54 protein-coding genes and 2 pseudogenes are annotated in these 50,109 nt (G+C 69.4%); 43 read left to right on the top strand and 13 right to left on the bottom strand.

Annotated elements, in window-relative coordinates; genetic code table 11:
- Window positions 1-183 (bottom strand): hypothetical protein (locus DN771_RS30125; RefSeq protein WP_205528674.1); only part of this gene is annotated, 183 nt, incomplete at its 3' end.
- A 1-nt stretch (window position 184) separates the two neighbouring features.
- On the opposite strand from DN771_RS30125, the gene DN771_RS20095 reads away from it, so the two are divergent.
- Both DN771_RS20095 and DN771_RS20090 read left to right on the top strand, forming a co-directional pair.
- Window positions 185-6,259 (top strand): beta strand repeat-containing protein, encoded by a 6,075-nt coding sequence (locus DN771_RS20095; protein WP_205528673.1) that lies wholly within the window; start codon window positions 185-187, stop codon window positions 6,257-6,259.
- Window positions 6,260-6,293: 34 nt separating this feature from the next.
- Window positions 6,294-7,133 (top strand): L,D-transpeptidase, encoded by an 840-nt coding sequence (locus DN771_RS20090; RefSeq protein WP_162942172.1) that lies wholly within the window; start codon window positions 6,294-6,296, stop codon window positions 7,131-7,133.
- A 130-nt stretch (window positions 7,134-7,263) separates the two neighbouring features.
- Here the strand turns inward: DN771_RS20090 and DN771_RS30120 are convergent, their stop codons facing one another.
- Complete coding sequence (locus tag DN771_RS30120) at window positions 7,264-7,707, bottom strand: hypothetical protein (protein WP_193615390.1); 444 nt, start codon at window positions 7,705-7,707, stop codon at window positions 7,264-7,266.
- Window positions 7,708-7,822: 115 nt separating this feature from the next.
- Between DN771_RS30120 and DN771_RS20080 the strand changes: the two genes are divergently transcribed.
- A complete protein-coding gene (locus DN771_RS20080) occupies window positions 7,823-9,085 on the top strand; it encodes a M23 family metallopeptidase (protein ID WP_205528672.1) in 1,263 nt (420 codons plus the stop codon).
- Window positions 9,086-9,323: 238 nt separating this feature from the next.
- On the opposite strand, the gene DN771_RS20075 is transcribed toward DN771_RS20080, so the two are convergent.
- The gene (locus DN771_RS20075) at window positions 9,324-9,836 is read right to left on the bottom strand and encodes an LPXTG cell wall anchor domain-containing protein (protein WP_116999346.1); all 513 of its coding nucleotides are present in this window, start codon (window positions 9,834-9,836) and stop codon (window positions 9,324-9,326) included.
- Window positions 9,837-10,654: 818 nt separating this feature from the next.
- Here DN771_RS20075 and rplC point away from each other — a divergent pair.
- The 25 genes and pseudogenes from rplC (at window position 10,655) to DN771_RS19950 (ending at window position 25,546) form a co-directional block, all read left to right on the top strand.
- A complete protein-coding gene (gene rplC / locus DN771_RS20065; protein WP_116999344.1) occupies window positions 10,655-11,299 on the top strand; it encodes a 50S ribosomal protein L3 in 645 nt (214 codons plus the stop codon).
- An 11-nt stretch (window positions 11,300-11,310) separates the two neighbouring features.
- Entirely contained in the window at window positions 11,311-11,970 is a 660-nt protein-coding gene (gene rplD, locus DN771_RS20060; protein ID WP_116999343.1) for a 50S ribosomal protein L4, read from the top strand.
- Window positions 11,967-12,254 (top strand): 50S ribosomal protein L23, encoded by a 288-nt coding sequence (rplW, locus tag DN771_RS20055; RefSeq protein ID WP_116999342.1) that lies wholly within the window; start codon window positions 11,967-11,969, stop codon window positions 12,252-12,254. Before rplD ends, rplW begins: the two co-directional genes overlap by 4 nt.
- A gap of 7 nt (window positions 12,255-12,261) precedes the next feature.
- Window positions 12,262-13,098: a 50S ribosomal protein L2 gene (gene rplB, locus DN771_RS20050; RefSeq protein ID WP_116999341.1), complete on the top strand. Its 837-nt coding sequence runs from the start codon at window positions 12,262-12,264 to the stop codon at window positions 13,096-13,098.
- 6 nt (window positions 13,099-13,104) lie between these two features.
- The gene (gene rpsS, locus DN771_RS20045) at window positions 13,105-13,389 is read left to right on the top strand and encodes a 30S ribosomal protein S19 (RefSeq protein WP_116999340.1); all 285 of its coding nucleotides are present in this window, start codon (window positions 13,105-13,107) and stop codon (window positions 13,387-13,389) included.
- Window positions 13,390-13,484: 95 nt separating this feature from the next.
- Window positions 13,485-13,958, top strand: a pseudogene (gene rplV, locus DN771_RS30115) (50S ribosomal protein L22); the annotation flags it as partial.
- 3 nt (window positions 13,959-13,961) lie between these two features.
- Window positions 13,962-14,408: a sunset domain-containing protein gene (locus DN771_RS30990; RefSeq protein WP_476700314.1), complete on the top strand. Its 447-nt coding sequence runs from the start codon at window positions 13,962-13,964 to the stop codon at window positions 14,406-14,408.
- Entirely contained in the window at window positions 14,408-15,280 is an 873-nt protein-coding gene (gene rpsC, locus DN771_RS20035; RefSeq protein ID WP_116999338.1) for a 30S ribosomal protein S3, read from the top strand. The genes DN771_RS30990 and rpsC overlap by 1 nt, the downstream gene beginning before the upstream one ends.
- 11 nt (window positions 15,281-15,291) lie before the next feature.
- Window positions 15,292-15,708 carry a 50S ribosomal protein L16 gene (rplP, locus tag DN771_RS20030; RefSeq protein WP_116999337.1) on the top strand — a complete coding sequence of 139 codons (417 nt, stop codon included), beginning with the start codon at window positions 15,292-15,294 and terminating at the stop codon, window positions 15,706-15,708.
- On the top strand, window positions 15,708-15,926 hold the full coding sequence (rpmC, locus tag DN771_RS20025) for a 50S ribosomal protein L29 (protein WP_116999336.1): 219 nt from the start codon (window positions 15,708-15,710) through the stop codon (window positions 15,924-15,926). Before rplP ends, rpmC begins: the two co-directional genes overlap by 1 nt.
- Window positions 15,923-16,276, top strand: a complete 354-nt coding sequence (rpsQ, locus tag DN771_RS30505) for a 30S ribosomal protein S17 (protein ID WP_116999335.1) — start codon at window positions 15,923-15,925, stop codon at window positions 16,274-16,276. The genes rpmC and rpsQ overlap by 4 nt, the downstream gene beginning before the upstream one ends.
- A 22-nt stretch (window positions 16,277-16,298) precedes the next feature.
- A complete protein-coding gene (rplN, locus tag DN771_RS20015) occupies window positions 16,299-16,667 on the top strand; it encodes a 50S ribosomal protein L14 (protein WP_116999334.1) in 369 nt (122 codons plus the stop codon).
- A gap of 1 nt (window position 16,668) precedes the next feature.
- Window positions 16,669-17,010 carry a 50S ribosomal protein L24 gene (gene rplX, locus DN771_RS20010; protein ID WP_116999333.1) on the top strand — a complete coding sequence of 114 codons (342 nt, stop codon included), beginning with the start codon at window positions 16,669-16,671 and terminating at the stop codon, window positions 17,008-17,010.
- Entirely contained in the window at window positions 17,007-17,654 is a 648-nt protein-coding gene (gene rplE / locus DN771_RS20005; RefSeq protein ID WP_116999332.1) for a 50S ribosomal protein L5, read from the top strand. Before rplX ends, rplE begins: the two co-directional genes overlap by 4 nt.
- A 13-nt stretch (window positions 17,655-17,667) precedes the next feature.
- A complete protein-coding gene (locus tag DN771_RS20000) occupies window positions 17,668-17,853 on the top strand; it encodes a type Z 30S ribosomal protein S14 (protein ID WP_116999331.1) in 186 nt (61 codons plus the stop codon).
- A gap of 11 nt (window positions 17,854-17,864) precedes the next feature.
- Window positions 17,865-18,266, top strand: a complete 402-nt coding sequence (gene rpsH, locus DN771_RS19995; RefSeq protein WP_116999330.1) for a 30S ribosomal protein S8 — start codon at window positions 17,865-17,867, stop codon at window positions 18,264-18,266.
- 36 nt (window positions 18,267-18,302) lie between these two features.
- Window positions 18,303-18,869, top strand: coding sequence for a 50S ribosomal protein L6 (rplF, locus tag DN771_RS19990; protein ID WP_116999329.1), 567 nt, complete (start codon window positions 18,303-18,305; stop codon window positions 18,867-18,869).
- 68 nt (window positions 18,870-18,937) lie between these two features.
- Complete coding sequence (rplR, locus tag DN771_RS19985; protein ID WP_116999328.1) at window positions 18,938-19,303, top strand: 50S ribosomal protein L18; 366 nt, start codon at window positions 18,938-18,940, stop codon at window positions 19,301-19,303.
- Window positions 19,304-19,426: 123 nt separating this feature from the next.
- Entirely contained in the window at window positions 19,427-20,044 is a 618-nt protein-coding gene (gene rpsE / locus DN771_RS19980; RefSeq protein WP_116999327.1) for a 30S ribosomal protein S5, read from the top strand.
- On the top strand, window positions 20,041-20,235 hold the full coding sequence (rpmD, locus tag DN771_RS19975) for a 50S ribosomal protein L30 (protein ID WP_116999326.1): 195 nt from the start codon (window positions 20,041-20,043) through the stop codon (window positions 20,233-20,235). Before rpsE ends, rpmD begins: the two co-directional genes overlap by 4 nt.
- Window positions 20,232-20,747, top strand: coding sequence for a 50S ribosomal protein L15 (gene rplO / locus DN771_RS19970; protein ID WP_116999325.1), 516 nt, complete (start codon window positions 20,232-20,234; stop codon window positions 20,745-20,747). Before rpmD ends, rplO begins: the two co-directional genes overlap by 4 nt.
- 69 nt (window positions 20,748-20,816) lie before the next feature.
- Window positions 20,817-22,133: a preprotein translocase subunit SecY gene (gene secY / locus DN771_RS19965; RefSeq protein WP_116999324.1), complete on the top strand. Its 1,317-nt coding sequence runs from the start codon at window positions 20,817-20,819 to the stop codon at window positions 22,131-22,133.
- Between the two features lie 66 nt (window positions 22,134-22,199).
- Entirely contained in the window at window positions 22,200-22,856 is a 657-nt protein-coding gene (locus tag DN771_RS19960) for an adenylate kinase (RefSeq protein ID WP_116999323.1), read from the top strand.
- 111 nt (window positions 22,857-22,967) lie between these two features.
- Window positions 22,968-24,779 carry an acyclic terpene utilization AtuA family protein gene (locus DN771_RS19955; RefSeq protein WP_116999322.1) on the top strand — a complete coding sequence of 604 codons (1,812 nt, stop codon included), beginning with the start codon at window positions 22,968-22,970 and terminating at the stop codon, window positions 24,777-24,779.
- The gene (locus DN771_RS19950; RefSeq protein WP_116999321.1) at window positions 24,776-25,546 is read left to right on the top strand and encodes an enoyl-CoA hydratase-related protein; all 771 of its coding nucleotides are present in this window, start codon (window positions 24,776-24,778) and stop codon (window positions 25,544-25,546) included. The genes DN771_RS19955 and DN771_RS19950 overlap by 4 nt, the downstream gene beginning before the upstream one ends.
- 18 nt (window positions 25,547-25,564) lie before the next feature.
- On the opposite strand, the gene DN771_RS19945 is transcribed toward DN771_RS19950, so the two are convergent.
- Window positions 25,565-26,017, bottom strand: a complete 453-nt coding sequence (locus DN771_RS19945; RefSeq protein ID WP_116999320.1) for a MarR family winged helix-turn-helix transcriptional regulator — start codon at window positions 26,015-26,017, stop codon at window positions 25,565-25,567.
- Between the two features lie 214 nt (window positions 26,018-26,231).
- Here DN771_RS19945 and infA point away from each other — a divergent pair, with 214 nt between their 5' ends.
- The 7 genes and pseudogenes from infA to rplQ form a co-directional block, all read left to right on the top strand.
- The gene (gene infA / locus DN771_RS19940) at window positions 26,232-26,456 is read left to right on the top strand and encodes a translation initiation factor IF-1 (protein WP_116999319.1); all 225 of its coding nucleotides are present in this window, start codon (window positions 26,232-26,234) and stop codon (window positions 26,454-26,456) included.
- Between the two features lie 10 nt (window positions 26,457-26,466).
- The gene (rpmJ, locus tag DN771_RS19935; protein ID WP_116999318.1) at window positions 26,467-26,580 is read left to right on the top strand and encodes a 50S ribosomal protein L36; all 114 of its coding nucleotides are present in this window, start codon (window positions 26,467-26,469) and stop codon (window positions 26,578-26,580) included.
- A gap of 37 nt (window positions 26,581-26,617) precedes the next feature.
- Complete coding sequence (gene rpsM, locus DN771_RS19930; protein WP_116999317.1) at window positions 26,618-26,998, top strand: 30S ribosomal protein S13; 381 nt, start codon at window positions 26,618-26,620, stop codon at window positions 26,996-26,998.
- A gap of 3 nt (window positions 26,999-27,001) precedes the next feature.
- Window positions 27,002-27,400, top strand: coding sequence for a 30S ribosomal protein S11 (gene rpsK / locus DN771_RS19925; RefSeq protein ID WP_116999316.1), 399 nt, complete (start codon window positions 27,002-27,004; stop codon window positions 27,398-27,400).
- A 14-nt stretch (window positions 27,401-27,414) separates the two neighbouring features.
- Window positions 27,415-28,032 (top strand): 30S ribosomal protein S4, encoded by a 618-nt coding sequence (rpsD, locus tag DN771_RS19920; RefSeq protein WP_116999315.1) that lies wholly within the window; start codon window positions 27,415-27,417, stop codon window positions 28,030-28,032.
- Window positions 28,033-28,147: 115 nt separating this feature from the next.
- Window positions 28,148-29,080: a DNA-directed RNA polymerase subunit alpha gene (locus tag DN771_RS19915; protein ID WP_116999314.1), complete on the top strand. Its 933-nt coding sequence runs from the start codon at window positions 28,148-28,150 to the stop codon at window positions 29,078-29,080.
- A gap of 29 nt (window positions 29,081-29,109) precedes the next feature.
- Window positions 29,110-29,478 (top strand): annotated as a pseudogene (gene rplQ, locus DN771_RS19910) (50S ribosomal protein L17); the annotation flags it as partial.
- Window positions 29,479-29,831: 353 nt separating this feature from the next.
- On the opposite strand, the gene DN771_RS19905 reads toward rplQ, so the two are convergent.
- Window positions 29,832-30,233: a VOC family protein gene (locus tag DN771_RS19905; RefSeq protein WP_116999312.1), complete on the bottom strand. Its 402-nt coding sequence runs from the start codon at window positions 30,231-30,233 to the stop codon at window positions 29,832-29,834.
- Between the two features lie 37 nt (window positions 30,234-30,270).
- Between DN771_RS19905 and truA the strand changes: the two genes are divergently transcribed.
- Window positions 30,271-31,080, top strand: a complete 810-nt coding sequence (gene truA / locus DN771_RS19900; RefSeq protein ID WP_116999311.1) for a tRNA pseudouridine(38-40) synthase TruA — start codon at window positions 30,271-30,273, stop codon at window positions 31,078-31,080.
- A gap of 7 nt (window positions 31,081-31,087) precedes the next feature.
- Here the strand turns inward: truA and DN771_RS19895 are convergent, their stop codons facing one another.
- Complete coding sequence (locus tag DN771_RS19895; RefSeq protein ID WP_116999310.1) at window positions 31,088-31,900, bottom strand: GNAT family N-acetyltransferase; 813 nt, start codon at window positions 31,898-31,900, stop codon at window positions 31,088-31,090.
- Window positions 31,897-32,229 (bottom strand): GatB/YqeY domain-containing protein, encoded by a 333-nt coding sequence (locus tag DN771_RS19890; RefSeq protein ID WP_116999309.1) that lies wholly within the window; start codon window positions 32,227-32,229, stop codon window positions 31,897-31,899. Before DN771_RS19890 ends, DN771_RS19895 begins: the two co-directional genes overlap by 4 nt.
- Before the next feature lie 179 nt (window positions 32,230-32,408).
- On the opposite strand from DN771_RS19890, the gene DN771_RS19885 reads away from it, so the two are divergent.
- The 3 genes from DN771_RS19885 to DN771_RS19875 are packed head-to-tail and all read left to right on the top strand — an operon-like array spanning window position 32,409 to window position 36,065.
- A complete protein-coding gene (locus DN771_RS19885) occupies window positions 32,409-34,274 on the top strand; it encodes a DUF2079 domain-containing protein (RefSeq protein ID WP_116999308.1) in 1,866 nt (621 codons plus the stop codon).
- A 27-nt stretch (window positions 34,275-34,301) separates the two neighbouring features.
- A complete protein-coding gene (locus tag DN771_RS19880) occupies window positions 34,302-34,577 on the top strand; it encodes a GlsB/YeaQ/YmgE family stress response membrane protein (RefSeq protein ID WP_116999307.1) in 276 nt (91 codons plus the stop codon).
- Window positions 34,578-34,622: 45 nt separating this feature from the next.
- Window positions 34,623-36,065: a hypothetical protein gene (locus DN771_RS19875; RefSeq protein WP_116999306.1), complete on the top strand. Its 1,443-nt coding sequence runs from the start codon at window positions 34,623-34,625 to the stop codon at window positions 36,063-36,065.
- A gap of 8 nt (window positions 36,066-36,073) precedes the next feature.
- On the opposite strand, the gene DN771_RS19870 is transcribed toward DN771_RS19875, so the two are convergent.
- The 6 genes from DN771_RS19870 to DN771_RS30715 all read right to left on the bottom strand — a co-directional run bounded on the left by DN771_RS19870 (window position 36,074) and on the right by DN771_RS30715 (window position 44,414).
- A complete protein-coding gene (locus tag DN771_RS19870) occupies window positions 36,074-38,239 on the bottom strand; it encodes a DEAD/DEAH box helicase (RefSeq protein ID WP_116999353.1) in 2,166 nt (721 codons plus the stop codon).
- A 209-nt stretch (window positions 38,240-38,448) separates the two neighbouring features.
- The gene (locus DN771_RS19865; protein ID WP_116999305.1) at window positions 38,449-39,462 is read right to left on the bottom strand and encodes an ABC transporter ATP-binding protein; all 1,014 of its coding nucleotides are present in this window, start codon (window positions 39,460-39,462) and stop codon (window positions 38,449-38,451) included.
- Window positions 39,459-40,622: an ABC transporter ATP-binding protein gene (locus tag DN771_RS19860; protein ID WP_227462418.1), complete on the bottom strand. Its 1,164-nt coding sequence runs from the start codon at window positions 40,620-40,622 to the stop codon at window positions 39,459-39,461. The genes DN771_RS19865 and DN771_RS19860 overlap by 4 nt, the downstream gene beginning before the upstream one ends.
- Complete coding sequence (locus DN771_RS19855; RefSeq protein ID WP_116999304.1) at window positions 40,615-41,592, bottom strand: ABC transporter permease; 978 nt, start codon at window positions 41,590-41,592, stop codon at window positions 40,615-40,617. Before DN771_RS19855 ends, DN771_RS19860 begins: the two co-directional genes overlap by 8 nt.
- 9 nt (window positions 41,593-41,601) lie before the next feature.
- Entirely contained in the window at window positions 41,602-42,663 is a 1,062-nt protein-coding gene (locus DN771_RS19850; protein ID WP_116999303.1) for an ABC transporter permease, read from the bottom strand.
- An 83-nt stretch (window positions 42,664-42,746) separates the two neighbouring features.
- Complete coding sequence (locus DN771_RS30715) at window positions 42,747-44,414, bottom strand: ABC transporter substrate-binding protein (protein ID WP_162942170.1); 1,668 nt, start codon at window positions 44,412-44,414, stop codon at window positions 42,747-42,749.
- A gap of 235 nt (window positions 44,415-44,649) precedes the next feature.
- Between DN771_RS30715 and DN771_RS19840 the strand changes: the two genes are divergently transcribed.
- The 4 genes from DN771_RS19840 to rpsI all read left to right on the top strand — a co-directional run bounded on the left by DN771_RS19840 (window position 44,650) and on the right by rpsI (window position 49,820).
- On the top strand, window positions 44,650-46,428 hold the full coding sequence (locus tag DN771_RS19840; protein ID WP_116999301.1) for an acyl-CoA dehydrogenase: 1,779 nt from the start codon (window positions 44,650-44,652) through the stop codon (window positions 46,426-46,428).
- Between the two features lie 485 nt (window positions 46,429-46,913).
- Window positions 46,914-48,842: a peptidoglycan-binding domain-containing protein gene (locus DN771_RS19835; RefSeq protein WP_162942169.1), complete on the top strand. Its 1,929-nt coding sequence runs from the start codon at window positions 46,914-46,916 to the stop codon at window positions 48,840-48,842.
- Between the two features lie 103 nt (window positions 48,843-48,945).
- Complete coding sequence (gene rplM, locus DN771_RS19830) at window positions 48,946-49,392, top strand: 50S ribosomal protein L13 (protein WP_116999299.1); 447 nt, start codon at window positions 48,946-48,948, stop codon at window positions 49,390-49,392.
- A gap of 32 nt (window positions 49,393-49,424) precedes the next feature.
- Window positions 49,425-49,820, top strand: a complete 396-nt coding sequence (gene rpsI, locus DN771_RS19825; RefSeq protein WP_116999298.1) for a 30S ribosomal protein S9 — start codon at window positions 49,425-49,427, stop codon at window positions 49,818-49,820.
- Window positions 49,821-50,109 lie beyond the last annotated feature (289 nt).

Raw genomic sequence — 50,109 nt, 5'->3', positions numbered from 1 at the left:
GTTGCGGTTCGGTTCGCCGGTGACGGTGACCAGTGCGACGGTGGCGGCGGTGACCGGTGGAATCACGCCGAACCCAGCGTGGAACGGCCGCACGACGACGGGGATCGTGACGAACCAGCCGATCGCCCCGGCATCGGCGGCGGGGTCCGCGGTGCACGTGTACACGGTGACGGTGCGGTTCACCGTGAACGCCGATGCCGTGACGTTCGCCAACTCCGACTGCAGCCTGACCACCGGTGAGACGGGGACCGGTCTGTTGAACTCGTCGAGCGTCGGGGTCAACGGGGCCACGTCGAGCGACACCGACTGCCGGCCGATCCCCGGGACGCCGACGGTCGCCAAGACGGCCGCAGCACCGACGGCGGTCGGCGGTGGTGCCTACCAGGTCGTCTACACGCTGCGGGTGTCGAACCCGTCGTCGGTGAGTGGTTCCTATGACCTGAGCGACACGTTGCGGTTCGGGTCGCCGGTGACGGTGACGAGCGCGACGGTGGCTGCGCCGACGGGGATCACGCCGAACCCGGCGTGGAACGGGCGGACGACGACGGGGATCGTGACGAACCAGCCGATCGCCCCGGCATCGGCGGCGGGGTCCGCGGTGCACGTGTACACGGTGACGGTGCGGTTCACGGTCAACGCCGATGCCGTGACGTTCGCCAACTCGGACTGCGGCCTGACCACCGGTGAGAGCGGGACCGGTCTGTTGAACTCGTCGAGCGTCGGGGTCAACGGGGCCACGTCGAGTGACACTGACTGCCGGCCGATCCCGGCGGTGCCGACGCACACCAAGACGGCAGGGGCCCCGACGGCCGTCGGTGGCGGCGTCTACCAAGTCGTCTACACGCTGGAGGTCTCGAACCGGTCAGCGGGAACCGGCGCCTACGACCTGGCCGACACGCTGCGCTTCGGCCCGGCGGTCACGGTGGCCAGCGCGACGGTGACCAACTCGACGCCGGGTGGCATCACCACGAACCCGGCGTGGAACGGTCGCACGACGACGGCGATCGTGAACGACCAGGCGATCGCTGCCGGCGCCGCCGGCGGGCCCACGATCCATCGCTACGTCGTCACGGTGCGGTTCACCGTGAACGCCGATGCGGTGACGTTCGCCAACTCGGACTGCAGCCTGACCACGGGTGAGACCGGGACCGGTCTGTTGAACGCCTCGAGCATGGATGTCAACGGCAGCGACGCCGACGACAGCGCGTGCCAGCCGTTGCCGGCGTCGCCGACGCACACCAAGGCGGTGACGTCGGGGCCGACGGCCCTGGGCGGGGGCGCCTATCAGATGGTGTACACGCTGACGGTGTCGAACGCCGGGTCCACGGCGGGCGCCTACGACCTCAGCGACACGCTGCGGTTCGGTGGTGCGGTCACGGTGACCAGCGCTACGGTGACCAACTCGACGCCGGGTGGCATCACCACGAACCCGGCGTGGAACGGTCGCACGACGACGGCGATCGTGAACGACCAGGCGATCGCCGCGGGCGCCGCCGGCGGGCCCACGATCCATCGCTACGTCGTCACGGTGCGGTTCACCGTGAACGCCGATGCGGTGACGTTCGCCAACTCGGACTGCAGCCTGACCACGGGTGAGACGGGGACCGGTCTGTTGAACGCCTCGGGCATCGACGTGAACGGTGCCGATGACGATGCGACGGCGTGCCAGCCGTTGCCGGCGTCGCCGACGCACACCAAGGCGGTGACGTCGGGACCCACCGCTGTCGGTGGGGGCGTCTACGAGATGGTGTACACGTTGACGGTGTCGAACGCGGCGCCGAGTGCTGGGACCTATGACCTGGCCGACACGCTGCGGTTCGGTTCGCCGGTGACGGTGACCAGTGCGACGGTGGCCAACACGGCGCCCGGGAACATCACCACGAACCCCGCCTGGAACGGCCGGGCGACGACGGCGATCGTGAACGATCAGGCGATCGGCGCGGGGTCGGCTGCGGGGCCGGCGGTGCACACCTACCGGGTGACGGTGCGGTTCACGGTGAACGCCGATGCGGTGACGTTCGCCAACTCGGACTGCAGCCTCACCACGGGTGAGACCGGGACCGGCTTGATGAACGCCTCGGGCATCGACGTGAACGGTGCCGATGACGATGCGACGGCGTGCCAGCCGCTGCCGGCGTCGCCGGTGCACACCAAGGCGGTGACGTCGGGGCCGACTGCCCTGGGCGGTGGCGTGTACGAGATGGTGTACACGTTGACGGTGTCGAACGCGGCGCCGAGCGCCGGGGCCTATGACCTGGCCGACACGCTGCGGTTCGGTTCGCCGGTGACGGTGACCAGTGCGACGGTGGCGAACACGGCGCCGGGTGGCATCACCACGAACCCGGCGTGGAACGGCCGGGCGACGACGGCGATCGTGAACGATCAGGCGATCGGCGCCGGGTCGGCCGCGGGGCCGGCGGTGCACACCTACCGGGTGACGGTGCGGTTCACGGTGAACGCCGATGCGGTGACGTTCGCCAACTCGGACTGCAGCCTCACCACCGGTGAGACCGGGACCGGTCTGCTCAACAGCTCGGCCGTCGACGTCAACGACGTCGACGACCCCGCCACCGCCTGCCAGCCGCTCCCCGGCTCTCCGACGCACACCAAGACGGTGACGTCGGGGCCGACCGCCGAGGGTGATGGCGTGTACGAGGTGGTCTACACGATCACCGTGTCCAACCGGTCGGCGGGGGCCGGCACCTACGACCTGGCCGACACGCTCCGCTTCGGTGCGCCGGTCACCGTGACCGGGACGAACGTGACCGCGACGCCCGCGAGCGTCACGCCGAACGCCGCGTGGAACGGGCGGACGACGACGGCCATCGTGAACGACCAGGCGATCGCGGCGGGCACCGCGGGAGGTCCGGCGGTGCACACGTACACCGTGACCGTCCGGTTCACCGTGGACGCCGATGCGGTGACGTTCGCCAACTCGGATTGCAGCCTCACCACCGGTGAGAACGGGACCGGTCTGCTCAACAGCTCGGGCATCGACGTCAACGAGGCTGACGACGCGGCGACGGCCTGCCAGCCGCTCCCGGCGTCGCCGGTGCACACCAAGACGGTGACGTCCGGGCCCACCGCCCAGGGCGGTGGCGTGTACGAGATGGTGTACACGCTGACCGTGTCGAACGCGGCGCCGAGCGCAGGCACCTACGACCTGAGCGACAGCCTGCAGTTCGGTGCGCCGGTCACCGTGACGAGCGCGACGGTGGCCAACACGGCGCCGGGGAACATCACCCCCAACGCGGCATGGAACGGCCGCACGACCACGGCCATCGTCACCGATCAGGCCATCGGAGCCGGCGCGGCATCCGGGCCGGCGGTGCACACCTACACCGTGACGGTGCTGTTCACCGTCGACGCCCACGCGGTGACCTACGCCAACTCCGACTGCACGCGGTCCACGGGCGAGAGCGGCTCGGGCCTGCTCAACGGCTCGGCCATCGACGTCAACGACGTCGACGACCCCGCCACGGCCTGCCAGCCGCTCCCCGGCTCTCCGGTGCACACGAAGGCCGTGTCGGCGGGGCCGACCCCGGTGGGCGGCGGCGTCTACGAGGTGGTGTACACCCTGACGGTGTCGAACGCCTCGGCCGGCGCCGGCGTGTACGACCTGGCCGACACGCTCCAGCTCGGTGACCCGGTCACGGTGACGAGCGCGACGGTGGCCAACACGGCGCCGGGCACGGTGGTGACCGATCCTGCATGGAACGGGGTGTCGTCGCCGACGATCGTGACCGACCAGGCGATCGGTGCCGGGTCGGCCTCGGGTCCGGCCGTGCACACGTACGACGTGACCGTGCAGTTCGAGGTGGATCTCGCCTCCGTCACGTTCGAGAACTCCGACTGCACGATCGCCGACGGCGAGAGTGGCTCGGGACTGTTCAACTCGTCGACGATCGGTGTCAACGAGGTCGACGACGGGGAGGACGCCTGCGAACCGTTGCCGGCGGCGCCCACCCAGGTGAAGGAGGTCTCCTCGGAGCCGGCGCCGTTGGGCGGCGGCGTGTACGAGGTGGGCTACACGATCACGGTGTCGAACCCGTCGGCCGGGTCCGGCGCCTACGACCTGGCGGATGCCCTCCAGTACGGCGAGCCGATGACCATCGTCGAGGCGATCGTGGAGAATGCGGCGCCCGGATCGATCGTGACCAATCCCGTCTGGGACGGAGTCACCGACTCCGTGATCGTGACCGGCGAGCCGATCGCCGCCGGCACGGCCGACGGCCCGGAGGTGCACACGTACACGGTGACCGTGCAGTTCACGGTCGACGCCGAAGCGGTGACGTTCGAGAACACGGACTGCACCCTGGGCGAGGAGGAGACCGGGACCGGTCTGCTCAACGACTCCACGGTCAGGGTGAACGAGGTGGATGCAGGGGAAGAGGCGTGCTCTCCGCCACCGGGCACACCCGTCCACGTCAAGGAGGTCACGACGCCCCCGACCGCCCTGGGCGGTGGGGTGTACGAGGTGGGCTACACGCTGACGGTGTCGAACCACGGCGCCGGGGCCGGGGCCTACGACCTCGCTGACGCCCTGCAGTTCGGCGAGGCGACCACGATCACCGCGGCCACGGTGGCCAACGCCACCCCCGGCACGATCGTGACGAACCCGGTGTGGGACGGAGTCATCGACTCGGTGATCGTGAGCGGTGAGCCGATCGCCGCCGGCACGGCCGACGGCCCGGAGGTGCACACGTACACGGTGACCGTGCAGTTCACGGTCGACGCCGAAGCGGTGACGTTCGAGAACACGGACTGCACCCTGGGCGAGGAGGAGACCGGGACCGGTCTGCTCAACGGCTCGACGATCGGCGTCAACGAGGTGGACGCCGGTGAAGAGGCGTGTGATCCAGTGCCGGCCGCGCCGACCCACACCAAGGAGTTGAGCGTCGAGCCGGTCGAGCTCGGCGGCGGCCTCTACGAGGTCGGCTACACGATCACGGTGTCCAACGCGTCGGCCGGATCCGGCAGCTACGGGCTCGACGACCTCCTCCAGTATGGCGACGCGGTGAGCATCGCCGGAGCGACGGTGGTCAACGACACCCCGGGCACCGTGGTGACCAACCCCGCATGGGACGGCGTCACCGACGCCGTGATCGTGAGCGATGCGCCGATCGCCGCCGGGACCGCCGACGGCCCGGAGGTGCACACGTACACGGTGACGGTGCAGTTCACGGTCGACTCGCAAGCGGTGACGTTCGAGAACTCGGACTGCACCCTCGGTGAGGAGGAGACCGGCACCGGCCTGCTCAACGTGTCGACGCTGGATCTCAACGAGGTCGATGCCGGCGAAGAGGCGTGCTCGCCTCCGCCGGCGGCGCCCACGCACACCAAGGAGATCACCTCTGAACCGACGCCGGTGGGTGACGGGAACTACGAGATCGAGTACACGATCACCGTGTCGAACCCGGGTGCCGGGGCAGGCGTGTACGACCTGGCCGACGCCCTGCAGTTCGGCGAGGGCATGACGATCGTCGAGGCGACCGTCGCCAACGAGCTGCCCGGTGACATCGCCGTCGATGCGGCATGGAACGGACTCGACGACACGGTGATCGTGACCGATGCGCCGATCGCCGCCGGCACGGTCGGCGGCCCGGAGACCCATACCTATGTGGTATCGGTGGTGGCCAACGTGCCGATCGACCTGCCGGCCGAGGCGGTGGACTGCGACCTCGCTGACGGCGAGGTGGGCAGCGGGTTCTTGAACATGGCGTCGATCGACGACAACGAGGTGATCGCCGACGATGAGGCGTGCACCGCGGGGTCCTACTTCGACCCGGTGAAGGAACTCGTCAGCGCCGTGCCCGACGGCGACGGCGGCTACACGCTCACCTACCGGATCACCGTGCGCAACGCCGGGATGGCCGTGGTCTACGACCTCGACGACCAGCTGCGGTTCGGTGGATCGGTGACGGTCGACTCGATCGCCACGACCGGCCCGGCCGGGGTGGCGCTGAACGCCGGGTTCGACGGCGTAGCCGACACCGTGCTCGCCGCCGGTGCGGAGATCGGCGACGGCGAGGAGCACGTCTACACGGTGGTGGTCGAGGTGACGGCCGACAACGATCTCTACACCCAAGCGAACGCGGACTGTTCGTTGGCGGCCGGTGACAGCGGGACCGGGTTCCTCAACACGATCACGGCGTCGGTGAACGACGAGACGGTCGGGGCCGAGGCGTGTGCCGAGCTCCCCCCGCCGCCGGCCCCGCCGGCCCCGCCGACGCCGTCGCCGATCCCGGTGACCGGCTGAGCCCGGCCCGCCGAATCGCACAGGGAGCAGCGACATGAGTCGACGCAATGTCTGGGCTGCCGTTGCCGCCACCGTCGTGGTGGCGGCAACGGCCGGGATCGTGATCACCGCCACGTCCGATGGCGACGACACAGCAGCACCGCCGGCCACGACCGACGTGGCGCTTCCGGTGCCGCCAACGGAGCCGGAGGCCGGTCCGGCGGGGGAGGTGGTGGTGCCGGCGGCGTCGACGTTGGTGGTCAGCTTCGCCGACGACATCGAGCAGTTCGATCGCCCTGGTGGGGCGAAGGTGGGCACGGTGGCGGCGAGGTGGCACGACCGGCCGTCGGTGTTGCCGGTGATCGACCAGCGGCCGGGCTGGTTGCAGGTCCGGCTGCCGCAGCGACCCAACGGGTCGACGGCATGGGTGCGGCGTGAGGATGTGGCGTTGGCATCGACGCCGTATCGGGTGGTGATCGATGTGGCCACGACCCGGCTGCAGGTGTTCCGTGACGGGGTCGAGGTGCTCGACGCCCCGGCCGGGTTGGGGACCGACGAGGCCCCCACGACGGTGGGGAGCTTCTTCGTGGCGTTCAAGCAGGAACCGCCGACGGCCGACGAGGGATGGGGGCCGTTCGTGCTGGTCACGTCGGCGCATTCGGAGACGATCTCGGACTTCGAGTCGTCGGGTGACGCGATCGCCGCGATCCATGGTCCGTTGGGAGCCGAGGAGCAGCTCGCTGCCGGTGGTGGCTACATGTCGCACGGCTGTGTCCGCCTACTGCTCGACGACCTCGCGGTGCTCGAGGACCTGCCGGCAGGCACCCCCATCGACGTCATCGACAGCGACGCCGAACCGCCTGTGTCGGCCATCGCATCGACCGTGCCGTCATGAGCCGTTCCGGGCGCACGCCCCACCTGTTCGCCACCCGACGGCTCGCGCGGACCGCGGTCGCCGTCGTCGTGGTGGGGCTGCTTGCCAACCCGGCAGCCCCGGCCTGGGCGTCGGTCCGCGACGCCCAGGCTCACACCAGCGCCGGTGCCACCCCACCGGAACCGCCCGGCAGCAGCGAGCCGCCCCACACGCAGCCGCCCGACACGCAGCCGCTCGACACGCCGCCGTCGACCACCACGTCGACGACCACGGTCGAGACCACGACCACGACGACGACGGTGGAGCCGACCACGACGACCACGACGGTGGGGCCGGTGACGACCTCGACCGTTCCGGGGGCGGCGACGACGTCGACGGCCCCGCTCCCGACGACGGTCGCCCCGCCCTCGAGCACGTCGACGACGTCGACGTCGTCGACCTCGACGACGACCACGACGACGACGATGGTGTTGCCGGTGGAGTCGTTCGGGCCGTTGCCGGCGTGGAACACGAGGTGGCGGGGTGGTGGGTGGCGTGCGGGTGATGGGAGCCCCGGCGCGTCGTGGCCGAGACCGGTCCGGACCCCGGCGCTCATCGCGCCTGTCGTGTCGGGGAGCGGGATCGGCCCACCGACCGGGGGTGCGCGGCCGACGCCACCGGCTCAGCCGGGGCAGTCGACGCCGGCTGAGGGCGACGCAGCGACCGTCGACGTGGCGGTGGAGGATCTGCCGGTCGATGTGGAGGTGATGTTGATGGCGTTCCGGTTGGTGGTGTCGGGTGGCGACTACGGACACACAGCAGCGGACGGCCGGTCGGGTGCATACGGCTACACCGACGAGCGCTGGGGCGGCTACGCCGGCTACGGCCGTGCGGTGGAGGCGCCGCCGATGGTGCAAGACGCCCGGGCCCGGGCGGATCTGGCCCGCTACACGAGCGGTGCGGACGGGTTGGTGACGGCGGTGGCGTCGTCGTGGTTCGTCGACTCGGTCACCGGCATCGACTGGTGGGACCAGTTCGCGCTGGACCGCACGTTCTCACGGGAACTGTTCGAACGCACCTGGACCACCGTCTACACCACACTGCTCACCCCCGAAGCCGACAATGACAGTGACAATGACGTCGAGGTGTCGCCCGCGACGGTCGGCACCGAGCCCGATGCCGGACCGATGGTGGCGGCAGGGCCGTCGTTGACGGTCACGGATCCGGCCGCGGGGTCGCGTGGCGATGAGCGGGCACGGCCGCCGGTGGTGCCGGCCCACGGGTCCGGCGCCATGCGATCGATCGCCTTCCCGGTGTTGGGACCGGTCGACTACGCACCCGGCTGGAACGACTGCCGCGACGACTGCACCCGCCGGCACGAAGGCGTCGACATCGTCGGCGTCCGCATGCAACCGTTGGTCGCCGCGGTCGACGGGACGATCACGGCGATCGGACCGCGCGGCTCCGACATCGCCGGGGCCGGCGTGACGGTGACCGGTGATGACGGCTGGCGCTACAACTACTTCCACATCAACAACGACAACCCCGGCAGCGACGACGGCGTCGGCGACCTCGTCTGGCAGACCCCACCCGGCCTGCGGCTGGGTGATCGGGTCCGGGCCGGACAGATCATCGGCTACATGGGCGACTCGGGCAACTCGGAACACTCCGTGCCCCACGTCCACTTCGAGATCCGCGACCCCGCCGGCGCCCCGCACGACCCGTACTGGTCGCTGCAGGCCGCCGAACGCCGCCAGGCCTGCACCATCGGCATCGGACCGTGGTCCAATCCGGTGCACATCGGCGCGCCGTCGGAGAACGTGGCCTCGACGACCGTGCGTCCCCTGTGGGGCAACGGTTCCTGGAGCATCGACAGTCAGGGCCGCGTCACCGCCACTGGCGACGCCGCGCTGATCAGCCCCTCGCGGGGACTCGGATGCCTCGACGGACCCACCGTCCCCCACGGCACCGACGCCGCCGGCTGGACCGGCTGACCCGCCCGCCGAACCCTGACGTGTGAGCCCACGAAGCGGATACACGCGCTCGTGGCTCACACTTTGCGTCGACAACGCGCCCGAGCCGGCGCCCGAAGGCGCCGGCTCTGGGGGTTCGACCGGCAACCGGAGGGTGCCGGTCGAAGGTCGATGCCCGCTCCCCGCTCTCGCGGTCCCATGAGTGGAGCGGACGATGGCGGTCCGGCCGGGGGTTGGGCCGGCCGGACCGGACGGGTGATCAGGCCGTCTGACGACGGCGGGTCATCGTGACGATCGCCGCACCTCCGGCGGTGAGGGCCACGCCGGCGAGGACGAGCACGCCCGACGTCGCACCCGTCTCGGGCAGCTGACCGCTCGGTGCGGCCTGCGGCTGCCCGGCGGGCGTGCCGCCGTCACCCTCGACGCCCGGATCGGCCGGGTCGCCGGGATCGCCGGGATCGCCGGGGACGGGATCGGTGGGCTCCGGATCGGTGGGCTCGGGGAACGTCGGGTTGACGATGACCGGCGGGATCGTCGGGATCGGGGGATTGGTGGGATTCGTCGGGTTGACGATGACCGGCGGGATCGTCGGGACCGGCGGCTGCGGGTCCGTCGGGTTGACGATGACCGGCGGGATGGTCGGGGGGCTCCCGGCTGATGCGCTCGTGGCGCCGAGGCCGAGGGCGACCACGCCGGCCACGGCGCCGGCGGCGGCGGCGAGACGGAAGCGGGACAGGCGGTGCCGCTGCGCGGCGGGGGTGTTGGTGTTCATGATTCCTCCGGTGGTGTCGGATGCACTCGCATCCGGTTGCTGTGCTGTCGTGTGGACACCACCGATGATGAAGAGGTGCGCCCCCCGAGTCGTCAGGGTCCGACCCTGATGTTTCGGCCGACCCCGACCCTGACGACCGTGACGACCCTGATGCCTCGCCGGCGCGCGCCGAGGTCGCGATCGGGACGCGCCGACGCCGTCCGCGCTCGGAGGGCCGGACGAGCCGCTGAGCTGGGCTGACGCGTCGAAGCGACCGGCCCTTGTCGCCGGGTCGTTGCCGCCGCGCCCAGCAGCTCCGACCCGGCGGCAACGACCGGCCACCACCCCGATTCGACGACGTGGGCGGCGACCACTGGAGCGTCGGCTGCCGCACCCGTCGGGCCCACATCGTCGGCCTCCCGCGCTGGCCGAACTGTAGCGACGCCGTCTTGACAGCCGACCAGAACGCCGTTTCGGACTCGCCCCGGCTCGGCGTCCGGTTCCCGCCCGGCGGCATCGGCGCGGGCCGGTTGGATCGACCCACCAGGCCCGATAGCGTTCCAGAGCCGTGCCTGAGAGGCCATCACGTCCTCTCCGGCAGATTCGCAAATCGATGTCCGGGTGAGCCCAGCGGTCCGTCCGTCTGGGGACCATCCGGCGACAACTCATCACCATGCTCCGTACGGCCTCGGCCGGCGGAGCATTTGCATGGAGGCCAGCCGACTCAGCAATGAGCCGCAGGGCGACCCAGCAGCGTGGATAGCGCTTGACCACACGGTCCGGCGCTCGATCAACCATCAGCTGGCCGAGAGGCCGGCACTAGTCAAGGATCAGTTGCCATGGCAACCACAGCGATCGTCGGCGAAAAGGTCGGCATGAGCCAGAAGTGGGTCGACGACAAGATCGTCCCGGTGACGGTGCTTCGTGTCGAGCCGATGCGCATCGTCCAGGTCAAGACCCCCGAGCGCGACGGCTACAGCGCCCTCCAGGTCACCTACGGACGGCGCGACGCCCGCAAGCTCAACAAGCCCGATGCCGGCCACTACGCCAAGGCGTCGGTCGACCCGGGCAAGCGCCTCATCGAGGTCCGTCTCGACTCGGTCGACGGCTACGAGGTCGGCCAGGAGATCCTCGTCGACGTCGTCGCCGCCGGGACCAAGGTCGACGTCACCGCCGTCAGCAAGGGCAAGGGCTTCGCCGGAACGATGAAGCGCCACAACTTCCGCGGCCAGGGCGCCAGCCACGGTAACCACAAGCACCACCGGGCCCCCGGCTCGGTCGGCTCGTGCTCGTTCCCCGGGCGCGTGTTCAAGGGACTCCGCATGTCGGGCCACATGGGTCACGAGCAGGTCACCACGCTGAACCTCGAAGTCGTCGAGTCCGACCCCGAGCGCAACCTGCTGCTCGTCAAGGGCGCCGTTCCCGGCCCCCGCGGCGGCGTGGTGGTCGTGCGCAACGCAGTCAAGCAAGCGGTCAAGGCCTGAGGAACGAAGCGATGCCGCAGATCACCATCAAGAACCCCGCCGGCGCCGACGCCGGCACCGTCACACTCGACGACGCCACCTTCGGCATCCAGCCGAACATCCCGGTGATGCACCAGGTCGTCGTCGCCCAGCTCGCCAAGGCTCGCTCCGGCACGCAGTCCACCAAGACCCGCAGCGAGGTCCGTGGTGGCGGCGCCAAGCCGTACCGCCAGAAGGGCACCGGCAACGCCCGTCAGGGCTCGACCAACGCCCCGCACTACAGCGGTGGTGGCATCGCCCTCGGCCCCAAGCCGCGGTCGTACGCCCAGCGCACGCCGAAGAAGATGATCAAGCTCGCCCTGCGCTCGGCTCTGTCCGACCGGGCCGCCGACGGCAAGGTCCTCGTCGTCGACTCGTGGGGCTTCGATGCGCCGAAGACCCGTGACGCCGCCAAGGCGCTCGCCGCCCTCGGTGTGGAGGGTCGGGCGCTGGTCGTCATCGAGCGGGACGACGTCAACGCCGCCCTGAGCTTCCGGAACATCCCCGAGGCTCAGGTCATCCAGGTCGGCGAGCTCAACGCCTATGACGTGCTCGCCAACGACTACATCGTGTTCACACAAGCAGCACTCGCTGCTGCGACATCTGGTCCAGCGGCACTCGACGCTGCGACCCCGAAGGGCGACGACTCATGAAGGATCCTCGCGACATCATCCTGGCGCCCGTCGTCTCCGAGAAGAGCTACGCCCGCATGGAGACCGGTGTCTACACGTTCAAGGTCCACAAGTCGGCCAGCAAGCCCGAGATCCGCGACGCCGTCGAGTCCATCTGGAACGTCGAGGTGAGCAAGGTCAACACGCTCAACCGCAAGGGCAAGAAGCGCCGCACCCGTGGCACCAACCGCGTCGGTTCCAAGCCCGACGTGAAGCACGCCATCGTCACCCTCTCGGCGGGCGAGATCCCGCTGTTCGAGAACTGAGGTCACCGTGGGTATCCGCACACGCAAGCCGACCAGCCCCGGTCGCCGGTTCCAGACCGTCTCCGACTTCTCCGAGATCACCAAGAGCAAGCCGGAGAAGTCGCTGCTCGCTCCCAAGCCGAAGTCGGGTGGCCGCAACTCGTACGGCCGCAAGACCGCCCGCCACCGCGGCGGCGGCCACAAGCAGCAGTACCGCATCATCGACTTCAAGCGCATCAAGGACGGCGTGACCGCCAAGGTCGCCGCCATCGAGTACGACCCCAACCGCACGTGCCGCATCGCCCTGCTGCACTACGCCGACGGCACCAAGTCGTACATCCTGGCGCCCAAGGGCCTCAACGTGGGCGACCACGTGCAGAGCGGTCAGGGCGCCGACATCAAGCCGGGCAACGCCCTGCCGATGCGCTTCATCCCCGTCGGCACCACCCTGCACAACGTCGAGCTGCGCCCCGGTCAGGGTGGCAAGATCGGCCGCTCGGCCGGCATCGCCGTGCAGCTCGTCGCCAAGGACGGCGACTTCGCCACCCTGCGCATGCCGTCCACCGAGATGCGCCGCGTGCTCATCGACTGCCGGGCCACCGTCGGCGAGGTCGGCAACTCCGAGCACGAGCTCGTCAAGATCGGCAAGGCCGGCCGTAACCGCTGGAAGGGCGTCAAGCCGCAGACCCGTGGTGTGGCCATGAACCCGGTCGACCACCCGCTCGGCGGTGGTGAGGGCAAGACCTCCGGTGGTCGCCCTGCCGTGTCGCCGTGGGGCAAGCCCGAGGGCCGCACCCGCGACAAGAACAAGAAGTCGCAGTCGCTCATCATTCGCCGTCGCCGTTCCGGAAAGGGTCGGAGGTAACCCGTCATGACTCGCAGTCTCAAGAAGGGGCCGTTCGTCGACGACCATCTGTTGAAGAAGGTCGACGCCCAGAACGCCGCCGGCGAGCGCCGCGTCATCAAGACGTGGTCGCGCCGCTCCACCATCATCCCCGACATGGTCGGGCACACCATCGCCGTGCACGACGGCCGCAAGCACGTCCCGGTGTACGTCACCGAGTCGATGGTCGGCCACAAGCTCGGTGAGTTCAGCCCCAGCCGGACGTTCAAGTTCCACGCCGGCCAGGAGAAGGGCGCGAAGGGTCGTAGGTAGATCATGACTACTCATTGCGTTCCCCGGCCACGCAGGCCGTTGCTGGCCGCTCCCTCCGCTAGCGCTCCGGTCGCTCTCGTCGAAGGACAACTCTCATGACTGGTCCGAAGCTCAACGAGAACGTGCTGGCGCTCGCCGAGGGCCAGCGCTCCACCAAGGCCGTTGCCCGCTACGTGAAGGGTTCGGCCACCAAGGTGCGGGTCGTGCTCGACCTCATCCGTGGCCTGCCCGTGCAGCGTGCCGACGAGGTGCTGCAGTACACCGACCGCGGCGCTGCCGACGACGTGCGCAAGGTGCTCGCCAGCGCCGTGGCCAACGCCGTCCACAACGACAATCAGGATCCCGAGGAGCTCTTCGTGCTCGCCGCCTTCGCCGACGAAGGCCCGACGCTCAAGCGCTTCCGCCCCCGCGCTCGTGGCCGCGCCAGCCGCATCCGCAAGCGCACGTCGCACATCACCGTCGTGGTCGCCCGTCTCGGCGACGACCGCCTCGAGGTCGTGCAGAACCGGCAGGCCAGCTCGGCCGCCGGCCGCCGTGGCGCCGGGCTGTCGGCCCGGTCCCGCGCCGAGCGCGTGGCCCGCAGCCGCCAGCGCGCCGAGGGTCTGCGCGAGGGCTCGTCCACCGAGAGCGACGCCGTCACCGGCGAGTCGGACGACACGGTCGACACGACCGAGGCGCTCGACCTGCCCACCGGCGCCGTCGCCGCTCCCGAGGACGGCTCGGTGCCCGAGGGCTACGCGGTCAAGGGCAACCGGAACTCGATGAAGTTCCACGTGCCCGGTGGCCGCTACTACGACATCACCAACGCCGACCTGTACTTCGACACCGTCGAGAACGCCGAGGCCGCCGGCTATGACGCCCCGGTCACCGACGACGCCGCTGTGGAGGCCGAGGTCGAGGCCGAGCAGGCTGCTGCCGAGCAGGCCGACGACGTGGCCGAGACGCCCGCCGATGAGACCGACGAGGCGAGCAGCGACGACGACGCCGAGGCGAGCAACGAGGACGGAGAGAGCAAGTAATGGGCCAGAAGATCAACCCCTACGGGTACCGGCTCGGCGTCACCACCGAGTGGAAGTCCCGCTGGTTCTCCGAGCGGCAGTACAAGGATTACCTCACCGAGGACTGGAAGATCCGCGGGGCGATCATGCGCCGCATGGAGTCTGCCGCCATCAGCCGCATCGAGATCGAGCGCACCCGTGACAAGGTCCGTGTCGACGTGCACACGGCTCGTCCCGGCATCGTCATCGGTCGCCGCGGCGCCCAGGCCGACGAACTCCGCACGATGATCACCGACATCACGGGCAACCCCAAGGTGCAGCTCAACATCGTCGAGATCAAGACCCCGGAGCTCGACGCCGCGCTGATCGCCCAGGGCGTCGCTGACCAGCTCGCCAACCGCATCGCCTTCCGGCGGGCGATGAAGCGGGCCGTGCAGAACGCCCAGCGCGCCGGTGCCCTCGGCATCAAGGTGCAGTGCTCGGGTCGCCTCGGCGGCGCCGAGATGAGCCGCCGTGAGTGGTACCGCGAGGGCCGCGTGCCGTTGCACACACTGCGCGCCGACATCGACTACGGGTTCCGTGAGGCCAAGACCTCGTCGGGCCGCGTCGGTGTGAAGGTGTGGCTCTACAAGGGCGACATCCTCCCGTACAAGGCCGTCAGTGACGACAAGATCGCCCGCGAGGCGGCGATGGCCGTCGGCGAGACCTCGGGTCAGGCCGCCGAGCCGCGCCGGGTCGTGTCCAGCGCTGCCCGCCGCGAGGCCGAGCCCGAGGCGGCTCCGCTCATCAAGGAAGCCGACACCGAGCTCGAGAAGCTGCTCGACGAAGAAGAGCAGATCGCCCGCCGCGTCCATGACGCCCACGAAACGCCGCACTTCCGCGGCGAGGACTGAGAGGCAACACCATGTTGATGCCCCGTAAGGTCGCGCACCGCAAGCACCACCGCGGTCGCACGAGAGGCCTCACCAAGGGTGGGGACACGATCAGCTTCGGCGAGTACGGCATCCAGGCGCTCGAGCCCGGTTGGCTCACCGCCCGCCAGATCGAGGCCGCCCGTATCGCCATGACCCGCGCCATCAAGCGCGGCGGCAAGGTGTGGATCAACATCTTCCCGGACAAGCCGGTGACGAAGAAGCCGGCCGAGACCCGCATGGGTTCCGGCAAGGGCAACCCCGAGCTGTGGGTGGCCGTCGTCAAGCCGGGCCGGGTGCTGTTCGAGCTCTCCTTCCCCGACCCCGAGCAGGCCAAGGCCGCCATGAACAAGGCGATTCAGAAGCTGCCGATCAAAGCCCGCGTGATCTCCCGAGACGAGGCTGTCTGATGGCCCGCACAACGAACGACCTGTCCGACCTGGGGCTCGCCCAGCTCGTCGACGAGCTGCGTGAGTCGAAGCAGGAGGCGCTGAACCTCCGCTTCCGCAACGCCACCGGTCAGCTCGAGAACACCGCCGAGATCAAGCGGGTCCGCCGCCAGATCGCCCGCATCAACACGTTGATCCGCCAGCGCGAGATCGCCGAAGCCGAGGCCAACGCATCATGAGTGACGTAGAGAACACCAGCGTCGACAGCGCCGACACCGAGACGGCGGCCACCGAGGCCGCCGCCCCGGCCGCGGCGCCGGCGGCCACCGAGACCGCACCACGAGCAGCCCGCAAGGTCCGCGAGGGCATCGTCGTCTCCCAGAAGATGGACAAGACCGCCGTGGTCGCCGTCGTCGAGCGCGTCCGTCACCCGAAGTACAACAAGTTCGTCCTCCAGACGAAGAAGCTGTACGCCCACGACGAGACCAACGACGTCAACGTCGGCGACCGGGTGCGGGTCACCGAGACCCGCCCGCTGTCGAAGACCAAGCGCTGGCGCGTCTCGCAGGTGCTGGAGCGTGCGAAGTGAGCTTGCGAAACGAGGTTTCACGGTGATTCAACAGGAATCTCGCCTCCGCGTCGCTGACAACAGCGGCGCCAAAGAGGTGCTCGTCATCAAGGTGCTCGGTGGCACGCGCCGCCGCTACGCCTCCATCGGCGACATCTTCGTCGCCACCGTCAAAGACGCCATTCCCGGCGCCGGCGTGAAGAAGGGCGAGGTCGTCAAGTGCGTCGTCGTCCGCACGAAGAAGGAGAAGCGTCGTCCCGACGGCAGCTACATCCGCTTCGACGAGAACGCCGCCGTGCTCATCAAGGACGATCTCACGCCCCGCGGCACCCGCATCTTCGGACCGGTCGGTCGCGAGCTGCGTGACCGCCGCTTCATGCGCATCGTCTCTCTCGCACCGGAGGTGTTGTGAGATGAAACTCCGCAAGGGTGACACCGTGCAGGTCATCACCGGCAAGGACAAGGGCAAGCAGGGCACGATCCTCAAGGTCCTCCCTGCCGAGGACAAGGTGATCGTGTCCGAGGTCAACACGGCCTCGAAGCACCTCAAGCCGGGCCGCCGTGGCAAGAACAGCCGCACGCCGCAGCAGCAGGACCGCGGCGGCATCGTCGACATCGACATGCCGATCCACGCCAGCAACGTGGCGTACGTGCACAAGGGCAAGCCCGTTCGCATCGGTTACGAGACCGGAGCCGACGGCAAGAAGGTTCGCGTCGCCCGTGTGGGCGGCGGCAAGACGGAGGTCATCGGATGAGCGACGTCGCAGTCGAGGCGCCGGCCGTGCCGCGCCTCAAGCAGAAGTACAACGACCAGGTCGCCGCTCAGCTCAAGGAGCAACTCGGTCTGGCCAACGTCATGCAGGTGCCGAAGCTCGAGAAGATCGTCATCAACATGGGTGTCGGCCGGGCGACCCAGCAGCCGTCGCTGCTCGAGTCCGCCGTCGCCGACCTCACGGTGATCGCCGGCCAGAAGCCGATCATCACCGTGGCCAAGCAGTCGATCGCCGGCTTCAAGCTCCGCGAGGGGCAGGCCATCGGCACCAAGGTCACCCTTCGTGGCGACCGGATGTGGGAGTTCCTCGACCGGCTCATCGCCGTCGCCATCCCCCGCATCCGTGACTTCCGCGGCCTTCCCGCCAACTCGTGGGACGGTCGGGGCAACTACACGTTCGGTCTCACCGACCAGACGGTGTTCACCGAGATCGACTACGACAAGGTCGACACGCCGCGGGGCATGGACATCACCATCGTGACGACCGCCACCGACAACGCCGGAGGCAAGGCGCTGCTCGACGCCTTCGGTTTCCCGTTCCGCACGGGCGCTGACGCGCAGGCCGAGCCGGCCCGCCGGAAGAACCGTCGACAGTTCCGTGGCGGCAAGCCCGGGAAGAAGAAGTAAGAGGCGCTGCACCATGGCGAAGAAAGCACTGATCAACAAGGCCGCCGGCAAGCCCAAGTTCAAGGTCCGCGGCTACACCCGCTGCCGTCGCTGCGGGCGCTCGCGTTCCGTGTTCCGCAAGTTCGGCCTCTGCCGCGTGTGCCTGCGCGAGCTGGCCCACGCCGGCGAGATCCCCGGCATCACGAAGTCGAGTTGGTGAGGAGGTAGACGATGCTCACTGATCCCATTGCCGACATGCTCACCCGCGTGCGCAACGCCAACACGGCCAAGCACGACGAAGTGAAGATGCCGTCGTCGAAGCAGAAGGTGGCCCTGGCCGAGATCCTCCAGAAGGAGGGCTACATCGGCGGGTTCGAAGTCGCCCCGTCGCCCAAGGGCGTCGGGGAAGTGCTCACCATCACGATGAAGTACTCGAGCGACCGCGACCGCACGATCTCGGGCCTGCGCCGCATCTCCACGCCCGGCCTGCGGGTCTACCGCAAGTCGACGGCCGTGCCGCGCGTGCTCGGTGGCCTCGGTGTCGCCGTGCTGTCCACGTCCCAAGGTCTGATGACCGACCGCGAAGCGCGCAAGCGCAAGGTCGGCGGCGAGGTGCTCTGCTACGTCTGGTGACGTAGGGGAGCGAGAAGTAGCGAAGAGGTACTTGAGATGTCTCGAATCGGACAAGCGCCGATCACCGTGCCGTCGGGCGTCGACGTCACGATCACGCCCGGCTCCGCCGGCAGCCAGCAGGGCCAGACGGTCACCGTCAAGGGCCCCAAGGGAACGCTGACCCGCGAGATCGCCCCGACGATCTCGGTCAGCAACTCCGACGGCGTGCTCAACGTGACGCGTCCCGACGACGAGCGCGAGAACCGGGCCCTCCACGGCCTGACCCGCAGCCTCGTCAACAACATGGTCGTCGGCGTCACCGAGGGGTTCCGCAAGAACCTCGAGATCGTCGGAGTCGGATACCGCGCCGAGGCCCAGGGCCCCGACGCCATCCGGCTGGCGCTCGGCTTCAGCCACCCGGTGAACGTCAAGGCCCCGGCCGGCATCACGTTCGAGGTCCCGGCCCCGACCCAGGTCGTCGTCACCGGCATCGACAAGGAAGTCGTCGGCCAGGTCGCCGCCGACATCCGTTCCATCCGCAAGCCCGAGCCCTACAAGGGCAAGGGGGTCCGGTACCAGGGTGAGCGCATCCTGCGTAAGGCCGGCAAGGCAGGCAAGAAGTGACTCGACCGACCACAACCATCGTCAGCGACTCGGCCTGCGTGGCCGGGGAACGCAGGGAGAAGTAGGCCATGGCTGACATCGCCAACATCCGGCGTGAGTCGCGGATCCGTCGTCACCGCCGGGTGCGCAAGAAGATCCACGGCACCGAGGCCCGCCCCCGTCTCGCCGTGCACCGTTCCAACAAGCACATCGTCGCCCAGCTGATCGACGACGACGCCGGCCGCACGCTGGCCGCGGCGTCGACGTCGGAGGCCGACCTCCGCACGGCGAGCGGCTCGACCGTCGAAGCCGCCACCCGCGTCGGTACGCTCCTCGCCGACCGGGCCAAGGCTGCCGGCATCACCAAGGTCGTGTTCGACCGCGGGGGGTTCATCTATCACGGGCGCATCGCCGCCCTCGCGGCAGCGGCCCGTGACGCCGGTCTGGAGTTCTGACATGAGCAACTATTCATTGCGTTCATACAAGCGATTCGCTGAAGCTCACTGGGCCACGCAGGCCGCGCGTGGCCGCTCCCTCGCTAGCGCTCGGTCGCTCGCACGCTTCATGGAGACCGGACGATGAGCAACTCCTACAACAGCAACCCGCGTGATCCGGGCAACGACGGCAGCGACGGCGGCCTGCGCGAGTCGCGGGTCATCACGATCAACCGTGTGGCCAAGGTCGTCCGTGGTGGTCGCCGCTTCTCCTTCACGGCGCTCGTCGTCATCGGCGACGGCAACGGCCGCGTCGGCCTCGGCTACGGCAAGGCCAAGGAAGTGCCCCTGGCCATCCAGAAGGGCACCGAGGAAGCCAAGCGCAACCTGTTCGACGTGCCGCTCGCCGGCTCGACGATCACCCACCCGATCATCGGCGTCACCGGCGCCGGTCGCGTGCTGATGAAGCCCGCTGCTCCCGGTACTGGTGTCATCGCCGGTGGGGCCGCCCGCATCATCCTCGAAGAGGCCGGGATCCACGACGTGCTCTGCAAGTCGCTCGGGTCGGCCAACCACATCAACGTCGCGCGCGCCACGATCCAGGGTCTGAAGTCCCTCGAGCGTCCCGACGAAGTGGCCAAGCGCCGCGGCCTGCACGCCGACGAGTTCGTGCCCAAGGGCATGCTGAACGCGTACAACGAGCGCCAGCGCGGCGGCCACGTCGCCCCGGCCGAGCCGGCCACCACCGGAGGGACACGATGAGCGAGCAGACCATCACCGTCACCCAGTTCAAGTCCGGCCAGCACGCCAAGCCCAAGACGCGCGGCACGCTGCGCGCCCTCGGCCTCGGCCGCATCGGCAAGTCCAACACCCTCCCTGACCGGCCCGAGATCCGCGGCATGATCGCCCGGGTCCCGCATCTGGTGCGGGTGGAGACGGAGGTCTCCGAATGACCATCAAGCTCCACGACCTGGCGCCGGCGCCGGGATCGACCAAGAACCGCAAGCGGGTCGCCCGCGGCATCGGCGGTAAGGGCGGCAAGACCGCAGGACGCGGCACCAAGGGCCAGCACGCCCGCAACACCGTCCCGGCCGGCTTCGAAGGTGGCCAGATGCCCCTCAAGCAGCGCGTGCCGAAGTTGAAGGGCTTCAACAACCCCTTCCGCGTCGAGTACTCGGCCGTGAACCTCGACACGCTCGAGGAGCTCGGCGAGCGCCTCGGCGGCACCGTCACGCCCGAGTCGCTGGCGGCCGCTGGTGTGGTCCGGTCGAACGTGTTCGTCAAGATCCTCGCCCGGGGCACCGTGTCGGGCAAGCTCGACGTCAGCGCCCACGCGGTGTCGAAGGCGGCCGAGGCGGCGATCACCGCTGCCGGGGGTACCGTGACGCTCATCCCACTGCCCTTCAAGCGTGAGAACAAGGCCGGCCGTCCGGCCGTCAAGGGCAACCAGTTCACCAACCGCTAGTCGTTGGCCGGTCGTCCCGTTCGGCGTCGCCGGACTTACCCCGTCTGCCCCACATACAAGGATCGCTGAGTGCTCGCCAATCTGAAGAACCTCTTCAAGGTCGCTGATCTTCGCAACAAGATCCTCTTCACGATCGCCATGGTGGTGGTGTACCGGTTCGGTATCGCCATCCGCGTGCCGGGTGTCGACCCGCTGGCCATCGACCAGATCCAGGATCAGGCCGAGCAGCAGGGAGCGATCGGGTTCCTCAACCTGTTCTCGGGAGGCGGCTTCGAGAGCTTCTCGATCTTCGCCCTCGGCATCATGCCGTACATCACCTCGAGCATCATCATGCAGATCCTCGGCGTGGTGATCCCCCGGTTGGAGCAGCTCCAACAGGAGGGCGCGGTCGGTCAGCGCAAGATCACCCAGTACACCCGCTACGTGACGATCGCCCTCGCCACGTTGCAGGCGACGGGCCTGGTGTTCGTGTTCGGAAACGGCCGGGCCTCGAGTTACCTGTCGCAGAACGCGCCATCGGTGCCGATCCTGCCCGACGGGCTGTTCCCACGCGCCTACCTCATCATCCCCACGCTGGTGGCCGGTACCGCCGTGCTGATGTGGCTCGGCGAGCTGATCAGCCAGCGCGGCATCGGCAACGGCATGTCGATGGTGATCTTCGCCTCGGTGGTGTCGGGCATGCCGTACGGCTTCTACTCGATCATCCTGCAGAACAAGTGGATCTGGTTCGTCCTCGTCGTCCTGCTGACGCTCGGCATCATCGTCGCCGTCGTCTACGTCGAGCTCGGGCAACGCCGCATCCCCGTGCAGTTCGCCAAGCGGGTGGTCGGGCGGCGCATGTACGGCGGTCAGAACACGTACATCCCGCTCAAGGTCAACCAGTCGGGCGTCATCCCGGTGATCTTCGCCAGCTCGATCCTGCTCATCCCGGTGATCATCAGCAACATCGTCGGCAGCGACAGCGGCTGGCGCGGATCGATCGTGGACTTCGTGAACGACTACATCGTCGATCCGCAGAACCTCGTGTACATCACGATCTTCGCGCTGATGATCATCGCCTTCGCCTACTTCTACAACTCGATCGCCTTCGACCCGGTGCGCCAGGCCGACCAGATCCGCCGTCAGGGCGGCTTCATCCCCGGCGTCCGACCCGGCCCGCAGACCGAGCGCTACCTCGCCCGGGTCGTGAACCGCATCACGCTCCCCGGCGCCGTGTTCATCGCGATCATCGCCATCCTGCCGTACCTGCTGTTGTGGGCGGCCGACGTCAGCACGTTCGGCTTCGCCGGCACCAGCATCCTCATCTCGGTGGGTGTGGCGCTCGAGCTGATGCGTCAGATCGACAGCCAGCTGACGCTGCGCAACTACGAGGGCTTCCTGAAGTAGGACTCCCGACAGGGTGAGTCCTCGATTGCTCGGCACGGTCACTGACGTGCTCGAATTGACCGTGTCATGATTCCTGGTGCTCGGCTCGTCATTCTCGGGCGGCAGGGTGCCGGCAAAGGGACACAGTGTGTCCGTCTGTCGCGCCACTACGTCGTCCCGCACATCTCCACCGGCGACATGCTGCGCGCCGCCGTCCGCGAGCAGACCGAGCTCGGCCTCATGGCCAAGGAGATCATGGACTCGGGCGGTCTGGTCGGCGACGAGATCATGATCGGGCTCGTCGCCGAGCGCCTCGACCGCGCCGACGCCCAGACGCGCGGGTACATCCTCGACGGCTTCCCGCGCACGGTCACGCAAGCCGACGGCCTCGACGAGGTGGCGGGGGACAAGCCGATCGACGTCGTCATCGACCTCTACGTCGCCCGCGACGTGGTGCTGCAGCGGATCTCGGCACGGCGGGTGTGCCGCGACTGTGGCACCAACTACACGGCGACGGGCACCGAGCGGCAGCCGTGGATCTGCGAGGTGTGCGGCGGTGACGTGATGCAGCGGGCCGATGACCACCCCGACGCGGTGAACCGGCGCCTCGACCTCTACGAGGAGCAGACCGCTCCACTCATCGAGCACTACACGTCGCAGGGCCGCCTCGTCGTCGTCGACGGCGTCGGGGCCCCCGACGAGGTGTTCCGCCGCCTCACCGACGCCATCGGCAAACGCGTCTGATTCCGGGCGCGCATCGTGCCCGTTCACGTTCCGGGCGCGGATCGTGACGGTGAGCGTCACGGATCGCGCCCAGATCGCCGTCGCCATCGCCCGGGGTGACAGGATCGGGTGATGGCGCGACCGATCCGGATCGGCAACTGCTCGGCGTTCTTCGGCGACCGGTCGACGGCCCTGGCCGAGATCGTGGCCGAGCCCGATCTCGATGTGGTGACCGGCGACTACCTCGCCGAGGTGACGATGCTCGTGCTGGCCAAGACGCGGGCGAAACGGCCCGACGCGGGGTACGCCGCCTCGTTCCTCGCCCAGCTGCAGCCGGCCATCGACACGATCGCCGAGCGCGGCATCAAGGTGGTCACCAACGCCGGCGGGCTCAATCCGCGTGGGCTCGCCGACGCCGTCGGCAAGCTGCTCGCCGCGGCGGGTCGTCCGCTGTCGGTGGCCGTCGTCGACGGCGACGACGTCAGCGGCCGGCTCGACGAACTCCAACGGGCCGGCCACGACCTCGCCAACCTCCGCACCGGTGCACCACTGGCGACGTGGCCGTTCGAGCCGCTCACCGCCAACGCCTACCTCGGCGGGTGGGGCATCGCGCGAGCGCTCGCGGCCGGCGCCGACATCGTGATCACGGGTCGCGTCACCGATGCATCGGTCGTCGTCGGTCCGGCGGCGTGGTGGCACGGCTGGGGTCGCGACGATCTCGACCAACTCGCCGGCGCGGTGGTCGCCGGGCACCTGATCGAGTGCGGCACCCAGGTGACGGGCGGCAACTACTCGGGGTTCACCACCATCGGTGCCGACGTGATCGGTCGACCGGCGTTCCCGATCGCCGAGATCGCCGCCGACGGCTCGTCCGTGGTCACCAAGGCCAGTGGCCCCGGCGCCGTCACCGTGGGCACTGCGACCGCGCAACTGTTGTACGAGATCGGCGCGCCCGCCTATCTCAACCCTGACGTCACCGCCCACTTCGACACCGTCCGGTTCGAGCAGGTGGGCCCCGACCGGGTGGCGGTGTCGCCGGTCGGTGGGTCGGCTCCGCCGGCGACCACCAAGGTCGCCATCACGGCGCTCGGCGGGTTCCGCAACCAGTACACCAACGTGATCACCGGCCTCGACGTCGAGGCCAAGGCGGCGTGGTACGAGTCGGCGGTCCGGGCCGCCGTCGAGTCGGCCGACGGCGTCGACGCGCTGACGTTCGAGCGCCTGGGCACGGTGGCCGACGACCCGGCCGACCAGGGCGCCGCCTCGATGATCGTGCGCACGACGGTGACGGGCACCGAGCAGGGCGTCGGGCGACCGTTCGGGGCGGCGATCGTCGAGCTGGCGCTGGCCAACATCCCCGGGTTCTACGGCCTCAACCTGCCCGGCGCCGCCAGCTCGTTCGGCACCTACTGGCCGGGGCTCCTCGAGCAATCCGCGCTCGACCACCGCGTCACGCTCCCTGACGGCAGCGTCGAGCACATCGAACCCCCACCTGTCGCCCCGCCGTCCGAACCGGAGGGTATTCACCACCCCGAAGCGTCAGGTGAATACCCTCCGGACGTGCGGGAGGCGCCCCTCGGGCTCGTGGCCGACGCCCGATCCGGCGACAAGGGCGGCGACGCCAACGTCGGCGTCTGGGTGCGCGAGCTCGCCCATTGGCCGTGGCTGCGCGACACGCTCACCGTCGACGTGCTGCGTCGCCTGCTCCCCGAAGCGGCGGGTCTCGACATCGACCACTACGAGCTGCCGCTGGTCGGCGCGCTCAACTTCGTCGTGCACGATCTGCTCGGCGACGGCGCCACCGCCAACGTGCGCGCCGACAACCAGGCCAAGGCGCTGGGGGAGTACCTCCGGGCCAAACACGTGCCGATCCCGGTCGACTACCTCCCGGCACGGGCACCGGCGCCCGGCACGACGCCGGTGAGACAGCAGGGAGCATCATGAACGAGTTGGTCCACTACGAGGGCGGCGGCGGCATCGCCACGATCACGCTCGACTCACCGCGCAACCGCAACGCCCTGAGCCGCCAGCTCGTCACCGAGCTCGCCGCGTCGGTCGAGCTGGCGATCGCCGACCCGACGGTGAAGGTGGCCGTGCTCGCCGCCGCCGGTCCGGCGTTCTGCTCCGGCGCCGATCTCGCCGAACAGTCGTCCCGGCCGGCCGACGCGGGCACAGCGGCCACCGGAGCGATCGCGTCGCTGCCCGACGTCGTCGAGCGGATCATGACGTGCGAGTTGCCGTTCGTCGCCCGCGTCCACGGGGCCGTCCGGGCCGGCGGCACAGGCCTCGTCGCAGCCTGCGACATCGCCATCGCCGATGCCACGGTCACCTTCGCCTTCCCGGAGGTCCACCTCGGGCTCGTGCCGGCCATCATCGCCGTGCCGCTGACGAGGGTGCTCGACCGGCGAGCGTTGCGCCGCTATCTCTTCACCGGCGAGCCGTTCGGCGCGGCCGAGGCGGCCCGCATCGGTCTCGTCACCGCCGCCGCGGACGACCTCGACGCCGAGATGGCCTCGGTGCTCGACGGCTTCGCCAAGGCCCACCCGGCTGCGCTGCGGCGGACCAAGCGGCTCTTCGACGAGCTCGACGGCCTGGGAATGGCCACCGGCCTGCGCCTCGCCGGTGATGTCTCGGCCCAGTTCTTTGCGTCGGCCGACGGCCAGGAGGGCATCCGCGCCGTCCTGGAGAAGCGCGCCCCCTCCTGGCGCTGACGGTCGGCTCCGCCGACGTCAGCGGGCGGGGAGCGAGGTCGCCAGGAGCTCGCGGAGTGAGTCGACCAGCTCGGCGACGGCCGGTCCGTGGAGACCGCCGATCCCGGCGAACACCACCTCGTGGAGCTGACGCATGACACCGGCCGCCTCCCGGGCCGTGGCGACGCCCTCCTCGGTCAGCGTGAGCTGGATCGACCGAGCATCGGAAGGGTCCCGCGTTCGGTGGACGAGACCCTGCCGCTCCAGGGCCGCCACCAACTTCGACACGAACAACGGGTCGAGGCCGGCCTCGTCGGCCACCGAGCGCTGGTTGGGGCGCTGCCCGCGCGGGCCCATCCCCAGCAGCGTCGACAACACCACGTACTGCGCGTGGGTCACGCCGAGCTCGGCGAGCTCGTGATCGGCGGCGACCCGCCACCGCGTCGCCGCCAGCCACAGCAGCGATCCCGGGGTCAAGGACTCGGCCAACACGGCTGATACCGTACATGGCGATGGTTGCCATGGCGACCAATTGCTCCATCATGCCAGGTCAGGGCGCTGCGGGTCCCGTAGATCGGGGGTTTCAACCCGTCTGCGGCGTCGATAGCATTGTTCCCCGGCCTGTTCGCAGGCCATTCCGGTTCGCCCGGCTCGTCGACACCGATGCAACGCATCGGCGCAAACGGCCCCGACAAGGAGCAATCCCCTGGCCAAGCCCAAAGAAGACGCCATCGTGCTCGACGGCACGATCCTCGAGTCCCTACCGAATGCCATGTTCCGCGTGGAGCTCGACAACGGACACAAGGTGCTGGCGCACATCTCCGGGAAGATGCGCATGAACTACATCCGCATCCTGCCCGGAGACAAGGTGCAGGTGGAGCTCACCCCCTACGACCTCACCCGGGGTCGGATCACGTATCGCTTCAAGTGAGGCAGCAGCAATGAAGGTTCGCCCCAGCGTCAAGAAGATGTGCGACAAGTGCAAGGTCATCCGCCGGCACGGTCGCGTGATGGTGATCTGCGAGAACCCGCGCCACAAGCAGCGCCAGGGCTGACACAGACTCAGGAACAGGAACAAGAGGAACCGCTTCGATGGCTCGTATCGCCGGTATCGACATCCCCCGCGAGAAGCGGCTGGAGATCTCGCTCACCTACATCTTCGGGATTGGCAAGCCGACGGCGCAGAAGATGTGCGCCGACCTCGGTCTCGACCCGAACACCAAGGTCTCAGCCCTGACCGACGACGAGGTCGCCAAGCTGCGCGCCTATGTCGACGAGAACCTCAAGATCGAAGGTGACCTGCGCCGGGACATCCAGCAGGACATCAAGCGCAAGATCGAGATCGGCAGCCTCCAGGGTGTTCGTCACCGCCGGGGCCTGCCGGTGCGCGGTCAGCGCACCCATACCAACGCTCGTACCCGCAAGGGCCCGAAGCGCACCGTTGCCAACAAGAAGAAGGCTGTGAGGAAGTAAGCGATGGCGAAGCCGAAGCCCGCTGGTCGACGTCCCCGTCGCAAGGACCGCAAGAACGTCAACACCGGCGTGGTCCACATCAAGAGCTCGTTCAACAACACGATCGTCTCGATCACCGACCCCGAGGGCAACGTCATCGCCTGGGCGTCGTCGGGAGGCGTCGGGTTCAAGGGCTCCCGCAAGTCCACTCCGTTCGCCGCCCAGCTGGCCGCCGAGCGCGCCGCCAAGGCGGCCCAGGAGCACGGCCTGCGCCGCGCCGAGGTGCAGGTGAAGGGTCCCGGCTCCGGCCGCGACACCGCCGTGCGCTCGATCCAGAACACGGGCATCGAGGTGACGTCCATCAAGGACGTCACCCCCGTGCCGCACAACGGCTGCCGTCAACCCAAGCGTCGCCGAGGCTGAGAGGAGCACCGACCATGGCTCGTTACACCGGTCCCAAGGTGCGCCTGTCGCGCCGCCTGAGCACCAACATCTTCGAGAACGACAAGGGCCGCCGGGCGCTCGAGCGCCGGCCCTTCCCGCCCGGCACGCATGGGCGCACCCGCCGCCGCAACAACGGCAGCGAGTACCTCGCCCAGCTGCAGGAGAAGCAGAAGGCCAAGTACATCTACGGCGTGCTCGAGCGGCAGTTCAAGCGCACCTACGAAGAGGCCAACCGCCTGCAGGGCCCGACGGGTGAGAACCTCCTCCGTCTCCTCGAGACCCGCCTCGACAACGTCGCCTACCGCGCCGGCTGGGCGTCCACCCGCCCGCAGGCCCGCCAGTTCGTCGGCCACGGCCTGCTGCTGGTCAACGGCAAGCGCGTCGACATCCCGAGCTACCGGGTCCGCAAGGGTGACGTCGTCTCGCTCAGCCCCAAGGCGGCGGCGATGATCGTCATCCAACACAACATCGACACACTCGACCGGTCGCTCGTCGGCTGGCTCGAGTCCGGCGACGGCGGCAAGCAGGTCACCGTCCGTGATCTGCCCCAGCGCGACCACATCGACGTGCCGGTCCGCGAGCAGCTGATCGTCGAGCTCTACTCCAAGTGATCACACGGGGGCTCCGCCCCCGTGAACCCCCGAAGACTGGCGTTCCGTGCGCCGCCTGAACTCGCATTCGCCGCAGCCGTCCACGACACCCGAAAAAGAAGAGGTCTGAGCAGCCATGCTCGTCATGCAGCGTCCCACCATCGAAGCCGTCAACGAAGAGTCCGGCAACCGCCAGAAGTTCGCCATCGGCCCGCTCGAGCCCGGCTTCGGCCACACCCTCGGCAACTCGCTTCGTCGCACCCTGCTGTCCTCGATCCCCGGCGCCGCCATCACGGCCGTCCGCTTCGATGACGCCCTGCACGAGTTCGACACCATCGCCGGCGTCGCCGAGGATGTCACCGACATCATCTTGAACCTCAAGGACATCGTCGTCACGTCGGAGTCCCCCGACCCCGTCACCTGCCGGATCGACGTGCGCGGTGCCGGTGAGGTGACGGCCGGAGACATCGAGACCACCGCCGACGTCGAGGTGCTGAACAAGGACCTCGTCATCGCCCACCTCAACACCAAGGGCCGTCTCGCCATCGACCTCACGGTCGAGCAGGGCCGCGGCTACTCGTCGAGCGACCGCGACACCGAGAACCGCACGATCGGCGTGATCCCGATCGACGCCATCTACTCGCCCGTGCGCCGCGTGACGTTCGAGGTCGAGCCCACCCGCGTCGAGCACTCGACGAACTACGACCGCCTCGTGCTCGACATCGAGACCGACGGCTCCGTGTCGCCGTCGGAGGCTCTCGCCTCGGCCGGCGCCACGCTGAGGTCGCTCGCCGATCTCGTCGCCTCGATGAGCGATGAGCCCCAGGGCCTCGAGCTCGGCGAAGTCGCCGACGTGGCCTCCAGCTCGCCCGACCTCGATCTGCCGATCGAGGATCTCGACCTGTCGGAGCGGCCGAGCAACTGCCTCAAGCGGGCGCAGGTCAACACGATCGGCGAGCTGCTGCTGAAGACGGAAGACGACCTGCTGAACATCACCAACTTCGGGCAGAAGAGCCTGGACGAGGTGAAGCAGAAGCTCGACGAGCGCGGCCTCTCGCTGCGTGGCTGAGCGGACTGAGTGATAACGGAGAGATCGAGATGCCGACCCCACGTAAGTCCAAGCGCTTCGGCGGCGATGCCGCCCATCAGCGCCTGATGATGGCCAACCTGGCCGCATCCCTGTTCGCCGCCGAGGCGATCGTCACCACCGAGGCCAAGGCCAAGGCCCTGCGCCCCGTCGCCGAGAAGCTCATCACCAAGGCCAAGAAGGCCCAGGACGAGGGCAGCCCCGCACGCGTGCACCAGCTGCGTCAGATCCAGGGCTATCTCGGCGACCGCGAGATGACGCACAAGCTCATCAACGAGGTGGCCCCCCGCTACCTCGAGCGCAATGGCGGCTACACCCGCATCCTCAAGCTGGGCACCCGTCCCGGCGACCGGGCCGACATGGCCCGCATCGAACTGGTCTGATCGTCCTCGGCGAGCGTCGTCGCTGCGCTCCTCGCTCGCCTGCGGCGAGATAGATCGAGCTCGCTTCGCTCGCACTGAAGAGTTGAAAGAGGCGGCGGCGGAGCAAGCTCCGCTGATCGCCGCATCGAAGGGGAATCCCCCCTTCGAGCATCCCCCTTCGGCGGCCTGCGCGTTGGGCGGGGCCGACCGGATCCGGCCGCCGCGCGGTGTTCGGGGTCCGATGTCGACCGGATTCGGCCGCTGCGTGGCTCACGCCTGGACCCATGCGAGTGTTGAAGCGCGCCCGAGTGTCGGGCGCCCCCCGTCGGGGCGTTCAACACTCGATTGGCCGGGGCGGTGGCCGTGCTGGGTCAGTCGTAGGAGCGGATCTCGACGACGTTGTCGTCGGGGTCGGTGACGTAGACCGACCAACCATCCCCACGGGCGCCGTACCGGGTGCCGGGGCCATCGACGATGCTGAACGTCGGCGAGTCGCTGGTGCCGTCGGCCACGATGGCGTCCACAGACGCCCGGTCGGCGACGAGGCAGATGTGGTCGACGTTGCGCTCGCCGTACTCGCCGGCACGCGGGATCAGATCGATGATCGTGTCCGGGGACACCCGCACCGATGGGAAGAACGCCTGTCCCGCCCGCCACTCGTCGACGCGCACCGGTTCGAGGCCGAGCACGTCGAGGTACCAGCGCAGCGTGGCGTCGACGTCGGAGCACTTCACGACGAGGTGGTCGAAGGCATGGATGTTGAGCGGGGCCATGTGTCGTTGCTAGCACGTCGCTGCGAGACTCCGTGACGTGTCCGCCACTCCCGATCTCGCCGGCCCCGTCGGTCGGGTGAAGCTGGTCGTCGCCTATGACGGTTCGGGCTTTCACGGCTTCGCCGCCAACGACGGCGTCCGCACCGTGATGGGCGTGCTGTCCGCTGCCGTCGCCACCGTGGTGCGCCAACCCGTGACGTTCACCGGGGCGGGCCGAACCGACGCCGGCGTGCACGGCTGGGGTCAGGTCGTGTCGGGAGATCTACCCGCGGGTGTCGACCTCGTCGACTTGCAGCGCCGGCTCAACAAGCTGTGCGCGCCCGACATCGCCGTTCGCTCGGCGGCGTGGGTGGACGACCAGTTCAACGCCCGCTTCTCGGCCCAGTGGCGCCACTACCGATACGAGATCTGGAACTCCCCGACGCCGAACCCGATGCTGGCCTCCCGAACGTGGTGGGTGACCACGCCGCTCGCCCTCTGGGCGATGCGCGAAGCCGCCGACGCCGTGATCGGCGAGCACGACTTCGCCTCGTTCTGCCGCCGCCCGAAGGTGCCGGCAGGGGAGCCCGAGCCATCCTTGACCCGCCGTGTCCTGTCGACGCGGTGGTCCGACGTCACCGATCCCGGCGCCGGCGGGGACGGCCGCTTGCTCCGCTTCGAGATCCGGGCCAACGCGTTCTGCCACCAGATGGTCCGCTCGATCGTGGGCACGCTGGTCGACGTCGGGGCCGGCAAGATCGCCCCCGGCCGGGTTCCGTCGATCCTGCGGGCGCAGCGCCGCCAAGCGGCCGGCCAGGTGGCCCCGCCAACCGGACTGACGCTCTGGGAAGTCGGCTACCCGGACTGACGGCCGGTCAGGACGGCCCTCGCGTCAGCGGTCGTGTCATCACGGCCTGGACGGCGACGAGCGTGAACCCGCTGCGCCGGAGATTGCGTCCCGACGGACCGCCCGGCATCGCCGTCGCTGCGGCGATGTCGCAGCCTGCATCCGACGCCAGCTGCAGGCGATGGCGCAGCAGCGCCGTCTGAACTCCCCGCCCACGGTGTGCCGGCAACGTCGCCGTGCCACCCAGCCAGGCGATCCCGTCGATGACGGAGAGTGACCCGCATCCGACGACCTCGCTGCCGACCGTGGCGACGAAGTGGGTGGTGGACGGGGTCGACTCCATTGCCCGTGCGTGGAGCTCAGCCACGCCTTGCTCGGAGGGCACGTCGCCGGCAAACGCCTTGGAGAACACCTCGATCCAATCGTCGACGCGTCCGGGCCCGACCGCGTGGACGCTCACCGCTGTGGTGGCCTCCTCGGTGCGCACGCCGGGCTCTGCCACGAACAGCTCGCGGAACCATTCGACGCTGAACCCACGCGTCGCCAGCCCTCGAAGCGCCGACGATGACGCCCACGTGTCCACTTCGAACGAGGGAGGCACCCCAGCGCGCACGAAGAAGCCCTCCAGCTCGTCGAATGTCGCCTGGTCATCGGGCGGCGGGATGCCGATCGACCGGTTCACCCACCGACCCGGGCCCAGCGCGACGAGAGCTCCCTGACCGAACGAACGGGCGGCGGCCGGCCCGGCCGGCTCGACCCGTTGGTAGCCGTCGGCCATCTCGAGCACCAGCTGCGCGGCGGTTCGGTCGAGCCGATCGATGAGCGGTCGGTCGACGATCACGAGCCGTCGGCGACATAGGGGCGCAGGGCAGCGATCTCGGCGCGGAGGTTTGCGACCTCGGCGTCCTGGCCGTGGGGGAGCAGCTCGGTGATCGTCCGCTCGCGATCGACGATCTGGGAGCGCAGGACGGCGGCGGCGTCGTCGTCCGTCAGCTCCCGGCGGACGTGCTGCACCAGATCGCCACGGACCTCGAGCGGGGCCGAGTCGATCGACGGTGCTTCGGCGTTGGAGAGCGCGGCCAGGGCCGTGCGCAGCGCGACGACGGCCGGACGATCCCGAGCGCGCATCGCTTCGCGGAGGTCGGCCTGCATCTGGTCGCGAACGCTCATCCGGCCGACCTTAGGGATCGGTGGACGGGTCGGACGCGTGAGTTTCGAGGCGCGTGACCCGGCCCGGAGCTCACGGCACCGGCCGGCCACAGCCGGTCGCCGCGACGGCGTGCCGACTACGCTCGCTGGCGAGACGGGATGGAATTGGGACGACGAATCGTCGGATCGAGAGGCGCCGAGTGACGGCCGAGGCTCGCGGCGACGACACCAGCGGCGTTGACGTCGATCCCACGCGCTCCGACGACGTCGACCAGACCGCGCCGCCGTTCGGCGACGAACCGCAGGCGACCTTGGAGCCGGCGGTAGCCGTCGAGTTCGGGACCGACGGGACCGACGGGACCGACGCCCGTGCCGTGCCCGACAGTGGCGAGGCTGATGCCGATGCCGATGCCGATGCCGAGGCTGATGCTGATGCCGATGCCGATGCCGACCAGCCGCTCGCCGGCTTCCGGATCGTCGCGTTCGGACGTCGCGTCGGCGATCACCTGACGGCGCGGTTCGTCCGACCGGTCGAGCCCGGCTACCGCAGTATCGCCCGCATCGGTGCCTGGGCGCTGGCCGTGGCCGTCGTGGTGTGGATCATCGTGTTCGCCCAGCTGCTCGTGCAACGGCACAACCGCTTCGGCACCTACTCGTTCGACCTCGGCGTGTACGACCAGTCGGTCTGGCTGCTGTCACGGTTCAAGGACCCGTTCATCACCGTGCGCGGCCTCAACCAGTGGGGATTCCACGCCAACTTCCTGCTCTACCTCTTCGTGCCGTTCTACTGGCTCGGCGCCGGGCCAAACCTGTTGAACATCGCCTTCGTCCTGTCTCTCGGCCTCGGCGCCTACCCGGTGTACCGCATCGGCCGGCACTACTTCGCCAACCCCATCTACGGGGTCGTCTTCGGCGTCCTGTACCTCATCAACCCGACGCTGCAGTTCATGACGTGGGAGACGTTCCATCCCGACGGCATGGCGATCCTGCCGATGCTGTTCGCATGGTGGTTCTTCCTCGAGCGGCGCTGGGGGCTGTACGCGTTCGCGTGCGCGGCCGCAGTGCTGTGGAAGGAGGACGTCGCCCTCGCCACCGCTGCCCTCGGCCTGTTCATCTTCCTGTTCGCCAAAGGAGACCGGCTCAAGGGCCTCGCCACCATCGTCGCCTCGGCCATCTACTTCCAGTTCATCAACAACATCTTCCTCGGCCACTTCAACGGCGACGCGGCGTTCTACAACGACTGGTTCGGCGAGCTCGGCAATTCGCCCGTCGAGATCGCCGGCAACATGATCCGCCATCCCGACATGGTCTTCAGCCGGTTCCGCGAGCCGTCCGCGTCGGAGTACGTGTGGAAGCTCCTCACGCCGTTCGGCTGGCTGCCGGTGTTGTCGATCGGCTCGGCGTTCATCGCCATCCCGCAGCTCCTGGCGAACGTGCTCGCCAACCAGACGTTCTTCCGCGACTACCGGTACCACTACGCCTCGATGATCCTCGTCGGTCTCACGATCGCGTCCCAGAACTCCGTCCGCCTCTTCGGCAGCCTGAGCAGGGGACGGAAGTGGCTGGCGATGGGGATCCTCGTCGTGTGCGGCGTCCGCACCGCGCAGCTCTGGGGCGTCGGCCCGCTCACCGAGAACTACAACGCCGGCTTCTGGGCCCATCACGAGAACCCCGTCGACGACAGCAGGCGTGAGGCGCTCGACATGATCCCCGACGGCGCATCGGTGTCGGGGATCTACTACCTCCTGGTGCACACCACGCAGCGGGTCGGCGCCTACGACTATCCGAACCCGTTCATCCCCCGCAACTGGGGACTCGCCGGCGAGAACGTCGATGATCCGGCCACCGTCGATTTCGTGCTCGTGGAGCGGGGCATCATCGCTCCCGATCCGACGAGCACCGGGTTGTTCGAAGCCCTCACCGAGCCCGGCGGACAGTTCGAGATCGTCTTCGAGCGCGACGGCGTCGTCCTCGCCGAGCGCGCTCGGGCCCCGCGTCGCGATGAGGTCCTTCCCGGCACGCCGGCGGCGCTCGCCGCCGCGCTCCCGGCGACGACGTTGCCCTGATCCCGCGACGCCGTAACGTCGTCGGCCATGAACATCTTCGGCTGGATCGTGGTCGGGCTCGTCGCCGGTGGTCTGGCCATCCGCGTCACCGGCGAGCAGCGTCGTGGCTGCCTCTACTCGCTCATCGTCGGCGTGCTGGGCGCGCTCATCGGTGGGGCGATCACCCAGGCGGCGCTGGGCGACGGGCTCGGCGACTTCAGCCTGCGTTCACTGCTCGTCGCCTTCGCCGGCGCCTGCCTGTTGCTGCTGGTGCTGCAAGCGGTCGCCGGACGCCGCGGAAGCTCCGGGCGTCGGCGGCGATAGCCGGCGACAACGGACTACCGTCGGGTCGATGGGGAGGCAACCGCTGTGAGTCTCGACCTGCGGCAGCCGAGGACCGGCTGGCCGCGTCGTCCGCGGTCGCAGATCGTCGGCATCTTGTTCGTCAGCGCCCTGGGCTCACTGGCGTTGGCGGTTCCTGTCGCCGCCACCACGCCGCCGGGCGAGATCGTGGACGTGGCCGGCACGATGGTCGTGTCCGATCCCGGAGCGCCCGAGACCATCTGGCAGGGCACGATCGGCCCCGGCAGCGGCGAGCTCGGACTCGAGGTGTGCGATGCGTGTGACCCGGCGCGTCCGCTCGCTCCGATCCTGCTCGACGACGGTCGCGTGATCGTCGTCGACCGGTTCAACCAACGCCTGGTCGCAGCCATCCCCGGCGGCGGCGGCACGGCGCACGTTCTGACGACCGACCTCGCCGGCTGGGTGGTCGAGACGCCACCGGTTGCCGACACGAGTCGTCTGTACGCGCTGGCCCGTCCTGCGGACGCCGACACGACGGTGCCGCTGCGTTCGCTCCTCGTGTTCGACCTCACCGCGCTCGGTGCCGCCCCGGGGGTCGTCGCCGATGTCGCCTTCGACCCGGCCTTTCCCACGCAGTTGGCGCTGGGCGACGGCACGGTCGAGGTCTCCGGCCGACCGGTCCCCGGGGTCACCTCCGACGCTGCCGGCGTACCCCACGTGGTCGACCACCTGGACGGAGCGCCTCGATACGCCGACGTGACGGTCGACGGGGCCACGACGCGGTGGGCGTTCCCCGACGAGTGGGAGTCGGCGCTGTCGCCCGCCCGGTCGTTCTCAGGGGACGACCGGGCGATCTTCGTGTCGACAGTCGATCCAGCCGGCGACACGACCCGCTACCTCGTCCAGCTCGCGCCGGGCCGGCCCGCGCTCGCCTTCCGGGGCATCGAGACCGACGCCGCAAGCGGAGACATCTTCGCCACGCCGCTCGGTGCCGTGACGCTCGACCTCGATCCCGATGCTGGCACGTTCCGCGTACTGCGGTTCCCGCTGCCGGTCCAGCCCGGCGCCTCGGAGGCCCCACCCGCCGGGCCGAGCACGACCGCCGGTGATGGCGGCGGAAGCGGTCCGACCACTCCGCCGATCCCATCCTGCGCATCGTTCGACGGGCGGCCTCTCCTCGAAGTCATCGATTCCTCGTGGGTGGAGAACACGGAGTGCGTCGCGGACGCGCACGTGGTGCTGTCGATGCAGATGGACTCGGAGATGTGCCACGACCTGGAGGCTTTGTGGTACAGCCAGGCGGGCTGGGGCCGAACGGACGAGAACGTGTGGCATGCCGTCGGCTACCCGAGCGCCGCTGTCTGGAACGACTGCTGGTACGGGGACCCGTCGGGGACGACGACCATGCCACCCTCGACGAGCGCGCCGCCCGCGACGGAACCGCCGCCCACGGAACCGCCGCCGACTCAGCCGCCCACCACGGCGCCACCGTGGAGCACGGCCCCGTAGGCGGACGGTCAGTCGCGCGGGCGGCGGCTGACCTTGGCCGACGTGTGCGGGCCGCTGCCCTTGCGATGGCCGTCACGGCGCACGTCGCGGCGGTCACCGCCGCTGTTGCCACCAGTGTTGCCACCACCCCACCGGTTGTCACGGCGATCGCTGTCGCGGCCGCGGCGGTCGTCGTCGCGCCGGTAGTTGCCGCGTGACTCGTTCCGGTCGTCGCGGCCGGACCACTTGCCGGGTCCGCCCGGGCGGGGGCGCCGGGGCTCCTCGCTGTACCGGCGCACCTGGACCGGCTTGCCGCGGACGATCGCTCCCGACATCGACTCGATCACGTTGTCGATCTGGTCGATGGGCACGCCGACGACCGACGAGAACTCGGTGATGCGGATCGGGCCGATGTCCTTGCCGGTGAGGCCGCTCTCGTTGGCGATGGCGCCCACGAGATCGGCGGGGCGGATGCCGCCCTTGCGTCCGGCGCCGACATGGAGGTACGCCGTCTTGCCGTCGCCACCCTCGGGGCGGCTGCCGCGGTCGCGCCGATCGTCGCCGTCGTCGCGGCCGCGCCGATCGCGGTCGGCCCGCGGCGGACGGTCGGTCCACACCGGGATCTCCGGCTCCTCGGCCGTGGCCCCGCTCGACTCGTGCAGGAGCTTGATCGCAGCGAGGGCGATCGTGCGCAGGTTGTCGTCACCGGACAGGGCGTTGAGCAGGTCGTTGTAGGCGTCGAGATCGTCGGCCGCCAACGCCTCACGGATGGTGGCGACCGTGACTTCCTGCTGACGGGCCCTCAGCTCGGCCACGCTCGGCACCGGCTCGACGGTGATCGGCCGCTTGGTGACGCGCTCGATGTTGCCGAGCTGGCGCTTCTCGCGCGGCTCGGCCATCGTGATCGCCACGCCCTCGCGGCCGGCGCGGCCGACCCGGCCGATGCGGTGCACGTAGGTCTCGGGTGACGACGGCACGTCGTAGTTGACGACGTGGGTGAGCGTGTCGACGTCGAGACCGCGGGCGGCGACGTCGGTGGCGATCAGCAGCTCGGCGGTGCCGTCGCGCAGGCGGCCCATCACGCGGTCGCGCTGGGCCTGGTCCATGCCGCCGTGCAGCGCCTCGGCGCGGTAGCCACGCCCGTTGAGCGTCTCGGTGAGGATGTCGACCTCGGTGCGGGTGCGGCAGAACACGATGGCCGCCGTGGGAGCCTCGATGTCGAGCACGCGGGCGAGGGCGGCCGTCTTGTGCTGGCGGGGCACGACGAACGCGCGCTGCTTGACGAGACGGTGGCGGTCGGTGTCCTCTTGGCCCTTGATCGTGATGTGCTCGGGGTGGTCGAGGTAGCGCTTGGCGATCTTGTCGATGCGCGGCGGCATCGTGGCCGAGAAGAGCATCGTCTGGTGCTCGCCGGTGACCGCGCCGAGGATGGCCTCGAGGTCCTCGGCGAAGCCCATGTCGAGCATCTCGTCGGCCTCGTCGAGCACGACGGTGCGGACGTGGTCGAGCTCGAGCGAGCCGCGCTTGATGTGGTCGAGCACACGGCCCGGGGTGCCGACGACGACGTGGACGCCGCGATCGAGCAGGCCGAGCTGGCGGCCGATGGGCTGGCCGCCGTACACCGGGATGACCGAGGCGCCGAGACCCTTGCCGTACTTGAACATCGCCTCGGACACTTGCATCGCCAGCTCGCGGGTGGGCACCAGCACGAGGGCCTGGGTGATGCGGCGACTGCCCTCGATGACGAGTGACTCGAGCAGCGGCAGGGCGAAGGCGGCCGTCTTGCCCGTGCCGGTGGCCGCCTGACCGATGAGGTCACGGCCCGACAGGGCAACCGGGATCGTCTCGCGCTGCACCGGCGTGGGCTCCTCGTAGCCGAGGGCCTCGAGAGCGGCGACCAGCTCGGCGCAGACGCCGAGCGAGGCGAACGTCGGCGACGCCGGATCCTCGTCGGTCACGGTCTCCTGGTCGTCGTCAGACTCGTCGTCGTCGGACTCGTCGTCGTCGTCGTCGGACTCGTCGTCGTCGTCGTCGGACTCGTCGTCGTCGGACTCGTCGTCGTCGTCTTCGTCGTCGTCAGACTCGTCGCTGTCGTCGATGTCGGACTCGTCGTCGAGCTCGTCGACGTCGGTCTCGTCGATGTCGAGCTCGGCGGGCGCGGATGCGTGGTCGGGGGTCGGGTCGTTGGCGGTCATCACTGGCTCCGGGTTCGCGGGCGGTCACCGCGACGGACGTCGCGGGCAAGGCGTACATGGCCGAAGGTCGGCCGGGCGGTCCGCAGCGAGGATTCGGGGAGCGGATCGGTCAGCTCGGACCGGAAACCTCTACCCGGCAGTGACTGACTCGGCCCACCACGCTATCGGTGAACGGCACACGCCTGGCACCGATCGTTCGGAGGCGCGTGTCACTCCGCCCAGTGGCAGGCGGCGAGGTGGCCGCCCTCGATGTCTCGCAAGAGCGGCACCTCGTCGGCGCACCGGGTCTCGCGCACCTCGGGACAGCGCGGATGGAACCGGCAGCCGTCGGGAGGGTTCGCCGGCGACGGCACGTCGCCGGTGAGCAGGATTCGCTTGCGCTCGCTGCGACCCACGGGATCGGGGATCGGCACCGACGACAGCAGCGCCTTCGAGTACGGGTGCTTCGGCGCGGTGAACAGATCGTCACGGGTGGCGGTCTCCACCACCTGGCCGAGGTACATCACCACGACCCGGTCGCAGAGGTGCTCGACCACGGCGAGGTCGTGGGAGACGAACAGGATCGTGAAGCCGAGACGTCGCTGGAGGTCACGCAGCAGGTTGAGGATCTGCGAGCGGATCGACACGTCGAGGGCCGACACCGGCTCGTCGGCGATCAGGAAGCTCGGGTTCACGGCGAGGGCGCGGGCGATGCCGATGCGCTGACGCTGCCCGCCGCTGAACTCGTGCGGGAAACGCCGGGCCACGTCGGGATCGAGCCCGACGAGCTCCATCACCTCGTTCACCCGGGCCTCGCGGTCGCTGCGGGGAACACCGTGGGCGCGCAGCCCTTCGGCGATCGAGTCGCCGACCGTCGAGCGGGGATCGAGCGACGAGTACGGGTCCTGGAAGACCACCTGGATCTTGCGGCGCAGCGCCCGCAGCTCCTGCGGCGACGCGGTGAGCAGATCCTGGCCGGCGAAGTGCAACGTGCCTTCGTCCGGATCGAGGAGGCGCAGCAGCATCCGCGACAGCGTCGTCTTGCCACATCCCGACTCGCCGACGAGCCCGACGACTTCGCCCTCGAAGATGTCGAGGTCGACGTGATCGACGGCGCGCACGCCGCCGACGACGCGTCCGAGCGTGCCGCCGCGCAACGGGAACGTCTTGGTGAGGCCTCGGGCCGAGATCAGCGGTGCCCGCGCGGTGCTGCCCGGCGCGGCGACGACCAGTTCACTCGTCATCGCCGGGCTCCGATCGTGACGGCCGTCTCCTCGACAGTGGCGTCGGAGTGGAGGAAGCACCGCACCTGGCGGCCGTCGCCGGTGTCGACGAGGGCCGGTGTGGCGAGGCTGCACACCTCCATCCGTTCAGGACAGCGATCGGCGAAGCGGCAGCCGGGCTCGGGATCGATCAGCGTCGGCACGCGGCCCTTGATGACGGTGAGCGAATCCTGGCGCACGCCGATCACCGGCACCGAACCGAGCAGCCCGCGCGTGTACGGGTGTCGGGGGTCGGCGAACAGCGCCTCGACCGGCGCCTGCTCGACGATCTGACCGCCGTACATCACGGCGACGCGGTGGGCCATCTCGGCGACCACGCCGAGATCGTGGGTGATCAGCACGACGCTGGTGCCCGAGTCGGCCTGGAGCTCGCGCATCAGGTCGAGGATCTGGGCCTGGATCGTCACGTCGAGCGCGGTGGTGGGCTCGTCGGCGATCAGCAGCTCGGGTTCGGCGGCGAGGGCCATGGCGATCATCACCCGCTGGGCCTGGCCGCCGGACAGCTGGTGCGGGTACGAGCGAGCCCGGCGGCCGGGGTCGGGGATACCGACCTTGCGCAACATCTCGACCGCCTTCTCGACACCGGCCTTGCGCGTGCTGTTGCGGTGGATCTCGTAGACCTCGCTGATCTGCACGCCCGCCGTGTAGCAGGGGTGCAGGCTGGCGTTGGGCTGCTGGAACACCATCGAGATGCGGTTGCCGCGAACGTCGCGCAGCTTGCGCCGATCGAGCGTGGCCAGGTCGGTGCCGTCGAACAGCACCGTCCCGTCGACGATGCGCCCCGGCTTGTCGATGAGGCGCAGGACCGACAGCATCGTCACGCTCTTGCCGCTGCCGGACTCGCCGACGAGCCCGAGGATCTCGCCGCGGCCGACGGTGAGGTCGACACCGTCGACGGCGCGGATGTCGCCCGAGCGGGTGTGGAACCAGGTGCGCAGACCGCTCACCTCGAGCAGCGGGGGCGCCGAATCGGACGGCGCCTCGCTCACGGCGTGCAGCAGTTCGGCGGCCGGGCCGAGCGCCTCGTCGTCGATCCCGACGTGCTGGTCGCCGACGTGCTGGTCGCCGACGTGCTGGTCGCCGACGTGCTGGTCGTTGGTGTCGGACGGCTGATCACTCACGTCCCGCACTCCGGGGGTCGAGGGCGTCGCGCAGGGCGTCGCCGAGGAGGTTGAACGCCAGCACGTTGAGGAAGATCAGCAGGCCGGGGAACAGCACGAGATGAGGCGACGTGAATGTGAGACCTCGAGCGGACGAGATCATCGTGCCCCACTCCGGTGTCGGTGGCTGCACGCCGAGACCGAGGAAGCCCAGGCCGGCGATCTCGAGGACGGCCGTGGCGAACCCCAACGTGCCCTGGACGACGAGTGGCGTGACCGTGTTGGGGAAGATGCGATGGGCGATGATCCGTCGGTTGCTCACGCCGAGGGCGCGGTCGGCGGTGACGAAGTCCTGTTCGCGGATCGACAGCACCTGGCCCCGGACCACGCGCGCATACGCCGGCACACTGACGATGGCGATGGCGAGCACGCTGTTGATCACGCCACGGCCGAGCACCGACACGATGAGGATCGCCAACAGCAACGACGGAAACGACAGCAGCACGTCCATGCATCGCATGAGCACGTTGTCGATGCGCCCGCCGTAGAAGCCGGCGATCAGCCCGATGATCGTCCCGACGGCGACGGCGAGCAGCACGGACACGGCACCGGCGAGCAGCGACGTGCGGGCGCCGTAGACGACACGACTGAACTCGTCGCGGCCGTTCTCGTCGAGACCCATGAGGTGCTGCACCTCTCCGCTGTCGCAGCCCAACCAATGGATGCACGGCTCCTCGAGCTTGACCTCGTTGTCGGCCGGACTGAGGAGGACCTCGTTGGGCCCGTATGGTGCGAGCAGCGGGGCGAACAGGGCGATGGCGATGATCAGGCCGCCGAGGGCGAGGCCGACCCGACCCGACCAGGAATGGCTGATCTGGCGCCAGACCTCTCGCCAGCGCTTGGTGGGTTTCGCCGCAGAGGCCCCGCCGCCCTCGATCCCCGGTGCTGGTCCGGACGGATCGAAGGTGGCCAGCTCGGTCTCGATCGTCATGGCACCGCCTCAGTTCACCCGCACCCGCGGGTCGAACACGGTGTACATCAAGTCGGTGACGAGGTTGACGATCACGAAGCCGATGCCGACGATGAGCGCGAAGCCCTGGACGACGCTGTAGTCACGGGCATAGATCGAGTCGGACAAGGTCTTGCCCACCCCGGCCAGGCCGAACACCGACTCTGTGAGGATGGCGCCACCGAAGAGGCTGCCGAGCGACAGGCCGACGACGGTGACCACCGGCAGAAGAGCGCTGCGGAGGGCATGGCGGCGGACGACCACGAGCTCCTTGAACCCCTTGGCCCGCGCCGTGCGCACGTAGTCCTGGCCGAGCACGTCCACCAGGCTCGCCCGGGTCATGCGGGCGATGATCGCCAGGGGGATCGTGCCGACGACGATCGCCGGAAGGATGAGGTGCTGGGCGGCGTCGACCACGATGCGCCAGTTCCACTGCAGCAGCGCGTTGAGCACCTCGAAGTTGGAGATGAAGTCGAACACGCCGTTCTTGCCGAGCCCCCACGTCTCGTAGAACGGCTCGGGCACGAGTCCCGGCGACAGTCGACCTGAGGGGGGCAGGGAGATGAACGAGTCCTTGAGCGTGACGGCGAAGAGGTACTGGACGACGAGACCGAGCACGAAGACCGGGACCGACACGCCGGCGTTGGCGACGATCATCGTGCCGACGTCGGCCGCCGAGTTGCGCTTGTAGGCGGCGATTACGCCGAGGGGGACACCGATGAGGATGGCGAAGAAGAGGGCGAGCACCGCCAGCTCGATGGTGGTCGGAAGGCGCTCGATGAGGATCGTCGACACGGCACGGCGCTGTTGGAGCGAATTGCCGAAGTCCCCGGTGAAGAGGTCGCCGAGATAGCGGGCGAACTGGACCGGGATGGCCCGATCGAGGCCGAGGTCCTTGGTGAACTGGTCGCAGATCTCGTCGGTGGCCCGCTCGCCCAACTGGGCGCGGCACGGGTCTCCGGAGATGACGCGGACGAGGAAGAACACGGCGACCACGATCCCGAAGAGAACCGGGATCGATGAGATGAGTCGGTGGACGACGAAGCGAAACACGGTGGGATGAGGGGCAAAACATCGTCGGGGCGGGCCTCGCGGCCCGCCCCGACGATCGTTTCGGTCAGGCGGTCAGCAGGACCTCAGCCCTCTTCCGCCGGAGGCGGCGGGTTGAGGAAGCCACCGAACAGCGCCGAGAAGTAGTAGAACTCGCTGCCCTCGCGAGCGACGTGCGACGGAGACGCCGCATCCCACTGCGTGTAGTAGCTGGCCACCACGTCGTTGGCGTCGAACGGCGTGCCGTCGGAGAACGTGACGCCCTCGCGCAGGTGGAAGGTCCACGTGGTGAGGTCCTCGCTCGGCTCCCAGGTCTCGGCGAGCGACGGGATCGTCTCCGTGCCGCCGATCTCGTAGGCGAGCAGCGACTCGACCAGCTGTTCGCACACGCGGAGCGACTCGCCGTCGGTCTCGGTGGCGCAATACAGACCGGCGGGCTCGCCGTTCTGGACGAACACGAACTGATCCTGGCCCTCGATGCCCATCACCGAGAGGTTCTCGTTGCTGAGCGGGCTGGCGTGCGCACCGGTGACCTCGGTCTTGTAGGCGATGGCCGACGCACCGTGAGCGATCGGCACCATCGGGATGTTCTCCGCGAGTGCCGCGTTGGCCTCGGCGTAGAGAGCGGCGCGAGCTTCGGGCTCGACCGTCATCGCGGCCTCGGCGATCGGGTTCGTGACGTCGTCGAACTGCGTGCCGAACTGTGTGCTGGCACCGGGGCCGAAGTGGTAGTCGAAGAAGTTCGACGGATCGGGGAAGTCGGCGCCCCAGCCCAGCAGGTAGAAGCCGAGCGTGCCGGCGTTGGCGTTGTCGATGAACGTGCCCGACTCCTGCAGATCGAGATTGGCCGTGATGCCGATCTCGGCCAGCTGGGCCTGGATGTCGGTGGCGATCGGCGTCGGGAGCGGCAGGTAGCCGCGAGCGGCGTCGCGGTAGCTCAGATCGACCTCGAGCCCGTCGGGGTACGCCTCGGCGATCATCGCAGCAGCAGCCTCGGCGTCGTACTCGAAGTCGACGAAGCCCTCCTCGTAGGCCGGCATGGCCGGCGGGAGGAACTGCGTGGCCGGAATCGAGCCCTCGGGGTAGAAGTTGTCGATCAGCCGCTGACGGTCGAGGCCGATCGCGATGGCTTCGCGCACGACCGGGTCGTCGAACGGCGGGATGTCGACGTTGAAGCCCACGTAGAACACGTTGAGCGGGTCGCGGTTGACGATCTGCAGAGCCGGGTTCGCAGCGATGCGCTCGAAGTCGTCGGTGCCGACGTTGTCGATGCCGTCCGCCGTTCCCGATTCGAGCTGGACGAGTCGCTGGGCGCCCTCGGGGTTCCATTGGAAGACCGCCGTGCTGGCCAGCGCGGGCTCGCCCCAGTAGTTCTCGTTGGCGTTGAGCACGATCTGGCTGCCGCGCTCCCACGCCCCGAGCGTGTAGGGCCCGGTGCCGACCGGGTTCTCGACGAGTTGCGTGGGATCGGTACCGACCAGCTCGCTGGGCGAGATGCCGAGCGCCGAGAAGGCGACCTTGGCCGGGATCGCCACGTCGGGGTTGCACAGCGTCAGCACGAACGTGCTGGCGTCGGTGGCCTCGAGCTTGGCGATGTTGCTGGCGTTGGTCTCGGTGCCGCACGTGTCGCTGAAGTCGTACGACAGCAGGTCACCGGCGGCCGCTTCGCTGCCGGCGGGTTCGGTCGGTGCGGTGGAGGCGAGGGCGGTGCCGCCGATCGCCGTGGCGACGAGAGCGGCTCCAGCCAGTCCCATCGCAGTAGTACGCCCATGGCGTCTCATGCTCTCCCCTTGTCCATGTTCATTGCCGCCGGACGCGGCTCGTTTGCGTTGCCGACGGGTTCCTGAGACCCGCCGGTCAATGTGGTGGCGAGACCTTAGTGCCTGTACGGCCCGCGCGTTTCAAATCGTGGGATGAGTGGAACAGGGTTGCCGGATGTCGCAGGCGGGCCGGGCGGTGCACGGACGTCCGACGATTAGCGTTGACGACATGTCCGCGTACAACGCGCCGCTCACCGACATCCGCTTCGTGCTCGAACACGTCACCGACCTCGCCGGCCTCGCCGCGCGTCCGGGCTACGAGCACGCCGATCCCGACACCGTGGCCGGGATCCTCGACGAGGCCGGGCGCTTCTTCTCGGCCGAGTTCGCCCCGCTCAACCGCGTCGGGGACGTGCAGCACAGCCGCCGCAACGACGACGGCACGGTGTCCACGCCGGAGGGCTTCCAGAAGGCCTACGGCCGCTACGTCGACGCCGGCTGGCCGGCCGTGCCGTTCCCGCCCGAGTACGGCGGCGGTGGCTTCCCGTGGCTCGTCGGGGTCGCCATGCAGGAGATGCTGACGGCCTCCAACATGGCCTTCTCGCTGTGCCCCCTGCTCACCCAGGGCGCCATCGACATGCTCTTGCACCACGGCTCCGAGGAGCAGCGAGAGGTGTACGTCACGAAGATGGTGACGGGTGAATGGACCGGCACGATGAACCTGACCGAGCCGCAGGCCGGTTCCGACGTCGGGGCCGTGGCCACGAAGGCGATCCCCGCCGACGACGGCACGTGGCGGATCACCGGCCAGAAGATCTTCATCACCTACGGCGAGCACGACCTCGCCGACAACATCGTCCACCTCGTGTTGGCCCGCGTGCCCGATGCGCCGGTCGGCACCAAGGGCATCTCCTGCTTCATCGTGCCCAAGTTCCTCGTCGACGACGACGGGACCCTCGGCGCACGCAACGCCGTCGAGTGCGTGTCGGTGGAGGACAAGATGGGCATCAACGCCAGCCCCACGTGCGTGATGGCGTTCGACGATGCCGTCGGCTACCTGATCGGCGAGCCCAACCAGGGGATGCGCTACATGTTCACGATGATGAACAACGCTCGCCTGTCGGTCGGCATCGAGGGCCTCGCGGTCGGCGATCGCGCCTACCAGCAGGCGCTGGCGTACGCCCACGAGCGCCAGCAGGGCCGGCCGGTCAACGGCGAGCTCGGTGACACGATCGTGGCCCACCCCGACGTCCGCCGGATGCTGCTCACGATGAAGGCGCAGCTCGAGGCGCTGCGCTGCATCGCCTACGCCAACGCCGAGGCGGTCGACCTCTCCAAGTCGCACCCCGACGAGGCCGGTCGCACGGCGGCCAAGGAGCGAGCCGACCTGCTCACTCCGATTACCAAGGGCTGGGGCACCGACCTCGGCGTGGAGATCACGTCGCTGGCCGTGCAGGTGCACGGCGGCATGGGCTTCATCGAGGAGACCGGCGTCGCCCAGCACTACCGGGACATCCGCATCGCCCCGATCTACGAGGGTACGAACGGCATCCAGGCCATGGACCTCGTCGGTCGCAAGCTCGGCCTGCGGGGTGGCGGCGTGATCGCCGACTTCCTCGCCGAGATCGACGCCACGGCGGCCGAGGCGAACGCCGCCGGTGGCGACCTGGCCGTCCTCGGCGAGCGGCTGGCCGCTGCCGCGGCCACGTTGCGGTCGACGGTGGAGTGGCTGCAGGTGAACGGCCTGGCCGATCCGGCCAACGCCCTCGCCGGCGCGACCCCGTTCCTGAAGATGGCAGGCATCGTCACCGGCGGTTGGATGCTCACCAAGTCGGCCCTCGCCGCTGCTCTCCTCGCCGAGGCCGGCGACTCCGGCTTCGACGCCGACTTCCTCGCCCAGAAGCTCGTGACCGCCCGGTTCTACGCCACGCAGCTCCTGCCGCAGGCCGCAGGCCTCGCCGACGCCGTCACCGCCGGCCCGGCCGACCTCTTCGCCGCCACCCTCTGACCCCGACGGTCTGCACCTCACGGTTGATGCCAGGCAGGTGAGCGGAAAGGCCGTGCGAGGCGGAGGGCCGTCCGCTGGTCGCCGTCCCAACCGGAGGGTAAATACCGGACGCTTCGGTGGGGTATGTACCCTCCCGTCCGCACGTGGCAGTGACCGGCCACCCGGCCCGCCCGACCGGAGAGTAGATACCGGACGCTTCGGTGGGGTATTTACCCTCCCGTTCGTACCTGAGGTGTCCCCGCGGCGAGGGAGTGCCCGGGAGTACGCGCGGAGAGTGACGATCCACCGGTCGTGCGTATGGCCCGTGTTCTTGTGACGGGAACACCCATGTCCCGACTGGGGAGGTCACCGTCATGATCCACATCACCCATCGCCTCACCGACAACTACGTGCCCTGTCCGCTAACCTTCCAGGCACCAACCGTTGAGGTGCAGGGTGAATCGATCGGACGATGCCGATGCTCTGAATGGGGTATGAAGGCCTCCATGCGTGCCGTCCCGATCGGATCGACCGTCGCCGCGCTCGCCGCCGCCCTGGCCGGTGCCAGTGGCGTCTCGGCGGCGCCGGCCTCCGCCTCGCCCACCGGCACCATCTGCCAGGCGGTGCCCGAGGGTGTCGCCTTCGTGGTGGCCGATGCGTCCGGCGTGGCCATCGAGCGGGCCGGCGGCACCGAGCGCCTCAACGTCCCGGCGTTCGCCGCGCCGCCGACGATCGCGGTCCGTGGGCCGGACGGCACGGTGTGGGCCCAGGTCCCGTCGTCGCCGACGGAGAACGTCACCACGACCGCGCCCGCCGAGGCCGACGTCGGAGACGGCGTGCCGATGGACGTCTTCCGTATCGCCCCCGGAGCCACCGAAGCCGTACGCGCGGCGACCGGCGGTGTCAGGTTGCTCTCGGCCGGCTGGCTGGACGGACGCACGGCGGCGACCATCGTCGATGTCATAGGCGAGCGAGACGACGAGGAGGCCTACGGCGCCGTCCTCGTCGACTTCGCCGACGGAGAGCAGCGTGACATCGGACCGGCGGGCGGTATCGAGTACGGCGTCAACAGCGTCACGATCGGCGCGGGCCGGGTCGTCGAAGGTGCGTTCGCCGACCTCAGCGAGGCCTTCTCGACGTCCGACGCAGCCGGCAACCGGCTGGAGGACTGGCCGTCGCCCGTCACGCCGGAGGAGTACGCCCAGCCGCCACTCCACATCTGGCCGGTCGCCGCCATCCCGTCCGGTGCCACCGCACCCACCTGGGCGTGGGTCGAAGCGCCCGACTGGGACATGGAGTCCGAGCAGATGGTCGGCGGTTGGTCGGTCGTGGTCGCCGACGCAGCCACCGGGACCGAATCGCTGCGCCTCGATCTCGGCGACCCCGGTGGCTGGTTGCTGCATGCCGACTTCGACGGCCGCTTCTGGGTCGGCACGTTCGCCGACGATCCCGACCCCGCCGACTCCGACACGGCCCCCGTTCACGAGCCGGCGGCGCGGGTCCTCGTGATCGACACCGCCGCTGCCGAGCCGGCTGTCGCCGACGCCGGCTGCGCGGCGGGGATCACGGCCACGCTCGACCGCAACGGCAGCCCGGCACCACCCGCCGCCCCGACCCCCACCTCCACGACCGCTCCTGCGACCACTGCAGCCACGACGACCACCGTGCCCCGCTGCACCTACGTCGAGGCCGACGACGCCTACCCCCTGCGCAAGTGCGACAAGGGACCCGCCGTGCGGGCGATCCAGGAGCAGATCAACAAGCGGGGGCAGAGCATCGACGCCGACGGCTACTTCGGCCCCGCCACCGAGCAGGCCGTGCGGAACTTCCAGCAGGCCGCCGGGCTCGAAGTCGACGGCCTCGTCGGCCCGGACACGTGGGCTGCGCTCTACACGGGCGACCCGGCCGGCACGGATGCCGACGGCAACGGCACGATCGAGCCGTGGGAGGTCACGGCGCCGGCCCCGCCGACCGGAGGCGACGCGGCGTCCTACGTCGGTCTCGTGTTCGAGCTGCAGATGCCAGCGGGCACCATCCACACTCCCGACGGGTCGCCGATCCCCGGACTCGAGAACGCGGGTGGCTGGGTCCTCGGCCTCAGCGACGAGCCGCCCTTCTTCGGCGGGCAGTACGTGAGAGCCGGCGAGCGCCACATGCTGTGGCTGACGCGAGCGGACGGACGCAATCCCGATGGGACGCTGACGCCCGAGACGGTGCTCGCGGCCATCGATGTGCCCGTGGGGCCGGGGCAGTTCGTCGAGTTCGGGGAGTGCGAGCTCGACGGCACGCACGACATGACCATGGCCGCGGTGACCGACGACGTCGAGGTGGACGGCTATCGCCCCGCCGTCCGGGCCTGGCAGTTCGACCCCGGCGCCGGAACGATCACGGAAATCGACGCCAGCCGGGTGCGCTGCTACATCGTCGGCGACTGACCTGGCCCGCCCGTAGCCGATCCGGCCTCGGCGCCGATAACCTTGCCCGGTTCTCTTTTCCAGTCGAGCCGACGAAGACGCCAGACAGACAAGGTCTCCGACAATGCCCACGTACACCCCGAAAGCCAACGAGATCCAGCGCGACTGGCACGTCGTCGACGCCGAGGGCCTCGTCCTCGGCCGCATGGCCACCGAGGTCGCCCGCGTCCTGCGGGGCAAGCACAAGCCGGTCTTCGCTCCGCACATGGACACCGGTGACCACGTCGTCATCGTCAACGCCGAGAAGGTCGTGCTGTCGGCCGGCAAGGCCGACCGTGAGCGGGTGTACCGCCACAGCGGCTACCCGGGCGGCATCAAGTCCAACAGCTACGCCGAGCTGCTCGCCACCAAGCCGGCCGACGCCGTGCGCAACAGCATCAAGGGCATGCTGCCCAAGGGCCCGCTCGGCCGCCAGATGCTCACCAAGCTCAAGGTCTACGCCGGCCCCGATCACCCGCACTCCGCCCAGTCCCCGGCCCCGCTCGTCATCGACGGCGCCAAGGCCCGCTGACCCGAGAAGCATCCGAGAAGAAGGCACCCGTCATGGCCACCGCACCGCTCACCCAGACCACCGGCCGCCGCAAGGAGGCCATCGCTCGCACCCGTCTGCGCCCCGGCACCGGCGTGCTCACGGTCAACGGTCGTCCGTTCGAGACCTACTTCACCACCCCGGCCCACCGCATGGAGGCCGTCGAGCCGCTGCGGGTCCTCGAGGCCACCGAGCGCTTCGATGTCGACACCACCATCACCGGCGGCGGCGTCAGTGGCCAGGCCGGCGCGATGCGCATGGCCCTCGCCCGCTCCCTCGCCGAGGTCGAGCCCGAGAGCCGCTCCACGCTCAAGAAGGCCGGACTCCTCACCCGCGACCCGCGGAAGAAGGAGTCGAAGAAGTACGGCCTCGTCAAGGCCCGCAAGGCCAAGCAGTTCACCAAGCGCTGATTTCGTCCTCGGCGGCGTCGGTCGCTTCGCTCCCTCGCCGCCTGCGGCGAGTTGGTTCGAGCTCGCTTCGCTCGCGCTGAAGAGTTGAAAGAGGCGGCGGCGCAGCAAGCTGCGCTGGTCGCCGCATCGAAGGGGGGAATCCCCCTTCGAGCATCCCCCTTCGGCGCGCTCGCGTTGGTCGCTTTGTTACCGGTCTTCATTGGCGCGTTGGGCGGTTGCTAGGTCTTCGTGTTGAAGACGCGTTGAGATTGGTGTGGTGGCGGCGGGGGTTGGGGGGTTGGGTGCGGCA

This window comes from Desertimonas flava (genome assembly GCF_003426815.1).
Lineage (GTDB): Bacteria > Actinomycetota > Acidimicrobiia > Acidimicrobiales > Ilumatobacteraceae > Desertimonas > Desertimonas flava.
This window is presented reverse-complemented; position numbering and strand designations above follow the sequence as displayed.

What these genes read in the sequence shown, in the direction of transcription:
- DN771_RS20090 (WP_162942172.1), top strand. Translation starts at nt 6,294, where the DNA reads ATGAGTCGACGCAATGTCTGGGCTGCCGTTGCCGCCACCGTCGTGGTG.
- DN771_RS30120 (WP_193615390.1), bottom strand. Translation starts at nt 7,707, where the DNA reads ATGAGCGCCGGGGTCCGGACCGGTCTCGGCCACGACGCGCCGGGGCTC.
- DN771_RS20075 (WP_116999346.1), bottom strand. Translation starts at nt 9,836, where the DNA reads ATGAACACCAACACCCCCGCCGCGCAGCGGCACCGCCTGTCCCGCTTC.
- rplC (WP_116999344.1), top strand. Translation starts at nt 10,655, where the DNA reads ATGGCAACCACAGCGATCGTCGGCGAAAAGGTCGGCATGAGCCAGAAG.
- rplD (WP_116999343.1), top strand. Translation starts at nt 11,311, where the DNA reads ATGCCGCAGATCACCATCAAGAACCCCGCCGGCGCCGACGCCGGCACC.
- rplW (WP_116999342.1), top strand. Translation starts at nt 11,967, where the DNA reads ATGAAGGATCCTCGCGACATCATCCTGGCGCCCGTCGTCTCCGAGAAG.
- rpsS (WP_116999340.1), top strand. Translation starts at nt 13,105, where the DNA reads ATGACTCGCAGTCTCAAGAAGGGGCCGTTCGTCGACGACCATCTGTTG.
- rpsC (WP_116999338.1), top strand. Translation starts at nt 14,408, where the DNA reads ATGGGCCAGAAGATCAACCCCTACGGGTACCGGCTCGGCGTCACCACC.
- rplP (WP_116999337.1), top strand. Translation starts at nt 15,292, where the DNA reads ATGTTGATGCCCCGTAAGGTCGCGCACCGCAAGCACCACCGCGGTCGC.
- rpmC (WP_116999336.1), top strand. Translation starts at nt 15,708, where the DNA reads ATGGCCCGCACAACGAACGACCTGTCCGACCTGGGGCTCGCCCAGCTC.
- rpsQ (WP_116999335.1), top strand. Translation starts at nt 15,923, where the DNA reads ATGAGTGACGTAGAGAACACCAGCGTCGACAGCGCCGACACCGAGACG.
- rplX (WP_116999333.1), top strand. Translation starts at nt 16,669, where the DNA reads ATGAAACTCCGCAAGGGTGACACCGTGCAGGTCATCACCGGCAAGGAC.
- rplE (WP_116999332.1), top strand. Translation starts at nt 17,007, where the DNA reads ATGAGCGACGTCGCAGTCGAGGCGCCGGCCGTGCCGCGCCTCAAGCAG.
- DN771_RS20000 (WP_116999331.1), top strand. Translation starts at nt 17,668, where the DNA reads ATGGCGAAGAAAGCACTGATCAACAAGGCCGCCGGCAAGCCCAAGTTC.
- rpsH (WP_116999330.1), top strand. Translation starts at nt 17,865, where the DNA reads ATGCTCACTGATCCCATTGCCGACATGCTCACCCGCGTGCGCAACGCC.
- rplF (WP_116999329.1), top strand. Translation starts at nt 18,303, where the DNA reads ATGTCTCGAATCGGACAAGCGCCGATCACCGTGCCGTCGGGCGTCGAC.
- rplR (WP_116999328.1), top strand. Translation starts at nt 18,938, where the DNA reads ATGGCTGACATCGCCAACATCCGGCGTGAGTCGCGGATCCGTCGTCAC.
- rpsE (WP_116999327.1), top strand. Translation starts at nt 19,427, where the DNA reads ATGAGCAACTCCTACAACAGCAACCCGCGTGATCCGGGCAACGACGGC.
- rpmD (WP_116999326.1), top strand. Translation starts at nt 20,041, where the DNA reads ATGAGCGAGCAGACCATCACCGTCACCCAGTTCAAGTCCGGCCAGCAC.
- rplO (WP_116999325.1), top strand. Translation starts at nt 20,232, where the DNA reads ATGACCATCAAGCTCCACGACCTGGCGCCGGCGCCGGGATCGACCAAG.
- DN771_RS19960 (WP_116999323.1), top strand. Translation starts at nt 22,200, where the DNA reads ATGATTCCTGGTGCTCGGCTCGTCATTCTCGGGCGGCAGGGTGCCGGC.
- DN771_RS19955 (WP_116999322.1), top strand. Translation starts at nt 22,968, where the DNA reads ATGGCGCGACCGATCCGGATCGGCAACTGCTCGGCGTTCTTCGGCGAC.
- DN771_RS19950 (WP_116999321.1), top strand. Translation starts at nt 24,776, where the DNA reads ATGAACGAGTTGGTCCACTACGAGGGCGGCGGCGGCATCGCCACGATC.
- rpmJ (WP_116999318.1), top strand. Translation starts at nt 26,467, where the DNA reads ATGAAGGTTCGCCCCAGCGTCAAGAAGATGTGCGACAAGTGCAAGGTC.
- rpsM (WP_116999317.1), top strand. Translation starts at nt 26,618, where the DNA reads ATGGCTCGTATCGCCGGTATCGACATCCCCCGCGAGAAGCGGCTGGAG.
- rpsK (WP_116999316.1), top strand. Translation starts at nt 27,002, where the DNA reads ATGGCGAAGCCGAAGCCCGCTGGTCGACGTCCCCGTCGCAAGGACCGC.
- rpsD (WP_116999315.1), top strand. Translation starts at nt 27,415, where the DNA reads ATGGCTCGTTACACCGGTCCCAAGGTGCGCCTGTCGCGCCGCCTGAGC.
- DN771_RS19915 (WP_116999314.1), top strand. Translation starts at nt 28,148, where the DNA reads ATGCTCGTCATGCAGCGTCCCACCATCGAAGCCGTCAACGAAGAGTCC.
- DN771_RS19905 (WP_116999312.1), bottom strand. Translation starts at nt 30,233, where the DNA reads ATGGCCCCGCTCAACATCCATGCCTTCGACCACCTCGTCGTGAAGTGC.
- DN771_RS19890 (WP_116999309.1), bottom strand. Translation starts at nt 32,229, where the DNA reads ATGAGCGTTCGCGACCAGATGCAGGCCGACCTCCGCGAAGCGATGCGC.
- DN771_RS19880 (WP_116999307.1), top strand. Translation starts at nt 34,302, where the DNA reads ATGAACATCTTCGGCTGGATCGTGGTCGGGCTCGTCGCCGGTGGTCTG.
- DN771_RS19870 (WP_116999353.1), bottom strand. Translation starts at nt 38,239, where the DNA reads ATGACCGCCAACGACCCGACCCCCGACCACGCATCCGCGCCCGCCGAG.
- DN771_RS19865 (WP_116999305.1), bottom strand. Translation starts at nt 39,462, where the DNA reads ATGACGAGTGAACTGGTCGTCGCCGCGCCGGGCAGCACCGCGCGGGCA.
- DN771_RS19855 (WP_116999304.1), bottom strand. Translation starts at nt 41,592, where the DNA reads ATGACGATCGAGACCGAGCTGGCCACCTTCGATCCGTCCGGACCAGCA.
- DN771_RS30715 (WP_162942170.1), bottom strand. Translation starts at nt 44,414, where the DNA reads ATGGGACTGGCTGGAGCCGCTCTCGTCGCCACGGCGATCGGCGGCACC.
- DN771_RS19840 (WP_116999301.1), top strand. Translation starts at nt 44,650, where the DNA reads ATGTCCGCGTACAACGCGCCGCTCACCGACATCCGCTTCGTGCTCGAA.
- DN771_RS19835 (WP_162942169.1), top strand. Translation starts at nt 46,914, where the DNA reads ATGCGTGCCGTCCCGATCGGATCGACCGTCGCCGCGCTCGCCGCCGCC.
- rplM (WP_116999299.1), top strand. Translation starts at nt 48,946, where the DNA reads ATGCCCACGTACACCCCGAAAGCCAACGAGATCCAGCGCGACTGGCAC.
- rpsI (WP_116999298.1), top strand. Translation starts at nt 49,425, where the DNA reads ATGGCCACCGCACCGCTCACCCAGACCACCGGCCGCCGCAAGGAGGCC.